General features: G+C 52.5%; 42 protein-coding genes and 1 tRNA gene (2 of these 43 cut by a window edge). 20 read left to right on the forward strand and 23 right to left on the reverse strand.

What is annotated here, in order from left to right; all coding sequences use genetic code 11:
- Positions 1 to 29, forward strand: partial view of a type II toxin-antitoxin system RelE/ParE family toxin gene (locus GYM47_RS02180; RefSeq protein WP_044629647.1) — the 3' portion only. Its footprint begins 295 nt before the window's first position; only the last 29 of its 324 coding nucleotides appear in the window; the start codon falls outside the window, past its left edge; its stop codon occupies positions 27 to 29.
- A 26-nt stretch (positions 30 to 55) separates the two neighbouring features.
- Positions 56 to 349, forward strand: a complete 294-nt coding sequence (locus GYM47_RS02185; RefSeq protein WP_044629646.1) for a helix-turn-helix domain-containing protein — start codon at positions 56 to 58, stop codon at positions 347 to 349.
- A gap of 259 nt (positions 350 to 608) precedes the next feature.
- Here the strand turns inward: GYM47_RS02185 and GYM47_RS02190 are convergent, their stop codons facing one another.
- Both GYM47_RS02190 and GYM47_RS02195 read right to left on the reverse strand, forming a co-directional pair.
- A complete protein-coding gene (locus GYM47_RS02190) occupies positions 609 to 2,942 on the reverse strand; it encodes a TOTE conflict system archaeo-eukaryotic primase domain-containing protein (protein WP_153844186.1) in 2,334 nt (777 codons plus the stop codon).
- 125 nt (positions 2,943 to 3,067) lie between these two features.
- Positions 3,068 to 3,358, reverse strand: a complete 291-nt coding sequence (locus tag GYM47_RS02195) for a lysozyme inhibitor LprI family protein (protein WP_168444424.1) — start codon at positions 3,356 to 3,358, stop codon at positions 3,068 to 3,070.
- A 540-nt stretch (positions 3,359 to 3,898) separates the two neighbouring features.
- Here GYM47_RS02195 and GYM47_RS18320 point away from each other — a divergent pair.
- Entirely contained in the window at positions 3,899 to 4,189 is a 291-nt protein-coding gene (locus GYM47_RS18320) for a hypothetical protein (RefSeq protein WP_231125681.1), read from the forward strand.
- A gap of 28 nt (positions 4,190 to 4,217) precedes the next feature.
- Positions 4,218 to 5,432 (forward strand): DUF4236 domain-containing protein, encoded by a 1,215-nt coding sequence (locus GYM47_RS02205; RefSeq protein ID WP_153844188.1) that lies wholly within the window; start codon positions 4,218 to 4,220, stop codon positions 5,430 to 5,432.
- Positions 5,433 to 5,898: 466 nt separating this feature from the next.
- Here the strand turns inward: GYM47_RS02205 and GYM47_RS02210 are convergent, their stop codons facing one another.
- From GYM47_RS02210 to GYM47_RS02230, 5 genes are all read right to left on the reverse strand, one after another.
- Positions 5,899 to 6,555 (reverse strand): hypothetical protein, encoded by a 657-nt coding sequence (locus GYM47_RS02210; protein ID WP_153844189.1) that lies wholly within the window; start codon positions 6,553 to 6,555, stop codon positions 5,899 to 5,901.
- 405 nt (positions 6,556 to 6,960) lie between these two features.
- A complete protein-coding gene (locus GYM47_RS02215) occupies positions 6,961 to 7,464 on the reverse strand; it encodes an opioid growth factor receptor-related protein (RefSeq protein WP_153844190.1) in 504 nt (167 codons plus the stop codon).
- Positions 7,464 to 7,979: a gamma-glutamylcyclotransferase family protein gene (locus GYM47_RS02220; RefSeq protein WP_153844191.1), complete on the reverse strand. Its 516-nt coding sequence runs from the start codon at positions 7,977 to 7,979 to the stop codon at positions 7,464 to 7,466. The genes GYM47_RS02215 and GYM47_RS02220 overlap by 1 nt, the downstream gene beginning before the upstream one ends.
- Positions 7,980 to 8,073: 94 nt before the next feature.
- A complete protein-coding gene (locus tag GYM47_RS02225) occupies positions 8,074 to 9,105 on the reverse strand; it encodes a helix-turn-helix transcriptional regulator (protein WP_153844192.1) in 1,032 nt (343 codons plus the stop codon).
- Positions 9,106 to 9,145: 40 nt separating this feature from the next.
- Positions 9,146 to 9,763 carry a DUF2201 family putative metallopeptidase gene (locus GYM47_RS02230; protein WP_153844193.1) on the reverse strand — a complete coding sequence of 206 codons (618 nt, stop codon included), beginning with the start codon at positions 9,761 to 9,763 and terminating at the stop codon, positions 9,146 to 9,148.
- A 433-nt stretch (positions 9,764 to 10,196) separates the two neighbouring features.
- On the opposite strand from GYM47_RS02230, the gene GYM47_RS02235 reads away from it, so the two are divergent.
- The 3 genes from GYM47_RS02235 (at position 10,197) to GYM47_RS02245 (ending at position 14,092) form a co-directional block, all read left to right on the forward strand.
- Entirely contained in the window at positions 10,197 to 11,348 is a 1,152-nt protein-coding gene (locus tag GYM47_RS02235; RefSeq protein WP_153844194.1) for an AAA family ATPase, read from the forward strand.
- The gene (locus GYM47_RS02240; protein ID WP_153844195.1) at positions 11,345 to 12,646 is read left to right on the forward strand and encodes a vWA domain-containing protein; all 1,302 of its coding nucleotides are present in this window, start codon (positions 11,345 to 11,347) and stop codon (positions 12,644 to 12,646) included. The genes GYM47_RS02235 and GYM47_RS02240 overlap by 4 nt, the downstream gene beginning before the upstream one ends.
- A gap of 189 nt (positions 12,647 to 12,835) precedes the next feature.
- Positions 12,836 to 14,092: an ISL3 family transposase gene (locus GYM47_RS02245; protein ID WP_168444423.1), complete on the forward strand. Its 1,257-nt coding sequence runs from the start codon at positions 12,836 to 12,838 to the stop codon at positions 14,090 to 14,092.
- A 269-nt stretch (positions 14,093 to 14,361) separates the two neighbouring features.
- On the opposite strand, the gene GYM47_RS02250 is transcribed toward GYM47_RS02245, so the two are convergent.
- The 6 genes from GYM47_RS02250 to GYM47_RS02275 all read right to left on the reverse strand — a co-directional run bounded on the left by GYM47_RS02250 (position 14,362) and on the right by GYM47_RS02275 (position 21,188).
- Positions 14,362 to 15,243: a SecC motif-containing protein gene (locus tag GYM47_RS02250; protein ID WP_153843401.1), complete on the reverse strand. Its 882-nt coding sequence runs from the start codon at positions 15,241 to 15,243 to the stop codon at positions 14,362 to 14,364.
- A gap of 46 nt (positions 15,244 to 15,289) precedes the next feature.
- The gene (locus GYM47_RS02255; RefSeq protein WP_196781575.1) at positions 15,290 to 16,759 is read right to left on the reverse strand and encodes a DNA recombination protein RmuC; all 1,470 of its coding nucleotides are present in this window, start codon (positions 16,757 to 16,759) and stop codon (positions 15,290 to 15,292) included.
- Between the two features lie 117 nt (positions 16,760 to 16,876).
- Entirely contained in the window at positions 16,877 to 18,229 is a 1,353-nt protein-coding gene (locus tag GYM47_RS02260) for an IS1182 family transposase (protein ID WP_153843402.1), read from the reverse strand.
- Positions 18,230 to 18,260: 31 nt separating this feature from the next.
- On the reverse strand, positions 18,261 to 18,980 hold the full coding sequence (locus GYM47_RS02265) for a hypothetical protein (RefSeq protein ID WP_153843403.1): 720 nt from the start codon (positions 18,978 to 18,980) through the stop codon (positions 18,261 to 18,263).
- A 79-nt stretch (positions 18,981 to 19,059) separates the two neighbouring features.
- Complete coding sequence (locus GYM47_RS02270; protein WP_168444425.1) at positions 19,060 to 20,256, reverse strand: PcfJ domain-containing protein; 1,197 nt, start codon at positions 20,254 to 20,256, stop codon at positions 19,060 to 19,062.
- Positions 20,257 to 20,282: 26 nt separating this feature from the next.
- Positions 20,283 to 21,188 (reverse strand): metallophosphoesterase, encoded by a 906-nt coding sequence (locus GYM47_RS02275; RefSeq protein ID WP_153843405.1) that lies wholly within the window; start codon positions 21,186 to 21,188, stop codon positions 20,283 to 20,285.
- A 108-nt stretch (positions 21,189 to 21,296) separates the two neighbouring features.
- Between GYM47_RS02275 and GYM47_RS02280 the strand changes: the two genes are divergently transcribed.
- The 9 genes from GYM47_RS02280 (at position 21,297) to GYM47_RS02320 (ending at position 39,207) form a co-directional block, all read left to right on the forward strand.
- A complete protein-coding gene (locus GYM47_RS02280) occupies positions 21,297 to 22,247 on the forward strand; it encodes an ADP-ribosylglycohydrolase family protein (RefSeq protein ID WP_153843406.1) in 951 nt (316 codons plus the stop codon).
- A gap of 27 nt (positions 22,248 to 22,274) precedes the next feature.
- Positions 22,275 to 22,631, forward strand: a complete 357-nt coding sequence (locus GYM47_RS02285; protein WP_153843407.1) for a hypothetical protein — start codon at positions 22,275 to 22,277, stop codon at positions 22,629 to 22,631.
- A gap of 138 nt (positions 22,632 to 22,769) precedes the next feature.
- On the forward strand, positions 22,770 to 24,434 hold the full coding sequence (locus tag GYM47_RS02290) for a nuclease-related domain-containing DEAD/DEAH box helicase (RefSeq protein WP_153843408.1): 1,665 nt from the start codon (positions 22,770 to 22,772) through the stop codon (positions 24,432 to 24,434).
- A 296-nt stretch (positions 24,435 to 24,730) separates the two neighbouring features.
- Positions 24,731 to 28,051, forward strand: a complete 3,321-nt coding sequence (locus tag GYM47_RS02295) for a DUF499 domain-containing protein (RefSeq protein WP_153843409.1) — start codon at positions 24,731 to 24,733, stop codon at positions 28,049 to 28,051.
- Positions 28,052 to 28,056: 5 nt separating this feature from the next.
- Positions 28,057 to 28,686, forward strand: a complete 630-nt coding sequence (locus tag GYM47_RS02300) for a DUF7680 family protein (protein ID WP_153843410.1) — start codon at positions 28,057 to 28,059, stop codon at positions 28,684 to 28,686.
- An 81-nt stretch (positions 28,687 to 28,767) separates the two neighbouring features.
- A complete protein-coding gene (locus tag GYM47_RS02305) occupies positions 28,768 to 31,869 on the forward strand; it encodes a DUF1156 domain-containing protein (protein ID WP_196781576.1) in 3,102 nt (1,033 codons plus the stop codon).
- Positions 31,870 to 31,886: 17 nt separating this feature from the next.
- Positions 31,887 to 33,599, forward strand: coding sequence for a DUF262 domain-containing protein (locus GYM47_RS02310; RefSeq protein WP_153843411.1), 1,713 nt, complete (start codon positions 31,887 to 31,889; stop codon positions 33,597 to 33,599).
- A gap of 120 nt (positions 33,600 to 33,719) precedes the next feature.
- Positions 33,720 to 35,402, forward strand: coding sequence for an AIPR family protein (locus GYM47_RS02315; RefSeq protein WP_153843412.1), 1,683 nt, complete (start codon positions 33,720 to 33,722; stop codon positions 35,400 to 35,402).
- Between the two features lie 28 nt (positions 35,403 to 35,430).
- Entirely contained in the window at positions 35,431 to 39,207 is a 3,777-nt protein-coding gene (locus GYM47_RS02320) for a helicase-related protein (protein ID WP_168444426.1), read from the forward strand.
- 124 nt (positions 39,208 to 39,331) lie between these two features.
- Here the strand turns inward: GYM47_RS02320 and GYM47_RS02325 are convergent, their stop codons facing one another.
- The 5 genes from GYM47_RS02325 to recC all read right to left on the reverse strand — a co-directional run bounded on the left by GYM47_RS02325 (position 39,332) and on the right by recC (position 51,496).
- A complete protein-coding gene (locus GYM47_RS02325; protein ID WP_153843414.1) occupies positions 39,332 to 39,703 on the reverse strand; it encodes a gamma-glutamylcyclotransferase family protein in 372 nt (123 codons plus the stop codon).
- A gap of 39 nt (positions 39,704 to 39,742) precedes the next feature.
- Positions 39,743 to 41,860 (reverse strand): AAA family ATPase, encoded by a 2,118-nt coding sequence (locus GYM47_RS02330; protein WP_153843415.1) that lies wholly within the window; start codon positions 41,858 to 41,860, stop codon positions 39,743 to 39,745.
- 146 nt (positions 41,861 to 42,006) lie between these two features.
- The gene (recD, locus tag GYM47_RS02335; RefSeq protein WP_153843416.1) at positions 42,007 to 44,064 is read right to left on the reverse strand and encodes an exodeoxyribonuclease V subunit alpha; all 2,058 of its coding nucleotides are present in this window, start codon (positions 44,062 to 44,064) and stop codon (positions 42,007 to 42,009) included.
- On the reverse strand, positions 44,061 to 47,819 hold the full coding sequence (gene recB / locus GYM47_RS02340) for an exodeoxyribonuclease V subunit beta (protein WP_153843417.1): 3,759 nt from the start codon (positions 47,817 to 47,819) through the stop codon (positions 44,061 to 44,063). Before recB ends, recD begins: the two co-directional genes overlap by 4 nt.
- Positions 47,819 to 51,496 carry an exodeoxyribonuclease V subunit gamma gene (gene recC / locus GYM47_RS02345; RefSeq protein ID WP_153843418.1) on the reverse strand — a complete coding sequence of 1,226 codons (3,678 nt, stop codon included), beginning with the start codon at positions 51,494 to 51,496 and terminating at the stop codon, positions 47,819 to 47,821. Before recC ends, recB begins: the two co-directional genes overlap by 1 nt.
- 111 nt (positions 51,497 to 51,607) lie before the next feature.
- Between recC and GYM47_RS02350 the strand changes: the two genes are divergently transcribed.
- Both GYM47_RS02350 and GYM47_RS18550 read left to right on the forward strand, forming a co-directional pair.
- Positions 51,608 to 53,539: a hypothetical protein gene (locus tag GYM47_RS02350; RefSeq protein ID WP_153843419.1), complete on the forward strand. Its 1,932-nt coding sequence runs from the start codon at positions 51,608 to 51,610 to the stop codon at positions 53,537 to 53,539.
- Positions 53,540 to 53,621: 82 nt separating this feature from the next.
- Complete coding sequence (locus GYM47_RS18550) at positions 53,622 to 53,825, forward strand: 3'-5' exonuclease (RefSeq protein WP_144410431.1); 204 nt, start codon at positions 53,622 to 53,624, stop codon at positions 53,823 to 53,825.
- A 180-nt stretch (positions 53,826 to 54,005) separates the two neighbouring features.
- Here GYM47_RS18550 and GYM47_RS02360 read toward each other — a convergent pair whose 3' ends face one another.
- From GYM47_RS02360 to GYM47_RS02375, 4 genes are all read right to left on the reverse strand, one after another.
- Entirely contained in the window at positions 54,006 to 54,224 is a 219-nt protein-coding gene (locus GYM47_RS02360) for a BPSL0761 family protein (RefSeq protein ID WP_022520330.1), read from the reverse strand.
- Between the two features lie 76 nt (positions 54,225 to 54,300).
- Positions 54,301 to 55,257, reverse strand: a complete 957-nt coding sequence (locus GYM47_RS02365) for a TraI domain-containing protein (protein ID WP_153843420.1) — start codon at positions 55,255 to 55,257, stop codon at positions 54,301 to 54,303.
- Positions 55,244 to 56,464 carry a site-specific integrase gene (locus GYM47_RS02370; RefSeq protein WP_153843421.1) on the reverse strand — a complete coding sequence of 407 codons (1,221 nt, stop codon included), beginning with the start codon at positions 56,462 to 56,464 and terminating at the stop codon, positions 55,244 to 55,246. The genes GYM47_RS02365 and GYM47_RS02370 overlap by 14 nt, the downstream gene beginning before the upstream one ends.
- The gene (locus GYM47_RS02375) at positions 56,457 to 56,696 is read right to left on the reverse strand and encodes a hypothetical protein (RefSeq protein ID WP_153843422.1); all 240 of its coding nucleotides are present in this window, start codon (positions 56,694 to 56,696) and stop codon (positions 56,457 to 56,459) included. Before GYM47_RS02375 ends, GYM47_RS02370 begins: the two co-directional genes overlap by 8 nt.
- A gap of 125 nt (positions 56,697 to 56,821) precedes the next feature.
- Between GYM47_RS02375 and GYM47_RS18555 the strand changes: the two genes are divergently transcribed.
- On the forward strand, positions 56,822 to 57,064 hold the full coding sequence (locus GYM47_RS18555; RefSeq protein ID WP_153843423.1) for a helix-turn-helix domain-containing protein: 243 nt from the start codon (positions 56,822 to 56,824) through the stop codon (positions 57,062 to 57,064).
- Positions 57,065 to 57,256: 192 nt separating this feature from the next.
- On the opposite strand, the gene GYM47_RS02385 is transcribed toward GYM47_RS18555, so the two are convergent.
- Positions 57,257 to 57,333: transfer RNA gene (locus tag GYM47_RS02385), tRNA-Met, on the reverse strand.
- 276 nt (positions 57,334 to 57,609) lie between these two features.
- Between GYM47_RS02385 and phbB the strand changes: the two genes are divergently transcribed.
- Positions 57,610 to 57,671, forward strand: the beginning of a protein-coding gene (gene phbB / locus GYM47_RS02390; RefSeq protein ID WP_139528264.1) for an acetoacetyl-CoA reductase. The gene runs 685 nt beyond the window's last position; 62 of the gene's 747 nt are visible here — the first part of the coding sequence; its start codon is at positions 57,610 to 57,612; the stop codon falls past the right edge of the window.

A 57,671-nucleotide genomic window follows, 5' to 3' on the forward strand; every position in this document is an offset into this window, starting at 1 on the left:
GCAAACAACGATACAAAGAGTTGCCCTGAGTCCAGCTACTAAGTGAGGTGAGATAATGACCATTGAGTATTACGACAGCGTGTGGGATGCCATTGAGGATACGCCTGAAGAAGCGTTAAATATGAGGCTCCGTTCCGAGCTCATGGCCAAAATTGCTGGCCGTGTGAGAGAGTGGGACATTACTCAGAAAGAAGCAGCCAGCCGATTAGGAATTACTCAGCCGCGCCTCAATGATCTGCTGAACGGTCGCATTAACAAGTTCAGCCTTGATGCGTTGGTCAACCTGACAGGGCCGGCTCACTTCCATCTCGAACTAGAGATTGAAGACGAGCAAGAGGTTGCTGCCTAAGAGAACGAGATCAGCGGGCCATTAGCCATCAGTAGATCGCAAAATGATCTACCTTGTGGCGTATTTTTATGGCGAGCCTCTCAATCAAGAACGTCACTAAACCAGCAACCCTGATGAAATATTCAAGTAGTCACTCGCTAACACTTGGTGAAAAATAAAGGTGTGCTGTCATAAAACCTTGAAAGCTGGTCTCAAACATAATGTCACCAAAGCATCGCTTGAGTCGTTGTCTTGGGCCTAACTGTGGCCTCAACGTCTTCTAAAGCAGCTTGTTTTGACCTGAAGCGGTAAACTGATACCCCATGGCTTTGTAGCCTTTCTCGCGTTTTCGATACATGCGTTCAAGCATTGGCAGTCCAGTATCAAGGTAGTCATAGATAGTGACTTCCTGCTTGCCTTCAACCGCTCTATGAATCCTACCCGCGTACTGTGACAGCGTTCCCTTCCAGGCGATGGGCAGTGCTAAAAACAGCGTGTCTAACCGAGGCAAGTCAAAACCTTCACCGATGTATTTGCCAGTTGCAACAATAACCTGAGCTTTATGTAACTGGACTTCCGCTGCCTGACGCTCTTTGACGCGCATCCCTCCACGTAACACAACCGACGATATCGACTCAGCGGCCAACAGTGCTGCTAGTGCCTCAGCGTGCTCTCGTCGTTCCGTCAGGAGAAGGCAGTTTGCCTGGTTGTTCACGCAGCTTGCTACATCCTGAACAATGTCTTTATTGCGGGCGTTGTTCTGTGCAAGCCAACGGTAAACTGAGGCTATGTGGGGGCGTTCATGAGACTGACAGATATGGGCAGGTGGAATTTCATGACGCTCCCGAATGATGACGTGCTGAACAAACTGGGAGCTGTGTTCCGCCCTAACTTTGTGACGAACGGGCCCCGCAATCATCAACATGATCTTTTGGTGCCCATCCTGGCGGTCAGGCGTTGCGGTTAGCCCGACGACATAGCGGGCGCTGACTTCGTTAAGAAGCATCTCGTAGCGCGGAGCTGAGATATGGTGACATTCATCGATAATGATCTGGCCATACTCTTTAGCCAGGTCGGAGACCGTATTGTCTTTTTTATTGATCAGGCTCTGGTAGGTGGCAACGTCGATCTGGCCGGAAGGTTTCTTTTTCCCACCACCGATGACACCCACAGAGGCACCCTCAATAAAGGTTTCTAGGCGCTCCTGCCATTGTCCTAGTAACTGGCGACTATGAGTGAGGATCAATGTGTTGACCTGTCGCTTGGCGATAAGGCCAATGGCCGTTATGGTTTTGCCGAACGCGGTCGGCGCATGCAGCACCCCGGTATCATGCTCGGCAAGTGCCTCCACAGCCCTATTCTGCTCATCACGCAGCGTTGCTTTCAGACTGATGCCATTTACAACTTGGCCGGGTAGTCTGCGATCATCGAGGTTTACCGTAATTCCTTGGCCCAGCAGCAATGCTTGAAGTTCGTCAAAACAGCCTCTTGGTACCGAGAGATAACCTTGCTCGATTCGGGCACAGGAGATGTAGCGAGGGATACCATGCGTTGAGAAACGAAGTGCCTGTGTTTTGAAAAAGACGGGATTGGCAAAGCTCGCCATGCGCTTAATGCGAGCAGCCAGTGTCCCTGGTATATCTGACAACTTCATATAAATACGATTAGCCAGTATGAGCGTGACGGTGTCAGGGCATCCGGTTATTTTCCCTGTCTCAACGGGTAGCGCTTGCTCCCAGGGCAATGCAACGTCTGCGGTAGCATCGGCATCAGGTTTTCTGCCGATCTTTTCTCCGAGCTGATCCGGTGAGAGAGATTTTTGCCGACTGAGTAGGGCCCATTGATCCGGATAAGGTGTCAAGTTATCGTCAACGAACACTGTACATCCGCGATGTCGCGCCTGGTGTTGAAGTGGCAGGGCAATCAAATTGCCAAACCCACCAGCAGGTATCGTGTCCTGATTCGGGAACAACCGGTCATAAGAACTGAAGGACAAGCCCGGATGGAGATTCATGGCTTTATCCAGCAACTTAAATCCCAACGTCCTCGCTGACCAGGCCGGAACGGCTTCCGAAAAGAATATCCACAGATGGGCACCCGCTCCTGACCGAGAGATCTCAACAAGATAAGGAATATCTTCATCACGACAGGCTTGAGCAAGCGCAAGAACGTCAGCTTTCCAATTCTCTTTATCAAAATCGACTGCCAGCAAATAGCAGGAGCTATCCGGCAGTAAAGGGTAAAGGCCAGCCACCTGCTTGCCAGAAAGATGGTCGTACACTGCGCTGACGTTTAGGGGTTTGAATTGTCGGTGGGGACATTCCCCGCACTTGACCTGGGGTTTCTGACAGAGCCCTGGGACCCATTCATTCTCACAAGCGACGGCATAGCCGGAACGGCCATTGGAGTTCTGCCAGCGAATCGCATAGACGTCCTGCCTACCACGAAAAAGCTTCCCGAACAGCTCGACTTTTTGATCGGGGGTTAGCGGCGGTGCAGTGAGCCGGTGCGCAACATGCTGCAGCTCGCGCTTCCGGGAAAGAAGATCAGCCTTTTCCCTCTCAAGCTCTAATAGCCTTAACTCAATAGCAGCAAGCTCTTGATCTGCTCGGATACCTACCTCGTGCTTAGTGCAGTTACTTTATTTGATGATTGCGTGTTTCAGTAGAGGCTTATGAACGCTAATTTACCGTCAGGGCTTTAACAAAGTGAGCATCATCATGCCCATTTTTCTGGTGTTCACGGCTGCATTAGATTTTCTAATTCATCCGCTCGCCTAGTGGTTTCGCTGAGCAAACATGAATTGGCGTTGATACGCGCCATTGTTCCTCCTTCTGGGGCCGCATAGAAACCGCAATTGGCTTCCTTGTATGTAATCCATATCCGTTGGACGCTAAGCAGCTGGTCGCGACGTTCATCGCTGAGGTGGCCACGAAGCTGCTGGTAGTTGTCATTGAGCCGCTGGTCCTGGCGTTCATATTCGTTTGATATGCAGGTGACTATATCGAGAGTGCTAACCGCTTGCTGCATACATGCCTCATAGGATTTTGAATATTCGTTACCGTAAGCGCAAGCGCTAGTCAGAAGGGTAGCGACGAGTAGGAGACGTTTGATATTGAGGCGTTTCATGGCGCTATTGCTCTCTGTTCAATTGTTGTACTGATGCTTGCCGACAAGAAAGTGGCGATCGGTTTAAATCCATTGCTTCTATTATCAAGATAGCCAATTATTCTGAAGTATGGGCGCGAGCGCATACCGCACAGAAAAGCAGAGGTTACCGAGTCGTGAAGCTGTTACTTTTTATAAGTCCCTGCTCACTAAAAAGCTATTGATTTAAAAATGAGAAACGCGCTGTCCTTACCCCAGCTATGGGAAAGCACCAAATACGTGTCGTGGCCCAAAAGCCACAGTAACCCTATGGTGCGCGTGCCACGCCCTTCGGGGAGACCTGAAACTAAGTCGATCCCGCGCTTAGCCAATGAATACGATACTTTCGAGCGATGCCTTGCGTATCGAGACCAGCGCGGCAGAGAGATTTGGGGCGAACGCCGCTGGAAGGAGCTGTTGCGAGTGGAGGCACGCTCCGTCGCGCGTCATCGTGAACGGCCTGCTGGCCCGATAACAGGCGTTTACCACTACGAGCGCCCCACGGGAACAACACTCTGGGTAGCGGCTTGGTATGAGTTGATGCCCGACGGTTCACGCAAAAAACGCAGCGCGCAGTTCAGTTACGGTACGTCACGCACCCGCTATGCGACCTCAGAAGAAGCCATGCAGGCGGCGATTAAGCGGCGGCAAGAGGAAGAGGCGCGCTGGTACTGTGTCGTGGGTAAGCGCGATCAACGGCGCGTGAACCAATGACGTAAGGTTCCCGCTTCAAGGAGTGTCGATGGCTTTTCGTTTTCAACGTCGTATTTCGCTTGCGCCCGGCGTGCGCCTGAATATCAGCAAGCGTGGTGTGGGCCTTTCTGTCGGCCCGCGCGGTGCCAGTGTCAGCATGGGGCCACGAGGTATCCATGCGCATGCCGGACTTCCTGGAACAGGACTGGCCTATCGCACCCAGCTGTCATCATCTCGTCGAGCTTCTTCAAAGGGTCAAGCAAGTGCTCCCTCAGCCCTAGAAACGCGCATTGGGCAAGGGGAGTCGCTGGGGCTTCAGCTGTCGGTTAAGAAAGACGGCAACGTGCGCTACCTATTTGAAGATGGCACTCCACTCAGCGACCAGGACGTACGTTGGCTGCGCCGTCATGCACGTGATGCTATTCGTGCACAGCTCAAGACACTCTGCGATGAATTAAACGCGGACATCGTGCGCTTAGGTCAGCTGCACCACGATACCCCATCTCCTCACTGCCGTGGCTACACCCCACGCCATTTTGCTGAGCCGGCACCCACTCCGCCCACGCCGGTGCCTCTTCCATGGTGGAAAGTGCTATGGCCACCGGCACGCCGTCAACATGAGGTCGATAACACACGTCGCCAGAAGCGGTTTAATGATGACTATCGTACCTGGGAGCACCGCAAAGCCGATTTTGATGCCGCCGAGTTTGCCCGACAACAGCGAGAAGAGCAGGGCGTGCTAAGACAACGTGATGACATGACACTCACGCTTCAAGAACGCCTAGAAGAGATCGACTGGCCTCGCGAGACCGTGATCGATTTTGATTTGGGAAGCGATGACACCACGATGGCGCTGGATATTGACCTGCCCTCTGACGATGACATGCCGGATCGAGAATGGACGATGCCCGCCAAAGCGCTCAAGCTCACCCCCAAGTCCCTGAGTGCCACACGACAGCGGAAACTGTACCGTGACCATGTCCACGGCATTGCCTTTCGTGTGCTTGGCGCCGTGTTTGTGCGTTTGCCACGGGTTCAAGAAGCACGGGTTTCTGGGTATCGGCAAGTGATCGATCCTGCCACTGGTGGCACTCGCGATCAGTATCTCTATAGCATCAAGGTCACCCGAGCACAGTGGAACCGTATCCACTTTGATCAGCTGGCGCAGGTCGACCCGGTGGCGGCGGTAGAAGCGTTTACACTCCGCCGCGAGATGACCAAAACCGGCATCTTTCGTGATATTGAACCGTTTAAGCTGGTTTAAAACGCCTCTCGCCAATACCGAATCGACGTTTCAGAGACTACTCCCTGCTGGGTGCCGATCTCGATGACCGCTTGCTGAAAAGTGCGCGCTAGGTCGGGCTGGTGGCACAAGGCTAACGACCGAATCATCCGCGTGATACGTAAATGGTTATGGCCACCGGCTTTCAGCCAAATGTGCGTTGGTATGGCCAGGGTGGGTTGAGCGACGATGCCGTTCTCAACCCAAGTGAGGCCACAAAAATCAAGTATCGCCTCAAGCGAGCGCTGTTGATGCTGACCTATAATGTCGTAGCGGCTTGAGCCATTGGCACTAACTGGGGCGTAAAGGCGTTAAAGCGGCCTAGGGAACAGCCACTGAATATAGCCGTGCGCTTGTTCCAGCTAAAAGAGCGACAGCGTCTAGACATTCAGCTCAAAGTAATGCAATTTTTTTATGAATCTACCGCAGGAAAATACTTTGCGCCTAGTTAACCAGCATTGAAACCAAGATTAGGACAAATCAAACAAACCATTTTGTCAGATTTACGGCGGTAATTATGACCAGTCCAGACATAGGCTTTTATCCAGATGGTCATATTTTGATATTGAAATCGGATGCAGCTCTTTTCATCAATGTGCTTTCTTGATCGCTTGATGCTTCGGTCACGTTCATAGACTGTGGCAACTAGGCCAACGTTGTACTTACGTCCTATCTCTTGTTGATATTTTACAGACTTAAAGTCACCACTAGAAAATTGATAGAGTTCGTTTCTTTCAAGATCTAGCTCAGTTTTGACACCATCCCCTTGAATGGTATAGGGATGGCTGTGATAGTCCCCAATAAAACTTAGCTCTGGATAATATGTTTCTATAAAGCTACTTTTAGCATCGTAGCTTTCTTCTTTGTCGATGACAAAATCCTGGGATCTCTCCGCCGCTGTTGAAACATCAGCCATTACGACTCGAAAGACCTTTTTTCCTGCAGTGTCTTCACTACGGTAGCCCCATAGGTTGCCAAATGTTTCAAGGTATTTTTCTGAATCACCCGAGTCATGCTTAGCATGATCAACTTTATATGCTTCTAGAGCAGCAGTCACTATAGTGAAAAAAGATTGATCTGAAAGAGAGACAATACATATCGACATAAGAGGCCTGAAATTTAATGAGTAATTGTGGTTGGTCAAAACTCAAGGGAATTTATGCTTTTTTCAAAGCTATGGATTGACTGCGCACTGGCTCGTTCTATTTTATTATATTGATTTTTTGGCGCAAGATGATAATGAATATGAGAGTTTCTTTCGTGCCTTTTACGAGTTCTGATCAGTGCTAGTCGGTTCAGCTGTACTTATACAAAAGTTGAATTTATTGTGTGTTGCTGGGCAGCTTTATTTTAGTTTTGGCGTGAATTTAAAATCCGATAGTGATGTGAGTCATTTTGACGTTTCGCTGTAGCCAGGCATTTTTTAAGTGGCGGCGGTATAAGCGTTGACACTCCGCCGCGAGATGACCGAAGTCGACATCTTTCGCGACATTGAACCGTTTAAGCTGGTCTAAAAGGCCTCTCGCCAATACTGAATCGACGGCTCAGAGACTACTCCCTGCTGGGTGCCGATCTTGATGACGGCTTGCTGAAAGGTGCGGGCTAGGTCGAGCTGGTGGCACAAGGCTAACGACCGAATCATCCGCGTGATGCGTAAATGGTTATGGCCTCCCGCTTTTAGCCAAATATGGGTTTGTATTGCCAGCGTTGGTTGAGCGACGATATCGCTCCCCTCCCGAGCGAGGCCAAAAAAATCGAGCATCACCTCAAGCGAGCGCTGCTGATGCTGGCGCATAACGTCACTTCTCTCAAACGCAGCCTGTACCGTTGGCGTCAGCAAGGGAGCAAAGGCATTAAAACGGCCGGCCTCCGGGATAGGGAACAGCCACTGAATATAGTCATGGGTGTGCTCTAGCCAAAAAGGCGACAGCACCCAAATATCCTCCAGGCACCGGCCTTTATGATCGCGGCCTTCACTGCAGTAAAACTCAATCAAGCGCTGATCATTATCCATTAAGTAGCACTCATCAGGGGTTCCATCGGGGCATATAACGCCATCTCTCGGGCATGTCGTTCAGCGTTTTCATCCTGATACGCCTCAATGCCCTCCAGTGCACGAAGGTAATAGGCGGGCAGGCCATGCTCACGGGCACCCGTCAAGACATGGTGCTTATACCAAGTATAGGGGCGCAGACCGAGTGCGGTGAGGTTGCCGATATACGCCTGCACCTCAAACTGCCGGTCTCTGGCGAGATCCGTAACGGTAAGCCACGTCTCGTTATACGCCGCGCCCAGTCCCTCATAGCGATCGAGCGTCGGCTTGTGATGAGACGCCATTTCCCAAATGACCCCATAGACAGCGGACTGCGCTGAGGCAGGCACAATATCGCATTTGCCTGAGCCGTCCCCGCCGCGCTGGTGAAACGCTAGGCGGTAAGCGGGCAGCAGCGCTGTCGTCACAAAGCGTGCTGGAACGCGAGCCGCTAAGCGCTGGGTCGCCATATTGGAACCGTAGGCAAAATAGAGCATGGGAACCCTCCTTGGTGTGGCAATGATAACGTCGTCGCATTTTTCCGCATGCGGAAAACAAAGGGTGTTTACAGACCACGAGGCTAACGGCTGTTTATGAAGACGATGGGGACTCTGTGGCGTAGTGCGCCAGCATCTGTTCTGCGTTCGTTTTGATCGTCTCTCGCCACGCTTGAGGCGCGGTGACCTTGATATTGGGTCCCATGCCCATCAACCACCACAGCGTCTGCTGGTCATCCGGTACGTGGGCGGTCAGCCGATACCAACCGTCAGTATCCGGCAACGCCTCTATCGATTGTGGGTCTGATAGCGGCGTTTCCTGTAGCAGCCACGCCACTGGCCTAGTGATGTCAGCCTCTAGTACCACATCGCTCGGACCCTGCCGATACCCAAACGCACCGCCTTTGATGTACTCATCAATGTCAAAATCGCGCTGTTCTTGCCAGGGCTGTTGACTGAGTGTTGCCTGCTTCACGCGGTGAAGGGCGAACTGGCGCAGATCCTTAAACCCATCCACATGAGCTAACAGATAGGTGGCACTGTGGCGGCTCACAATGCCTTGAGGGTGGAGGATAAACGCCTTTTCAGAGTGACTGGTGCGTGATAGATAAATAACGTCAACGGCTTTCTGCTCAAGGAGTGCCTGCGAGATGGTCTGCCAGGTTGCCTCGTTAATCTCAGCGGGGATCAGCGCTTTGCCGTTAGGAATGGCGCGTACCTTACGTGCCCACTGGCTAAGCCCATTAGCGCTCATGTCGTCCAGCAGTTTCCGTGCGTCAGTAAAGTGGGGCGAGAGCTGGCCGACCACCACTGGAGGCAACAACCCCTTCAAATACTCCTCGGCTAAGACCAGCGTCAACGCGCTGGGCACATCCAGCGCGGGTAGCTGACACTGAAACTCACGATCAAAATACCAGCGGTAAGGTTTCTGGCTATCGTCACAGCCAATCGGAAACTGTGTGGAGAGCTTTTGGCTTAAATCCCGCTGCAGAGAACGTGTATCGATATTAAACCCGCGCTCTGCAAGCTTCTCTTTCAATACGGGCGTCGCGATACGCCCTGGAAAGCGAGGAATCAGCTGTAGCATGGTCAAGTAACGGAAAAGCGTATCGCGGGGTTCGGACATAGTGACGCCAACCTTGGCTGAACTCATGAAAGCGTTGAGTTTAACGCGCCTCACAAAACTTAGCGACCCGTGCTGGTAAAGCGCCGGGTTCTTTGGCTATAAGGTGTGCACGCTGCCGCCACATAGCAACGGTACTGTGGTCTATATGAGTATTGGGCAACTCATGCCATAAAGCGGCGGGGTGTATGTCTAAAGACGCTTCTACCGCAATATTGGGGTGTCCTTCTAACCAGCGATACACACTCATCGCGCTGCGTCCCACGCAGACTGGAAAGAGCAGGGCATCAGCGGGGAAAGGAACGTCAAGCGCCAGGAGCAACGCATTCACCTCATGGTCACAAGCGAGATGCCAACGACGATAGTCGGCAACCAGCGGTGCGGTCAGATGACCTGCCACGCAGTGCCAAACGAGATGTGCTTGTAAGAACTGACGGGACGTATCAGATAGTGTGGCACTGTAATCAGGGCAGATATAAAGCTGTTTGCCATCCGTGCTGGCACTATGAAAACGTGAGTCAGTGACGGGGGTAAGGGTGAGAAACTGGCTTAAAAAGCCCATGACGGGCATTTCATATTTCCACTGCTCACGATCATCTAGCCACTTGGCGATTTCCTGTTGGGTAGTGTCTTGAGTCGTTACACATTCGTTCATGGTCATCGTAGCGTCCACCGTCCCTGATAAGAAAGGATAAGGCTATGACGAAGCTACGACATTATGTGTCGCTTTAGCGTTTGTTCTGGTTCGTTGTCGAGGGTATGGGCCGATGAAGCCTTCCACTATGCTATTCGTTTATTGCCTTAGCGGATTAATTACGCGGTGTTTTATGCTGTCGGCTAAGTACTCTTGCCAGTCAACAAAGCGCTGGCAGTGGCGGCCAATATATGCCCATTGCTTTCCTCATTAACATGTGACGACCACATCACAAACGATGACATTAAGGATGCTTGCATTGATAAAGAAATAACTTAGGCAGCCGAGGTGGGGCATCGCATTTCTTGTCGCCAGAACGGTTAATCAAAGATATGCGACGCGTAGTGTCGCAAATGCGGCACATACTGGTTGGCAATCACAGCACACTGGAGTGCCTTCTATGTATGCAACCCCCGCTCAAGCACAGCAACTGCTTCGCCATCAGGTAGAACAACTCGCTAGCGACCCAGCGCTGGCTGAGCAACTGCCACCGCTGATGCTTTGGGGGCCGCCAGGCGTAGGGAAAAGCTCGGTGGTGCGCCAGGTGGCTGAGCGGCAGGGCATAGGGTTTATTGATATTCGTCTCGCTCAGCGTGAACCGATCGACCTGCGTGGCCTGCCGGTGCCTGATCATGAGCGCGGTGTGGTGGACTGGCTGTTGGCCGGTGAGTGGCCACGAGACCCTAATAGCTGTGGCATTTTGCTGTTCGATGAACTCACCGCCGCAGACCGCAGCCTGCAGGTCGCTGCGTATGAGCTGATCTTAGATCGACGCTTAGGAGACCTTTACCGTCTGCCGCCGGGCTGGCTGGTGGTGGGAGCAGGAAATCGCAGCGAAGACCGCGCCGTCGCGCAAACATTCTCTAGTGCCCTAGCGAACCGTTTTTGTCATATCAGCCTAACACCTGACCTAGACACCTGGACGCGCTGGGCGGCCGGGGAGGGGCTGCATCCCGACGTGACCGCATTTTTACGCTTTCGGCCAGAATGCTTCTTCGACATGGAGGGCAATGTTGAGCAGGGCTGGCCAAGCCCGCGTAGTTGGACGCGCGTGGCACAGTCGCTTAACCACAGTCAGAAGCTGCCTGCGGCGACCCAAGCGCTGATGGTTCATGGTCTCGTCGGGCAGGGCGCGGCAACCGAGTTTTTGGCGTTCCGTGATTGGGCGCTCAAACTGCCAGATATTCCTGCCATGCTGAATGGAAAAGCGCCCATCGAAATTCCAACGCGTGCTGATCAGCGCTACGCTTTTTGCGCGGGGCTTGCCCACGCGTTATGGCAACACGTTGCTGATGACGCACTTTATGAGGCTAAAACACAGCAGCGTATCGCGCGCTTTTTTCAGATCAGCCAGGCGCTCAGTGCCGACTTTGCCACGCTAGCGCTGATGGATGCCATGCAAGGTGGCAGTGACAATCAGCAGCAAGCGCGTACCTTAGCGTTAATGAGCCACCCCGCCTTTGATGCGTGGAGCGAGCAGCATGGGAGTGTGTTTCAAACACACCTGGCCAATCATATAAATGCTGCGTTGGCGGCTGAGTCGGTGTCATGAGTTGCCAGCGCGGCCCTAGCGCTGCTGAACAAACGCTCAAGCGCCACATCCAACGCCAGTGCGAAGCAGACCGTGCGGTTTTAATGTCGGCACAACCGTTTACCGCTCGGTTACTGATGCAGCTGTCAGTGGTGAGCGTTGTCGATGACCGCCTGCCGACGGCAGGCACGGATGGCGAAACGATCTTCGTTAATGCTCAGTTTATGGCTCAGCGCAGTGATGCAGATCGCCGTTTTATTCTGGCGCATGAGGTGTGGCACTGTGCCTTGGGCCATCATGCTCGGCAGTTCGGACGCGACCCTAACCACTGGAACCGCGCCTGTGACTACGAAATCAACGGCATTTTGCGCGAAGAGCTACGCCACTGCCCAGACGATGCGCTCTATCACCGCCGCTATTTAGGCAGCTCTGCTGAGCAAATCTACGCTGACCTTCGCCAGCATCCCCACCGACGAGAGCGAGGGCGTGTACTGGATGAACATACGCTCCATGTTGCCATGACGGCAGCGGAGGGCGTGATCGACCCAGATTTTACACCCAAGCCTGTCACGCCAGAAAACGCCCGAGTCTGGCAGCAGCGTTTAGTCGCCACTGCTCAGCAGCATCAGCGTCAGCAAGGCCATTTGCCTGGGCATCTAAACACGCTCGTCGAGCGCTTACGTAAACCACAAGTGCCTTGGCAGCAGGTGCTGGCGAGCCACATTCAACGGAGGTTAACCGGCAACCGGCAGTGGCTACCGCCATCACGTCGTCACCTGCACCGTGGCCTGTACCTACCTAGCCAGCGTAGCCAAACGCTCGCGCTTGCCGTCGCCATTGACACCAGCGGCAGTTGCCAACGGGCGTTACCACACTTTTTAAGCGAGCTTGCCGGTATTTTAGCGGCCTGCGATCGGGTGGCGGTGGACGTCATTGAGTTCGATAGCCAGATTACCCAACGCAGCATGCTGCACGAAGGCCAGCTCCATGAGCTCGCGCACTGGCAGTGCCAAGGCGGTGGCGGAAGTGATATTCGCCCCGTCTTCGAATCGCTGGCGACCACACCACCTAACGTACTGGTGGCGTTAACGGATGGAATGATCAGTGCACCCCAGCGGTCACCAGCTTACCCGGTGATATGGTGTCTCACTGCGAACCACCGGCCCCCTGTGCCCTGGGGTGAGGTGCTATCCATGGATGGGGGGCCGATCGCGGAGCGAGACACTACCGATAGACATGCCAAGTCTCAAAGCAACGGTCACACTGAGCTTGATGAGCTGGAGGCTATCTTTGGAAGGGTAGTGAATCGCAGCCACTAGGAAGAGTATCGATCTACCCGTCACGTTTAAAGGGAGTGTTTGCTGGATAACGTTTTTATGAAAATTGAGCAACTAGTCCACACTTTTATGCGCACATAAGTGTTTTTTATTGGCTCTTCGACGCTGAGTGTGGAATTCTTACCCTGAGCTAGGCCAGAATATAGTCTCCACAACGGCAGTAGGTATGACATGGACGGCACCCAAATTCTGGCGCTCGGCCTGGGCCTAGAAGCGCCCTGGATCCTCAAGAACCAGCACCTGGATACCTCCGTGTCGCCCCACCGCCTGGATCTCTATGTCGAGGCGGAGCGAGGCAGTCTCTATCCCTGTCCGGAGTGCGGTAAGGCCTGCCAAGCTCACGATTTTGCCGACAAAACCTGGCGACATCTGAACTTCTTTCAGCACCACTGTTACCTGCATGCTCGCGTGCCTCGCACGAAGTGTCCTGAGCATGGCGTCAAACGCATAGAGGTGCCCTGGGCGCGGCCGGGCAGCGACTTCACCCTGCTGTTTGAGCAAGCGGCCATGTCACTGGTCAAGGAGATGCCGGTGCTGGCCGTCTCCCGCCAGTTGGAGATTTCCGACAAACGACTATGGCGCATCGTGCATCACTACGTGGGCCGAATGCTGGGGGAACTGGATCTGTCCGAGGTGGCGACGGTCGGCGTGGACGAAACCGCGTCCCGGCGCGGCCATCACTACGTCACAGTGTTCCTCGACATGCAGCGCAAGCAGGAACCGGTGATCTTCGCTGTTCCAGGCTGCGGCAAGGATGCCATCCAAGCATTTAGTGCCTTCCTGACAGCCCATGGCGGCGATACGGACAATGTGGTCGAGGTAGTCTGCGACATGTCGCCCGCCTTCCTTAGCGGCATCACCGAGCATCTTCCCAAGGCCGAGGTAACGGTCGACTGGTTCCATATCGTGCAGACCTTTACCAAGCGGCTGGACGAGGTACGCAAGAAAGAGCGCCGCGAGCAGGAACACCCTAAATCGCTGCGCTGGGCACTGCTGAAAAATCTGGACAACGAGAATCTGAGACCTCAACAGTTGGCGGCGCTCCAGGAGTTGGTAGCTGATCAGAGCGCCACGGCCGATGCCTGGATAATCAAGGAAAAGCTACGCTGGATCCAGAAGGCCCCAACTCACAGAGCGGCTCAGTGGCGCATCACGAACTACCTCAAGGTCATGCAAGCGGCGGTTTCTGAAAAGCCACTACTGAAGCCGATGGGAAAGGCCTTGGCGACACTTGAGCGGCACGCGGAAGCAGTGGTCAGGCGCTGGCACTCGGGGCTGACGAACGCAAGACTGGAAGGGATGAACGGCCTGTTTCAGGCGGCTCGGTCACGCGCACGTGGCTATCGGAACGAGGCTAACTTCATCGCCATGATCTACCTGATTGGCAGCCCGGCGGGCCGCCTATTCGATCAGGCCAAATCCACATGAAGTGACGAAGAACCTTTTTATTTCATTTATATGCGCATAAAAGTGTGGATTTTCATCTGGATTAGTATTGCGCGGCAGCTCCCCAGCGCAAGTACAAGACCCCGCTCTCTCATAATTGGAAGTAACATAAGGCTAGCATCGTCCGGCAGCTACCTATGTCCGCCGCGGAACCCTACACAACTCTCTACGTCGATCAGCCAAAAAAATGCTATTACCGCTCTCAAGGGTGTGCGGGCAAGCAACATAATAGCCTCAGCTATTGCTACTGATTATTGATCAGTCGAGAACTTAAACGCCTTTGAAAGCAGACTTTGCTGGTTGATCATTCTCGGCGCTGTCGCATCCGAAAACATGCCTTTAGGGTCTATAGTTACAAATCCCCAAAACTGTAAAAAGCGACCCACAAAACGGGACTCGATCAACAAACGCAGCAAGCGCGTGGGCGAGTAGTGTGGATCGGTGGGCATCTCGTCAACAAAACGGGGGAAGGCCACGGCCATCTCGTTAGCCAATTGATCTACAGAACCGTGACGTTGTAACCGCCACAGCATAAATAGCCAAAACGGCCGGAGGTCAGCCTCTTCTGGCCAGCTATCCAGGTAACCCCAGTTATATGTTGTGACCGCCGCTTCGAGCATCGGTAGAAAAAAACCGTGAAGGCCATGTGTTTGATACTGTTTTTGCGCGATTTTCTTTACATGAAACTTACCGCTACGGCGGTAAATAATGCCTGCCGCTTCCGCAAGAATGCGCGTGTAGTGCAAGGCATTAAACGCTTCTTCGTTATGGCCCGCAAACTCACTGATGCTGATATGAGTGTGGTGCTGAGACACTGCGAACGCTGGGAGTAGGGCACTAGCCTGTTTGACTAACGTGGTGGGCAGGTTGCCCTTTGGTGTTGCTTTAAAGGCGCCACCTTGCTGCATGGCAGCCTCTACAATGAGCGATAAGTAACGCATCACCGGGCTGGTGGATAAATCATCTGGTGGGTGGATGGTGGCCCCTGAAAACTCTCCAAAAGGTGCATATAGCCAGCTATACACTTGCTCGGGTGATAGGCCACATAACGCTTCTACGGCGCTATGGTTTTGTTCATCCAGACGGTTTTGCATGATCAAACGTAAATCATCGGGGCTGAAATACGGTTTCATAGTATTGCTCCTGGCCGCTGCGAATGCCTTTGAGCTCGAGTAAACTCTAATCCATTTGATTTTCGGTGCTTTCTACAGATCGGCGCTGACTTTCTGGGCATGGGTAGTGCTCATTGTCAGTCGACGGGGCAATCTCAAGCTTGGCGCGTTCTAAGATATCAGCGGGTAGCTCTTTCTTCACTGAGACGCCAAGCTCTTTAAATTCATGCGCCTGCTTGATCAGATTGCCCCTGCCGTTGACCAGTTGTCCCAGCGCCTTGTCGTAGCTACCCCGAGCACCGTCCAGTTTCTTACCAACGTCCTGCATGCTTTCAACGAAGCTGGAGAGCTTGTTATAAAAACGTTCGGCACGACTGGCCAATTCAGCGCTGTGCTTACTCTGGTTTTCAAATCGCCACAGTTGACTGACAATATTGAGGCTGGTTAGCAAGGTTATTGGGGTGGCGACCAGCACATTATTCTCAATGGCACGTTGATAGAGAGTGCTGTCATAGCGAACCGCCTCAACGTAGGCCGATTCAATCGGGATAAACATCACAACGACTTCAGGGGAGTTCAGGCCCGGCAGGTCGTAATAATGTTTGTCTGCCAGTTCGGTAATGCGAGAACTGACAGCCTTTGTGTGCTCCGCTAACGCATGTTGCCGTGAGAGGTCATCCTCTGCGTTCACATACTCCAGATAGGCGTTGAGCGAGGTTTTGGCATCAATGACCAGATGACGACCCTGTGGCAAATAGATCACAGCGTCTGGACGGCGCTTTCCTTCCTCAGTATCAAAGCTTCTTTCGCGCTGATAATCATCCCCAGGGCGCAGGCCCGCACTATCGAGGACGTTTTCTAACATCAGCTCACCCCAATTGCCTTGCACCTTCTTTTGACCTTGGAGTGCCTGGGTAAGCTGTGCGGCTTGGTCGGTAATGTCCTTATTCAAATCCTGTAGGTGCCTTAGCTCTGTCCGTAGGCTGGCACGCTGTTCAGTTTCTTGGGTGTGCAGGCTTTCCACTTTGTCGCGGAAGCCTTTTATTTCGGTTTGGAACGGCTTGAGTAGCTCGGTTAGGTTGCGCTCTGAGAGAGATGAAAATGCCTTGCCTTTCTGGTCGAGCAGTTCGTTGGCTAGGTTTTCGAACTCTATTTTGAGCTGCTTTTTGCTGTCTTCCATCCATTGCAACTGCCGGTTGAACTGCTGCTCTTTCTCTTCAGTGCGGGTTTGCAGCTCGCCATGCTCGTTTTTGAGTGCATGGTAAGTGGTTTGAAGTTCTGTAAGGCTCTTCTGGAAAGTATCTCGCTGCTCACGGGATTCTTTGAGATTGGTGGTTACCGCATGGAGGTCTGATTGGATGCTGCCGTGGGCTTCGCGCAGCTCGGCGATCTGCTGATGGGCATCATCAAGTTTCTTCTGATAATCCTGGCGCTGTTGGTTCAAGGTGCTTTCGGTGGCTGCCAGCTTTGCCTGGGTTTCTTCTAGCAGTCTGTCGGACTTGAGGTTAATGGATGAGCTGAGGCGTGGGTTCTTCACCCCCCCCCCTGTGTTGGTGTTGGTGTTGGTGCTGTTGTGTGGCTCTTAACCTGCCCCTCAGCTTCTGCAAGGCGGTTCTGACGCCTTGCCTGCTGGCCGGTTGGGCGCGGCGAGCCCTCAGCCCGCCGTCAACCGGTGCATCCGCTTGATATTCCACGCCATGGTGGCCAATCGCCACTCGCCGCTGACCTTATCCAGTCCGCGTAGCGAGAACTGCCGGAACCCCATCACGTGTTTGATGATCCCGAAGACCGGCTCCACGGTATGTTTGCGCAATGCGTAGAGCGCTCGGCCCGCCTGCGTCTTCAAGCGGTGTGCCATCTGTTCGACGGGGTCCTCGCTCTCCGGGGCAGGCGGATCCGCGGCGAAACGTTCAAAGACCGGAAGGTGATGGACGTCTCGCTTCATCGCCAACAGCGGTTCGATACCATGGTCATGGCAGGCCTGGATATTGCTGGCACTGAAGTAGCCGGTATCACCCAGCAGGTGGTCAGGTTTTCCCAGCGTTTCCGGGTAACCTTGCCAGGCCGTCAGTAGCGGCATGACTTGCTGCTTGTCATTGGTCGCCTGCGTGACGTGGACATGGGTCACCAGCAGACTCTCGGTATCAACCGCGGCTTGGGCGTTGTAGCACTGATCAAACCCCTTGCCGGTGACCGGCATGATGCGCGACTGCGGGTCGGTGAAATTGATCTGATCCTTGTCACGCGGGCCACCAGTGGGCGGTTCGGGGTCACGCCCACGGGGCTTCTTGCCGGCCTTGCGCTGCGCCTCCCGCCGCGCCACCTTTTCCTGATAGGCGGCTTGCTCGGTGGCGTCCCGCTCCTCGGCGCGCGCCTCGATCTTGGCCTTCGCCTCAGCGATGGCCGCCAGGCGGGCTTCACGGCGGGCAATCTCGGCGGGGATATCCATGCCGTCGGCCGCGTCCTCCTTGTCCGCCGACTCGGCCCGCTCGGTCAGCGCTTTCACCTCTGCCCTGAACTGTGCCTCCAGCTTCTTGGCATGGCCATACGACAACGCCTTGTGCTTGCTGGCGTTGGCCTTGAGCTTGGTGCCGTCCAGGGCGATGGTGCCAAGCTTGAGCAGCTTCATCTCGCGGGCCAGCAGCACCTGTACGAACAACTGTTCCAGTTCCGGCAGAAAGCGGCGGCGAAAGGTGGCCAGCGTGTCATGGTCGGGATGGGTATTGGCGGCCAGGTAGCGGAACGCCACCGAGTCATAGGTGGCACGCTCGATCTTGCGGCTGGAGACCACCCCGGTGGCGTAGCCGTAGATCAGCAGGCTCAGTAGCACCGCCGGGTGATGTGCCTTGGAACCCCGCCCCATGTAACGCCGGGTCAACGTCGAGAGGTCCAGTTGTTCGACAACATCGACAACGAACCGCGCCAGGTGACCATCGGGCAACCACTCGTCTACCGAAGGCGGCAGCAGGTAATCGGTCTGGCGATCCACAGGGATGAAGCGGCTCATGGCGATCTTCTCAGCTCGGCGATGACGGTGGTCAGTATCTCACGGTGCAACGGAAAGACCGACAGGCTGCTAGCGCTTGAGTGCGAGATTTAAAGTCGGCTTGGACGCTGCCTAATGCCTCACGCACTTGTGCGAGGTCTTTGTTAAGTGTGCTGAGTTTTTCTTGGGATGCCTCTCTGAGCGTCGTAAGCTCATCATCCAGGGTATCGATACGCTGACGTGCCTCTTTAAGGTTCGATGCGCTTGATTCAAGTCGGGATGCCCGGTCACTCAATTCAGATTTGAGTTCAGTAAGATGCTTGTTCAACTCACCTTGGTGGGTCTGATGTGTTTTAAGTTCGCGACGCGCTTCATCAAGCTGCGTTTGGGTGGCGGTCAGTTGTTGCTGGGCAGATTCACGATGGGCTGACAGTTCTCTTCTAACGCCTGACAATGTTTCCCTTTCAGTTGCTTGTTCTACTCTCAAGTTTTGTAAGGTGGCGCTTTCACTGTCGAGGGCACTATCCAGCGCGGAAATTCGGTCTTTAGATGCTTGCAGGTCTTCACTGATCGTCTTGTGCGTCTGTTCAAGCTGTTTTAAGTCAAATTCCTTGGCCTGAAGGTCAGTCTCCCTAGATTGAAGAGCTGCTTGGACAGCCTCTTTCTGTTTTCGCACGAATGAAATTCGCCGCTGCTGAAGGGCAAAGGCAAGTAATGCACCTAAAATAAAGAGGGCACTGCTGATGAGTACTAGATTGAGTGGCTGTTCCATAAATAACTCCCAGCAAGATTGATACGAAGAAGATAATTTTTAGCTTGGCGTAGCCGTTTGGCAGTAGAATCGATTGTGATTACTGCTCGCCTAACCAACCCATGACTGCCTGCAATGCTTGTTCCGAGGGCATGGCATTGCGCTTGCCTCGCGCCTGACTAAGCACCCATTGATCACCCAAGGGAGCAATGGCAACGGTTAAGTGCTCTGGATGACTCATGTGGTAAATCGCGATAGACCCTTGTGCCACCAATGAGTGGTAACTGCCCACACAATGCTGCATGCGTTTGCCTTCAAGCAAGAGTGAGTTCCAAGAGGTTAAGGCGCAAATACCTTCTTGGTTCGGTAGCGGTGCGTTGGGGAAGGGCCCATAACGCTTTTCCAGCGTGTCAGCTTGAACCGCGCTTTGTGCCTCATTTTGGGCATTAAAGAGTGCGATACGACGATCATGCAGCGCTTGTAGCTCCGCTATCGATCTAACACGACGAAGCCTTGAGAGGTTGGCAGCATCTAGGCGGTGTGTGTCTTCTAACATGGAGGTTAGCCAAGTGCGATCATGAACACGGTTGGTCGAGTTCAACGCCTCATCAATGAGCGTGAGTAACCCTGGCCATCGCTCCCCTTGGTAATTCCCTAAGAAAATTAACTGTTGAGCATAGGGTGCCGGATGGTGCCGAAGTAGGGACTTGGTGCGGGGATCCATTAATGCGCGCTTAAGTGTGATGAACTCTCGTCCAATCATAGGGGTGAGCGCGCATCGGCGCAGCAGTTTGGCAGTCGCCTGCGTACTGGGTAAGCCAGCATAGCCGCACAGCTCAGATTGCTTTTTGCTGAGCAAGCTCAATAGATAGGGTTCTGACCACTGATGCTCGATGGCTTTCTCAGTGAGTAACACCAGCAGCAGGGGAGAGGAAACCGCCAGATCTAAGGCCGCTGGGTGGCGGCCTGTCAGCTGGGCCAGCTCCATGCCCAAAAAGGGTACGGCGTTAACCAGTGTTGTTACCTCAGCAGGCATACCCCGCGTTAAGGCCTCGCCATGGGTGTTCATCAGGGCCTGCCAACCAATCCCCGCAGGGGCTAAGAACTCTCCCCACGCCAGCGGCTCATGATGGGTTTCGCTGACCCAGGCAAAAGGCGCGGGTGAGCACCATGGAGATACTTTCACGACCAAGGGGTAACCAACGGCAGCCGATAAGTCGAAGACAATACGTTGATCGTCACGCGTTACTATCCTCTGCAGCGATAGCGGTGCCCATCGTTGTAAGACACGGTGCATCCATGCGCGCATAGCTATGTTAAGCCTCAGTCTTGATGATGGATTACATCCACACTCGTAAAACTGTTTAACGCTAGCGGTACTCCCGGTGAATGGGTATAAGCCACTAGCGCACCTCCGTAAGCCGCTGCGTAATCCAGGCAAGCCACGTTACGACCCAAGCGCAGCGGGGTGCCTGTCAGCGCATAATGACCAAAAAAAGTAGGGTGGGCGTTATGCGGATAGCCATGCTCACGCGCCTGGGTGGGTAAGAGCTCCCAAGGGTGAATCAGTGCCACGTCGTTGGGCCACCACCAAACGCGCTTTCTAATAGTACGAAACCCCGACGCTGAGACATAGGGACGAACCGTGTGTTCGCAGCCGGCAATCACTCGATCCATCGCAAAATAGGTGGTCGAGTACGTGTCTTCATAAGCGGCCATGGCGGCATCATCCAAGCAGCGAATGCCTGTTGCTTTGAGGTGCTGAATCGAGGCTTCATGCCACCAAGCATGTACTACGCGACACTGTTCCAGTTCCAGAAAGAGAGGCTGTGTGCGTAGCCACTGAAAATGTTCGAGCAGTAGTGCTAGGCCATCTTCCTCAGCGGCAAACTCATCGACCAACCGTTGGCGATCATAGAGCTGGCGCGTTGCCTTAATAAAGTCGCGTGGATTGTATTGATACTGATAAGCGTCTCGTACCCAGTTCAATTCGTGATTACCCACGACCATAAGGGCTTGGCCTGTATCGACCATTTTGCGTACTAAACGAAGTACCGCACCTGGCCAAGGTCCTTTATCAATAATATCTCCAACAAATACCGCTACATGCCCTGGTTGCTGCCAACCTTGCTGCCCTTTGCGATACCCCAGTTGGGCTAGGAGTGCCTCCAGCATATCTAACTGACCATGCACATCCCCAATGATGTCGTAGTGTGTTGTATCACCCATGCCTTCTCTCCTTCCTTGTTGAGGTTTAACAGCATGCCATCCTGATGCGACGCTTGGTGTCGCAAGCAGGCGATAAGGTGTGGGAACAACCCGATGTAGAGGTGCTTAATGTCGCTCAATAACCGACTACCGGAACAACCGTTGGCCACTGTGAATGAGCTAGATCGCTATCGGGGAGCTCTATTGGGTTTAGCCGTTGGGGATGCGTTAGGCACCACGCTGGAGTTTTGTATTCGAGATCAAAACCCACACCATAAGGAGATGCTGGGAGGCGGTGCCTTTGATGTTGCCCCAGGAGAGTGGACGGACGATACCGCCATGGCGCTATGTTTGGCTGAAAGCCTAGTGAATTGTCAGGCTTTTGATACGCACGATCAGTTAAGCCGCTACGTGCGCTGGTGGCGAGAAGGTTATATGGCCTGCCAAGGCCGCTGCATTGATATTGGTGGCACCACCTTGGATGCTTTGCAACGTTTTGAACGCACACAAGACACCAATGCGGGCGGTACCCAGGCGTATCAAAGCGGTAATGGCGGCATTATGCGCCTCGCGCCTGCCGTTATGGTGGCGAATAGCGAGCAAGAGGCAGTGTCGTTAGCCGTGCGCAGCAGTGTCACCACGCATGCCAGCCCCGACTGCCTGGATGCGGCCGCGTTAATGGGGGCGGTGCTTTGGCGGTTGTTGCAAGGCGAGCCTCTTCGCAAGGTGCTCACACAGATGTCGACTACCCCTGCCCAAGGAGATCGTATTTTAGCGCTTCAGGCGGGGCTTTTTTGTGAGCTGTCGCGCGAGGAGGTGTCTTCCAGTGGCTATGTCATCGATACCCTTGAAGCTGCGCTATGGTGCTGTTGGCAGGCACATTCGTTAGAAGAAGCACTGGTGCTGGCTGCCAACTTAGGCGATGACGCCGACACCGTTGCTGCAGTAACGGGGCAGCTGGCAGGTGCCGCATGGGGGGTTAAGGCGATACCGGAACGGTGGTTAACGACGTTAGCGTGGCGAGAAAAAATAGATCAGCTGGCAAGAGCGCTATATGCCCTTAAACAATCTAGAGAATGAGGCATGCCGCGATTAGTCAGGACTACGATGGAGCTTGGTCTCCAAGCACAGCGAGATATCCTATTTTTGACGTTCAAAAATGAAGATCCTGACGACGATATTTTGGGTACGCACTGGGAAGATCACCAGGGACGCCAACACGTTGTTGAGTGGCTAGAGGCGAATGAGATTCCATGGGAACCTTGCGTGCATGCAGCGCCAGGCAAGGCTCCGTGTTTTTACCAAGGGTCTATTTACTTGGCGGTGGCACCTGATGAAGGTAGTCCAACCTACCAAAAGATACTGTCATTCTTGGAAGATGAGACGGGAGAGTGCCGTTTCCCGAGCGTAGATTTTTGGCTTTATCCGCTGGATCTTATTAAAAAGCATAACGAAATGGCGTAATAGCTATGATCTGCTAATAGACTGTGTCTGAGCAGGTGCTAGGCCTAGTGACTTTGCGTAGAATGCTAGTCAAATTGGCTTAGCTTAGTTAAGCCCCAGAGTGGTAATGCAGCCACCGTACGTTAACAGGGAAGTAGTATGGCCACGATTTATCCACGCCTAAGTGATACTGAATTAGAAGCACTGCCCTCACGCGCAGAGGCAAATGTGTATCGCCAGCTGCGAGCGCTGGATTTTCCTGGCCTTGAAGTCATGCACAGCCTTGCCACGCAAACCCGTAACGATAAGGGAACGTGGGTAGGTGAGATCGACTTTTTGCTATTTCATCCGCAATACGGTATTCAGCTTTGGGAAGTCAAAGGTGGCGGCGTGTGGCTGGATGGGGGAGGGCAGTGGTGGTCACAGGGCAACCATGGCACCCATAAGCTGACGACCACGCCGCTTGAACAGTTAAAAAAGCAGACAGGCAGCCTTGTGCAGGCGCTGAACCGAGTGCTGCCAGGTATCAAGTTACCCATTGCACCGGTGTTGGTATTTCCTGACACGCGAGAATGGCAAGGAACGTTTCCTGAACTTACCCTGAACCGCGACCACGTCTTGCTGAAAGGCGATATACAAAGCCTAAACGCTGAGCAGCTTATCGCACGTTTTCAAAACACCGCCTGGGCAGGCAAAGGTGCTGCTAATTCGCTACCGCTTACCAAACAGCAAACCAGGTTGATACAACACCATTTGTTACGCCCTGCGTGTGCACTGACCACAAGTGTGGCTGAGCAAGCCCGTGATGTAGAAGCAGCATTGTTTCGCTTGAGTGAAGAACAGCAATGGGTACTGCGCCTGTTAGAGCACATTCCCCGTATGGCAATTTATGGGGGAGCAGGCACAGGCAAAAGCGTGCTGGCGCGAATGCGTGCCGAGCAACAGGCAAGAGAAGGAAAGAAAGTGCTTCTGCTGTGCTTCAATATTGCCTTGGCAGACGCCCACCGCCAAGCCATGGCCGAGACCCAACTCGGTACGATAGAGATAGCCACCTTTCACGAGCTTTGCCAAACACGGGCAGAGCAAGCTGGTATCAGCTGGCTAGTGCCGGAAGCGTCGAATGAGCTACCTCGCTTTTACAATGAAACAGCACCGGACTTACTTATTGAAGCCTTGCAGAAAGCCCCCGAGCAATGGGATGCCCTCATCGTCGATGAAGCACAAGACTACGTGCCCGAGTGGTGGCTGCCGCTTTATGAAATGCTAGCAGAAGACGCCAGCGTGACGCTTTTAGCAGACCCTGCCCAAAACCTCTACGCACGGGATTATCACTTGCCGGTAGATGTGTTCGAAGGCATGGTGCCGTACCCGTTTACCTTGCACCGCAACTACCGCAATGCTTATGAAATTGCCTGTTGGCTAAAAGAGCGCCACGGTGCAGCCGCAGAGCCAGGGGAGCATCTGCCCAGCAGCCAACATGCAGTAGCTGTTCACACTTGGAAAAAGCCCCAGGATCAATGGTCGCTGCTACAAAAAACAATAGCTGAGCTTGAGCAAGAGGGCTTCCAACCGGAAGATATCTTGCTACTTACCCCCTTCAAGGTAACCAACAGCCAAGTGTTGCAAGCGCTTATGGATCATAGCCCGCAGTATAGCGAGCGCATGTCCAATGTCGCCGCGGTAAAAGGTTTGGAAGCGCCAGTGGTGATTCTGGTTGATTTGGGTGCCAGTGCTTGGGCAGCGAACCCGAAAGTGGAGTATGTAGGGGCGTCTCGGGCGCGGGTGAAAGTTTTCGTGTTTACGTCTGCACAGAGTGTTACATGAACATCACCGCCTACCACACAAAGTATTATGCTTACGAGCTAACCAAGCTCCATGAAGATAACGACGTTGCCCGTCTCTCGCAGTCGATTTTAAATGCGATTTTAGACTAAAGTTGCAACCAGGTTGAGGCGGTTCTGTTTGCTGTGCATAACCCGCTGCAATAATACGTTTTACTACCCGGGGCCTGCGTTTATCCAGGCTTGGGGCCTTTGCGTTTCGATTCCCAGTCCATGACACCCTTAGCTGCCTTAGCGTATCATCACGCGTAACGAAAAATACTGAGCACCGCTTATAGAGTGCCTTTTGCAGATTCATCTGTTAATGAAAAACAGTGCAGGGAGCCACCGATGCAAAGCGTTTTGACGACGTGCAAGCCAAGGCCAGAAATTCTGGCGGGAACCTTCAACCCGGAAATTTTTACCGCGAGCCTCAACCGCGTGCTCACCGACTATCGCAAGGGGGCTGCTAAGGAAGGCGCTCAGTCGCTCTATTCTGATCCGGTAGCCTTTTTTCGCGAAGCGACCTACCCAACAGCAGGCTTGCGCTCCATCGTCGATAACGCATTGGCACGCCTTGTAAATGGTGATCTTTCACGACCAGCAATGCAGCGTTTGGATACCGCTTTTGGTGGCGGTAAAACGCACACACTGATTGCGCTTCTACACGCGGCTATGCAAGGCAATCGCTTGGCAGAGCCTATGGCTGATATTGTTCCTGCTGAGCGCTTAGGAGAACCTGGTCAAATCCGTGTCGTTGGGGTGATAGGGGACACCGTAGATACGCTGCGGGAAACGGCTGGCGGTGCCGAGCCGAAGCCGAATACGCTTTGGTGGATCATTGCTACGCAGCTGCTGGATGAAAGCCAGCGTGAGCCGATTCTTAGCCGATTAGATGGCTCTTCTTCCCCTGCATCAGATGAGTTTTTTGATCACCTTTTTGGAGATCAGCCCACACTCATCATTGTTGATGAAATTGCTCAGTACCTTTCACGTATTGAAGCTGCTTTCCCAGGTGTTGGGGCAGAACAAGCAGCTGCGTTTCTCATGTCGCTCTCCACCTACGCACGCGAAAAAGCTAACTTAGCTGTTGTCATTAGTTTAGCCTCGGCGACCAACGCCTTTGGTGGTTTCAACAAGCTAATGGGTAACTTGCAATCTACCCACGGGCTATCAAGCGCCGAGGCAGAAGCTATTACAGGTACTGCTAGCCGCCAAACACTTGATGTAGTTAGCCGGACATCCGAGGCTACCACGCCGGTTACCGAGGGTGACCTTTCGCAGATCATGGCAAAGCGGCTATTTATCTCGGTTGACCAACAAGCGGCCCAACAAACCGTTGAAGCTTTTGTTGAGATGTACCGTCAGGCGGGCACGGATCTACCGTCTAACGCCACGGATGTCACCGTATCAAACGAATTGATGGCCAATTACCCGTTCCATCCCACGTTGATTGCGTTTTTATCGCAGAAGTTATCGCAGGTAGAAACATTCCAGGGGACTCGCGGGCTACTGCGAACCTTGGCGCGTACCGTGCGGCGTATTTGGGAAGCCAAGCGTGAAATTTCGCTTATCCAGACCGGCCATATCGACCTCTCAGACAACACCATTCGTGCCGAGCTGCTAGGCAAAACCGGCAACGAAGATTTTCAGGCAGTGCTGGATGCCGATGTCACAAAAGTGGCCGGTAGCCAGTCAACGGCGCGTACCGTTGCTGGTGACCTTGATGCCCACAACCCGCACCCTGAAGGGTATCCCGTTCATGAATGGTCGTGGCGCGTGGTGTTTCTCCATAGTTTGATTGGCCGAGGTGGCGGCTTAGAGGACGAGCGTTACGGCATTGACTTAACCTCAGCTGTTTATGAAATGGCCTCGCCCGCGATGAAACCGGCCACCGTTCGTTCAGCGTTGGAATTGATTGAACGCGAAGCCAACTACCTTCGTGAGCGTCATTCGCGTTTGTATGCCGATACAGTGCCGACGCTGAACAACATTCTGCGACGTATACAGGGCAGCGTGACGCAAGAAGAAGCGCTGACCCGTATAGAGCAGGTGGTGCGTGGGCTAATCAAGACGTCTGCAGTTTTCGATATTCGCCACCATATCCACACCAGCGAGGATATGCCTGATAAACAGCGTAAGCCGCAGTTAGGTATCGTTGCCTTCGATGTTGAGGATATCGACCCTAGCCAGTTTATTGAGCGTCGTGGAGACACGGTGCGTGAACATCAAAATCTGATTTTCTTGCTCGTACCCAGCGCCACACACATTAAAGGAGCTACCTGGAGCGAACAGCGCACGCATCAAGAGCAGCGCGCCCGCGACAACGTCATGCACTTGGCACGCAAAGCCATTGCGGTTGAGCGCCTGAAAGAAAACCCGGATAACTGGAATATTCGCCACGAGCAGTTGCAGCGCAGCGATTTCAAAGATCACGCAGCCAAGAGGCCCGCGGAGCTACGCACCGCTATTGATGAAATGTACCGTCAACTTGTCTTTTCAGGGCGTGAAAATGGCCAAGTGGTTACCCGCGATATCGGCAAGCGTGGTAGCGGGCCTGCAGCAGGTGGCTCTGGTGGCATCCATACTGAAGATGCCATTCTTAAGCAGCTCTCTGAAGAGGGCGAGCTGATCACTGAAGAGCGGGCCAGCACTGCCGAAATATCGACACTGGTGGGCAAACTCTTCTTCCAAACGCGTAATCAGGTAAAAACTGCCGATCTAATTAACAATTTTGCCTGCCGCAGAGAGTGGCCTATTCTGCAAGCGCCAGAACTGCTGGCAATGATATTGGTGCAAGGCGCTAAGCGCAGCAGTTGGTGCTTAGGGTATTTCTCCCAGCCAAATGACCCCAAGCCAGAAGTACTTTATCATCAAGAAAACGAGCCGCCCTTGGGGCTAGACCCGCTGGATAAAGGGCAGGAATGGTTTATATGCACCAAGGCGCACGCCAAGCAAATCGGTTGGCTGGAGGATATCGAACGCCGTCCCCATCTCGTGGCTCAGTGGACAGAAGGAGTGATTAATAGCCGTGAGCTGCTTAACATCAGTGAGTTAGCCACTGTTGTGGAGCAAGCGCATGACAAGGTGTGTCCTCAAGAGCAGGAAAAGCAGCTACACAATTTATTAATAATGCGCGTAGTAGTCGCCTATCCAAAAGCTGCGTTTGACGAGCAGGGCAATGCCGACCCTGATCAAGCCATGACCGGCGATAAGGTACCTCTAGAAGGCGTAAAAGAAGGTATCTTGGTACCTTACCGTATTGCTCAGGAACGTGGATGGTTAAGAGCGCCCAAGGTACAGCCCAAGAGCTTTACGCTGACGCAATCCGACAGCATCAAAAAGCTTTTTAACCTGCTGGCAGGCACCGGGCTGAGCCAATCCAAAACCGAAGTGCAAATGCTGCAGATTGCAGCAGCAACGCCTGACGGCGGGGTATTTCAGCTGGGAATGACACACACCTCTATCAGCGCATTGGTCGAGAGTCGCCAGCTTTTCTCTTCGCTGAACACTCGGCTACGCTTTACGGATGAGCGCAAACATCAAGTGCGCCTCACGCTGGGTGAGCTTGACCAGAACTGTAAATTTGTCTCTATGATGGAACAACTGAAGGATACGTAAACCGAATGGCAACTGATGCCAATCCCTCATCTCGCGGGGGACGTAAAAGCTCACAGGTGGACGAAGCGCAGCTGGCAAAGTTGGCGCGTCGTTCTCCTTATGTTCTACGTTTAACACGCCACAAGGATATGCCGCCGCCGGTTCTGACGATCAAAGAACGTATCGCGCCGGAAGACCGTGATGACACTGAAGGCATGACCAACCCGCGTGCCAAAACAGTGGAGCGCGGCAATCTATACGGCGATTCAGTGCGTGCTTGCTTACCGGTGCTGAAGCGTATTCTTGAAGAAGTGAAAGACGAGCAGGGCATACCGCTTGGCTTAGAAACGTACATGAATATTAAGGGGCTACAGCAGACGGATCTCAACTTTCCCCTGGATGAAACCGCCGGGGCACGCTTGGCACTGTTCTTTCGTTTGCAAAGCAAAGTAAAGGATGTCGACCGCATAGAGCTGATTGGCCGCCGGGTGGCGATGTTCTCTCGTGAGGAAGCCGTTTATTGGCTGGCCAATGTGACTACAGCAGACCCAGCACTACGCAGCTGGGCGACGAGCGGTTTAAGAATTTTGCTCTGCGGTGATGCAGGCGACAAACGCGCGCCACGTATTTTAGAAAAAGTTCGCGCTCGCGGTTAAACGACCGCGCTAAGCAGCGCCATACTCACTTATTATCAAGCAGCCAGGCGTATGCCTGGCTGTTGTTTCAAAGGAAGCAGCATGATGGATCTCAGCAACGACCAGCGCCTGATTGAAGCCGGTTTTCCCTGTCATCAGGTAGGCCCAGAAACGCAACGTGAGCAGAGTGTCGGTGATCAGCCCCCGACGCACCGTTTGCACGTTTGGTGGGCACGACGGCCACTAGTGCCAAGCCGTGCAGCTATTATGGCGTCGTTGTTACCCGCAGATACGAATTCAGAAGAATTTGTTAAAGCGTTAGGAGTCCGTTTACAAGTAGCTAATATTGGTGGTGTTGGCTGGGTGCTAGACGAAGCCAAGCTGCGTGATCGAGTTGTCAGTATAGATGGCCGTGCCACGTTGGAAGTAGATGGCGTAATTCATCGTGCTTTGATCAAAGCTGACAAAGAGCGTGCCGACCAGCGTTTGATGATTCAACAAGTGCTTGAAAAATCTCCTGAGCTGGTGGATGAAGAGGCGATCCAAAAATGGCAACAATTAGCCCAGCAATTTCCCTACTTACCTCAGTTAGGTGAGCGACTGCATGTCCATGAGAAGATGGGGGACCCAGCATGGTTCAAGGAGCTCATGGAGCTTGCCAAGAAAGCGGGTGTACGAGTGCCCAACCTTTACGGTTATGATCGCGCCTATCATAACAAAGCTCCATTGACGAATGACTCCAAGATTATTCTTGACCCAACTTCGGGAGGTGGCTCGATTCCTTTTGAGGCACTTCGTTTAGGACATAGAGTCATTGCTAACGAGCTTAATCCGGTTGCTTGCGTCATACTTAAGGCAACGCTTGACTATCCTGTACGCTTTGGCGCAGACCTGCTGGAAGACATTAAACACTGGGGAACAAAGATTGAAAAACAGCTGGACGAGCGCTTGCTCTCTCACTTCCCCAGCTGCAACGCTGCGGTGAGTACATGCGATCCGAAACCTGTCAGCCGAGATATGTCTTACTTGTTTTGTCGCCAAGTCACTTGTCCTCACTGTGAAGGTGAAGCCCCGTTGCTAAATGCACTGTGGTTAGCGAAAAAAGGGGATCAGTGGGCTGTTTCAATTAAAACTCACCCAGATAAAACGGTACGTTTTGAACCGTTTGAATTTACAGCTGATAAAAGAGGCCTTGATGTCCCAGATTTAGAGGCAGGGACTGTGACGAGTGGTGTTGGTCAGTGCGTTCATTGCCAACAAGCTATTTCCGGGGATGAGATTAAGCGTCAAGCCCGTGGTGAGTCTGAGTATGGTAAATGGCAGGATGTACTGTATTGCGTAGCAGGTGTTCGCATCGAACCTAAGCTTGATAAGGAGGGAAATATTCAGCGCTATGCCAGCGGTGAGCGTAAAGGGGAAGTTAAAACCCAGAAAATACGTTACTTTCGTGCGCCAACCCAGGCTGATCAGGATGCGTTGAAGGCCGCAGAGCGAGAGCTTGAAGAACGCCGCCTGGATTTTGAAATGAAGGGGCTGGTGCCCAATGAGACGTTTCCGCAAGGTAATGACATGCGCCCTGTTAACTATGGCATGCCAACCTGGGCGGATATGTTTACGCCTCGCCAGCTTTTAGGCCACTTAACGGTGATGGAAGCTTTGCAAAATGCTAAGCCAAAGATTCTTGAATCGCTAGGCAAAGAGCGAGGCCGAGCCGTCATCACATATTTGCAGTTTGCCATTGATAAAGTCGTTGATTACAACTCAAAGCAAACACGTTGGCATTTTTCTAGGGGAGTCCTTGTTGGAACTTTTGGGCGCCATGACTTTTCGCTCAAATGGACATTCGGTGAAACGGTCTATGCAGGCTCATCATCTGGGTTTCGTTGGGGTATGTCGCAAGTCCTGGATGCTTATAAAGGAATTGAGCTTCTTGTAAGGGAGCGTGCCAAAGAAGGGTTAGCTGATAAAGATTTATGGCAAATAAAAGGCTCAGCTACCAACATGGCCGAATTAGAAGCCTCTAGTGTCGATGCGGTGGTGATGGATCCTCCGTACTATGACAACGTCCAATACAGCGAGCTGTCTGATTTTTACTATGTTTGGCAAAAACGCTCTTTAGCTGATCTTTATCCGAGTTGGTTCGATGATGAAGTGACTGACAAAGCTGCTGAAGCGGTCGCTAACCCAGCACGCGATGGTTCAGCTAAAAACGCCAAAGCTCGCTATGAAGAATTTATGCACGATATTTTTGCCGAGAGTAAGCGGCTGTTAAAACCCGATGGCATAATGACGCTAATGTTTACCCACAAAAGCTCCGACGCCTGGGAAACACTGACCAATGCCTTGATCCACTCAGGTTGGGATATTACGGCCTGCATGCCCGTAGAATCCGAAGGAATGAACTCTACCCATCAGAAAAATATAGCTGCTGCTGCATCGAGTATCTTTATCACGTGTCGACCCGTAAGCCGTGGTGACAGGCCACCATCAAGCTGGGGCTTTGAAGTTAAAGGCAAGCTAGAAACCGCTGTGCGTGAAGGCCTGGTGGAATTTGAGCGCCTTAAACTTAACCCAGTAGATCGCATGATTGCCTCTTGGGGCCGTGCGCTACGTGTCTACTCGGCTCACTGGCCTGTGCAAGATGGCGATGAAGACGTACCGCCCACTCGCGCGATGCAAGAAGCAGCCCGCGTAGTAGCTGAAGAAGAGGTTAGCCGCCTTTCTGGCGGCTTGGTTACCGTTGACGATCTTGACGCTGAATCTCGCCTTGCGGTCATTGCACTGGGTATCAATGGCCTGGGAGACTTCGCTTTTGACGATGCGCTGCAGATGAGCCGCTCTCTTAACTTCCGCCTGCAGAACCGTAACGGCAATTACCGCGTCAGCAATGATCTGGTCGCCTATGCCAACGTGGGTGAAGACGAACGCGCTGCACCGCTTGCTATTCGTGGCAACAAGCTGCGCCTGCTCAAACCAGAAGAACGCGCCTCAGCCCGCTTGCAAAGCCCACAAACGCTTTGGGATGTATTGGGTGGCTTGATCGTTACCTATCGAGATGGTGGTATCGTTGCCGCGCGTAACTACCTAACCGAGCACGATAAGCGCGAAAGCGATGCTCTGCGTGGCCTACTTAAAGTTTGGGCTAAAGAGTGCCGCGACGACGAGCTCAAGCGCGAAGCTCAGTTGATTGATTACGAACTCTAAACATACGAGGAGGCTGCATGAGCTCTATTAAGGGTGCAGAACTAAAACTACACAAGGTATTCTCCAGTGACTTTCAGTTTGAAATACCAGACTACCAGCGCCCTTATTCATGGCAGATAGAACACGCAGAAGAGCTATTTGATGACCTCTGGACATTTCGTGAGCAGGAAGATAAGAGCGAAGAGTATTTTCTTGGCAGTATCGTGCTAATCAAAAGTGATCAGTCCATGCAAGCTGATGTTGTCGATGGGCAGCAAAGGCTAACGACGTTGACCATTTTGCTGGCGGCTATTCGTGATCGGCTTAAAGGGCATCCGAAGTGGGGCGGTGCATTCGATAAATATATTATGGAGCCAGGTGATATCACGCTGGATCTCTCCCCTAAACCCCGTCTTTATCTTCGCAAGAAAGATCGCAGTTTTTTCGGAAAATATATTCAATCACCTGGGGGAATTGAGGAGCTTGAGGCTCTTGATGTCAGTCGTTACAAAGACTCAAAGCTTAATTTAATTAATAATGCGAGAGCCTTTCAAAGCCGTCTAGCAGATATTGATGACGAGCTGGTGGGGCAGTTTGGACAGTTCATTGTTCAAAAGTGCTTGCTTGTTTTGGTTACTACCGAAAACTTCAAATCGGCATATCGAATTTTTTCGGTAATGAATGACCGCGGTCTAGATCTGGCTCCTTCTGACATTCTCAAAGCTAGTATTATCAGTAGCATTGGAGAGCATGAGCGCGAAGGATATACCGAGCTATGGGAAGACATGGAAGAGCGATTAGGGCGTGATAGCTTTAATGATCTTTTTGCCCATGTCCGGATGATTTTCCGTAAAGAAAAATATCGCCGTTCTGTTTTGGATGAGTTCTCTGACTATGTGGTAAAGCCAACCGTTAGTGGAAAAAAACTGCTTGATAATGTATTGCTCCCTTATGCAGATACACTTGAAATCATCATAAATCGTAGTTTCAAAAGTGAATCAAATGCTCAAAGAATAAATGAATTAATTGAATGGCTACATTACTTGAATAACAGTGACTGGATACCGGTAGCGATGGAGTTTGTTCGTCGTTTCGATAACGACACTGATGTGCTTAGTGCGCATCTTGAAAGGCTAGAGCGCTTAGGGGCTAGCCTATTCATCCGTGGTGTATATGCCACCCCGCGAATCAATCGTTTTGGTTTGGTTTTACAAGAGTTAGAAGAAGGTAAGGATCTCTTGGCTGAGGGCTCGGCACTTGATCTTAGCCTCAGTGAACGTAAAGACACGCTGTACTGGTTGAATAACCATGTTTATCGTTATTCTGGACGGCTACGCCTGTACATCACGATGCGTTTAGATGCTTTTATGTCTGATCAGTATGTTAGCTATCGTGAAAGAACCAAAACGATTGAACATGTGTTACCGCAAAACCCAGCGACTGATTCTCAGTGGCGGCTAGATTGGGATGATGAGCAACGCGAAAATTGGGTAGATCGTATTGGTAACTTGCTGCTCCTTAGTCGTAAGAAAAATTCAGAAGCGTCAAATTACGATTTTGTTAGGAAAAAAGAGCGTTACTTCAGGTCACGTAGTGGCGTTTCAAGCTTTGCGATATCTACGGATGTGCTTAACCATGATGAGTGGACACCGGCTACTGTCAAAGGCCGTCAAAAGGCGTTGTTAAAATTATTTGAAGAAAAATGGCAGTTAGGAGTTGGCTTATCATGGGAAGAGATTGAAAATCTCTAGCCTGAGGCTGAGGTGCTTATTAGCTTCCCCTTCTTAGTTCTGGTAGGCGTTCATTTCACTAGCTGAATTTTGCATCAAAAAAACCATAATTTGATTAGAAATACTTCTGAAGGATTTGCCATGAATATCAATGCTTCCATTATTGATCAGCAGCTTGAAGGCCTGCAGGCGGATATTCGTGAGCGCGCCTCAGAAGAGCTTAATATTCGGGATGACGACCGCCTGCGCTCGCTATCGTTTGTGTATCTCTGTACTAAAGCCATGCTAGACCTTGATCCTGACGAAGCCTTTGACTGCCTAACAGAAGGAGGAGGTGACTTTGGGGTGGATGCGATGCATATCGCGGAAGAGGTAGACGGCGAGTTTTTTGTCACCTTGGTGCAGGGTAAGTACAAAAAAAAGCTAGATGGCAACAGCAATTTTCCCGAAGAGGGTGTTTCAGCACTGATCAATGCTATCCGTCATCTCTTCAATCCTGCTGCGCCCCTAAACAACATTAATGAGCGGCTGAGGGCCAAAGTGGAAGAAGCACGCTCTCTTATTCGGGATGGTTACATCCCAAATGTGCGGGCTATTGCCTGTAACAATGGGTTGAAATGGAAAGAGGCGGCTCAGGAAAGTATTGACCGTACCCACTTTGGCGACCAAGTGCTTTGGGAGCATGTTAATCACGATGTGCTTATCAATATTTTGCAGCGGATCAAGCCAGTCGATGAAACGCTACGACTGTCAGGCAAAGCCATTGTCGAAGACATGCACTATAGCCGTGTGTGTATTGGCCGGCTGCCCGTGACGGAAGTCGCTAACATCATGCGGTCTCATGGGGAGAGGTTGTTGGAGCGTAATATCCGGCGTTACCTGGGGCTCCATGGCAATCGAGTTAATGAAGGCATTCGGCGTACGCTGAATTCAGACAGTGCTGCAAATTTTTACTTCTTTAATAATGGCTTGACGCTTGTATGTAACGATTTTTCGTACAACGCCCTTCAGGAGAGCGATTACCAACTGAAAGTAGAGAATCTGCAGATCGTTAATGGTGGCCAAACATGTATGACGATCTTGAAAACACTCGATGAAATGGAAGCATTAGGCGTCCCATTACCGAAAGATGCTTCTGTGCTGGTCAGGGTATATAAACTCCCCAAAGACAACGAAGACCTGGTGCTCCAGATAACTCATGCCACGAATAGCCAGAACCCTGTTGATTTAAAAGATTTACGTGCCAATGACGATAAGCAAAGAAGTTTAGAAACCAGTATTGATGCGCTAGGTTATACTTATCGCCGCAAGCGAATGGAGCGCACGATTAAGCCTACCGACATTACCGCAGGAGCCGCAGCAGAAGCGGTGCTGGCTATTTGGCGGCAGGCACCTCACCAGGCAAAATTTTTGACGCGTGAACATTTTGGCAAGCTCTACGATACGATTTTTAGCGACGAATTGAACGGTGCTCAGGTGATCGCTGCTGTACTTCTTTATCGTGCAGCAGAAAACCACCGCAAACGTCCTGCTGCATCAGACCCCCTTCTAGTACGCTATGGCTCATGCTTTATTGCTATGCAGATGGGCAAGCGCCTACTAAAGGATATGGGTATATCGCTGAGCGACTTAAGCCATCGCAATTTTGCTGAGTGTAAGGCGATGATCACTGAAGAGAGTGAACGCTTTTTCCATGAAGCCGTGCAAGATGTGGAGAGCGCCTTGGTATCCCTTTACGGTGATCAAGAAATATCGTTACAGCAGCTATCCGCGACATTCCGCCGTGGTGATTTGATCGAGCGACTCAATACACGGTTGCACTAAATACTGTTTGTAAAAAGGAATGCCAGGTATGGCGCTACGCGATTATTCATGGGAACCCAGCTATGCAACGTCGGATTTACGTGACGATGGCGTCACGGTCGATATTCTGCATGACTTCTATATTCCCGCTTTAATGCGCGCAACGCATTATGATCGCGTGGCAGGGTATTTTACTTCCTCTTCGTTAGCGGCAGCTTCTCAAGGTTTTTCACGCTTTGTTGAGCAAGGTGGCAAAGCACGCTTTGTAGTGGGTATGCAGCTCAATCCAGACGACGCGGAAGCGATTTTGCAAGGTGATCAAGAGCGTGCCAGCCAAGTGATGCTGGCTGAGCTGGAAAGCGTTCAGGCATGGCCGGAAGCAACGCGCCACGGCGTTGAGCTACTGGCGTGGATGGTTGCTAATGGCCATTTAAGTATACGTGTAGGGCTGCGGGTACATACTAAGAACGGGACACCACAGCCGTTGGAATTTTCTCAGGATGGCTATCTACACGAAAAATGGGCGATTTTAGGCGATGGTCAAGATGAGATCTTTATTGCGGGCTCCTTGAATGAATCTATGACGGCACTGGCAATTAATGCTGAAAATATCATGGTACATCCCTCCTGGGAGCCTTGGGGGCAAGCAGTCATACCTAAGAAGAGGCGTAACTTTGAAGCGCTTTGGTCAGGTAAGCATCCTGCTATTAAGACGTTCTCTCTACCAGAAGCAGTGAAAGCTAAACTGGTCAACATCGCCCATCATGCCAGGGGGCTCTACGAAATCGACGGTACCCGTTGTCAGTCATCTAAGCACGAAGTCCGTGAGCAAGATGATATTAAACCCAATATGGTTGATCGAGCACGCTTTGCTTTCATAAGGCTAGCACCTCTATTGCCGGGTGGTGAGCAGGTAGCTATAGAAACAACGCCAATAGAGCCTTGGCCGCATCAGCGCTTTGTGGCGAACCGCCTACTTGAAACATACCCTTGTAACCACTTGCTGTGTGACGAGGTTGGGCTAGGTAAAACGATTGAAGCGGGACTAGCTTTTCGAGCACTTTGGCTAAGTGGGCAGGCCACCTCTATTCGTGTATTTGCACCTGCATCGCTGACACAACAGTGGCTCATGGAGATGGCGGATAAGTTTTACTTACCCTTTGTAAGGCGTACTACCCGCCGTGGCAGTTTCGAAAAGATTGACCAAATTAGCGGCGAATTGATGGTGTCTGAGGGGCAGATGTTTGATGCTCCACTGGAAGTTATTTCTACCGGCTTGCTGATTAATCGCCGTGGAGGGCGCATTCTCGCCAGCATGCCTGACACCGATTTAGTGTTGGTTGATGAGGCGCATAAAGCACGTCGGCAGTCACCCGATAACAGAGCTATCACACCGCGCTTTAACAAGCTCTATCAAGAGCTTGAAAGCAGCCTCTACGCCAAGTCGCGCACTTTATTGTTGGCTACCGCCACACCCATGCAATTAAACCGCGTGGAAGCGTTTGACTTGCTCAAGTTGATGCCCTCTGCGGGAGCAGTGCAGTTCTCAGAGGATTTAAGTGAAATTTTTTATCAGATTCGTGAGCGCTTATTAAATAATGAATCGATCAGTGATCATGAGTGCGAATGGCTGCGGCGTTATCTCTTTAATGTAAAAGCCGCTTCGCCAGCGCAGTGGCAGTTTGTCTATTATCATGTGCTGGATATGTTTGGGCAGATGGAACTAGACAATTTCATGGAGCAGTGGATGGTTCCCATGAACTGGGACCATGTGCAGCCTGCTTTGAGCTTATTAGCTCCGCTTGGAAGAAGCATGTTGCGGCATACGCGTTCGCTGCTGCGTACCTATCAGCGCGAGGGACTGTTAAATGCTAATCTCGCCTGGCGTGAGGTAGATCCAATTATCATTCCACTCCATCATGTTGAGCGTGAAGTGTATGATCAACTCCAGGATTACTGTACAGAGTTGGCTAGTCATATTGCTGCAAATATGGAAGACGGAAAACAACGTGCTGCTATTGGTTTTTATCTCAGCTTTCTCCGTTTGCGTTACGCATCTTCTTTCCATGCGCTGCGCTGTTCGCTGGAGCGACGCCTTGATAAAATTCAGCTAACGCTTGAACACCATGCTCATCACCTGGTTAACGATAACCTCGAACGCGACGAGCTAGATGAGCTGGGTGATGAGGACGTTGAAGGCTTGGTGCTAAAGCACCGCACTGAGAGTGATTTGACTTGGGAACAGGGCGCTGTAGCAGAGCTTTTGGCCACTATGGTTAAGCTGCCCCATACCCCGCTGAAAATGGCAACTTTGCTAGAGCACATTGACAAGCGCCGCGTGCCGGGAAGTGACAGGGTACGCCAGGTAGTACTGTTCACGCGTTATGCTGACACGTTGGACTTTATTCACCGCGATTTATGTCGGCGGTTGCCAAATTGCCCTATTGGCACTTTCTCTGGTGCAGGGGGAACGCTGCGCCATGCTGGCGAGAGTCGGCCGGAGTCATTGGACCGAACCACCATCAAACAACGCTTTGTGGCGGGCAACATCGATATATTGTTGTGTACCGACGCTGCCGCTGAAGGGTTGAACCTGCAAAGTGCCGATTTGCTAATCAACTTCGACCTGCCGTGGAATCCGATGATGCTGGAGCAGCGCATCGGCCGTATTGATCGGATTGGGCAACACCATGAGCAAATTCGTGTCTTTAACTACCTCTATCAAGGTAGCGTGGAGGAAGTCGTTTATTCTCGTTTGGTGGAACGCTTTCAAGAAGCTCTCACTGTTTCTGGCGAGCTACAGTTTTCACTGCTTCCTATTCAGCCAGAAGATTTTGAAGACTATGCAAAATCTGATGGTGAAGAAGGCAAAATTAATGAAGAAGAACTCATCAGAAGAGCCCACCAGCACGCAAAGCGTATTAAGGAGCGCCAACAGCTAACCGAGTTCAAGGCAGAAGCGCAGAAAGATGCCTATGAGCTATTGGAAGCTGAGCGCCGTTTACAACCGCTGCCCATAAATTTAGACGCTATCTGGCAAGCCATCAGTAAAAGCCAGTACTTAAAAGCACTGGGTGGAAAATTAGAAAGCTTTCCTCAAGGGGATGCGTTTACGGTTGTTGATGTGCCTGGCGTGCCGAAAGATGTACTGTTAACTACATCTCGTCAGCTATTTGAACATGGTCTACCTCAGAACGATTATCGCCATTTACACTTTGCAACCTACGGTGATCCAGTTTTTGAGCAGTTATTGGCTTATATGACGATGCCGTTTGAAGGCGTCAAAGAAGCTTGGGAGAATCGCCAAGCACTTTCAGGGCTGATGATTGCTAACAGAAAGGTAGCTGCCTGGGAGGAATTGTTAAATGCGGAGGGAATAGAGCATGAAGAAGAGATACTAACTTTAGTGCCACGCAACCGTGTTAAGAAACCACCTCAGAGTGATCAGCTTGGTCGCCATCAACGCGTTATGCTTGATAGTGCTGCTGCGAGTTTAGCTGCCCAGAAACTGCGTCCGAACGCTGACACTATCGCTAACCAGATCAGTGAAATAACAAGATTTACGCAAGACGTTCGTCAACGGCACGGTAAACGTGTGTATCTACACTTTGACTCGCCTGATCGTAACACCATGCTGGCCTTAGCGGACAAGCTACTCTGGCCGGTTGCACGCCGAGATTTAGGTATCAAGGTTGATGCTGACCCCTTGATGCTTGATGCGCTGCAGGAGATTATTCATCGGCAATTAGGTGATATGAAAAAGCATAACCGCACACGTGATGAGGTAACACGCCGCTTGAAGGAGAGGGCAGAAAATTATCTATAGTGAAGTGATATGAAGGTGGATGATGAAATATTTAGTAGAAGGGGCGATTTTGAACTTTGAAAGCTGTGCGTTAGTAAAACGATTCTTTGAGGCGTCTTGCTTGCGTGCTTATCTGCACTATCCTTCACCAGTCTAACTGAGTTTTTTCATCGACCTCTGAGTTGTATATATAACACCACGCTTTGCCATGCTGGGTATTGAAAATAGCGCGGTTATAAAGCTCCTGACCTAGGGCATGCGGTAAGTAGCCTTCCAACTGATCCAGCAAGGCTAACTGTTCAGCGTTAATGGCGTATATTTCGACCACGGTGCCCGCTGACGACTCCGCCTTGGCCCCAGGGTAGGGGCCAAGATCATAAAGCGTGATGGCTGTGAGGCGGTCTGTGCCAAGTAGGGGCGCACCATCGAGCCAGTAATGGTTGTGTTGGCCTTGCTTGAGCGTGCCGTATACGGCAACGCGTGGGCAGCGCTGTATGTCGCGTTGTATGTGTTGCATCTCTGTTCCCATTTGTTGACTTCAGTGCATAAGGCTGTGCTACACAAACCCCATTGGCTGGCGCTCGCCGTGCTGTTCGCGCTCCTCCAGGGTTAGCGCATCCAGCAATGTGTTCAGGCGAATAGGCAGCCCGCGTAAGTCCAGCTGGTCTAGCGCGGTACGCACGTTGCCGGGGGTTAGGCGGCGCTGTGCTAGATAGTTGGCGGGAATGCTGGCTAAACGCATGTGGTCGCGTTCTGGCAGTACCGCTTTTAACAGTTCGCGAAGTGGTTCAGGAGCTAGCGGTAAAAACTCGACCTTGAGATCAAAGCGGCGCATTACTGCGCGGTCTAGGCTGTCTACGCGGTTGGTGGTGGCGAGTAGCATGCCGTCGAAATTCTCAATTTGTACCAGTAGCTCGTTGGTGTGGGAAATCTCCCAGCTTTTCATGCTGTTATCGCGCTGCATGAGCAAGGTGTCTACTTCGTCCAACAGCAGCACGGCGCCTGTTTGCCGTGCTTTGGCAAATAGCTCGGCGAGCTTTTCCTCCGTCCCGCCAACGTATTTATCCAATAAGCTGCTGGCGTGCGCGGTAATCAGCTCGCGGCCCAGGCGTTTAGCTAAATGTTTTGCTAAGGCAGTTTTACCGCTGCCCGGCAGGCCGTGCAGGCATAAATGACCACGCTGGCGGCGCGTTAGGCGATTAACGATATTCTCAAGCCCCGGGCGAGTATTGAGCCACTCCATGCGGTAAGCAGGCATGGCAGGGCCGGTGGAAGTGTTAGCACTGGTCGTTATGGGCGCGGCTGCTTTACCTAGCGCCTGTAGGCGTTGTGCCATGAGTGTCTCAATATGCTGTTCATTACGCTGTGGAGTGCGTGGGTTAAACAGCGTGCCTAGTCGGCACAGCTGTTTAGCCGCAGCCGGGGTCATCCACGGCTGTTCTGCCAAACGCTGTCGACCTATGGGAGTGACGGGCAGTGTTTTAATTAATTGCTGGTAATGAGCATTCATCTCTTCGTTGCGATTGGCCTTCACTTCGATAATTAGGTCGAAGCGGCGCAGGTAAGCGGGGTCGAGCCAATGCACGCTGTTACTTACCCACAGGCCAGGCGTCGGGTTGTTCTCTAACAGCTGATTCATCCAGCCTTTGGGGAGTGCTTCTTCGTCGTTAATGACGTCCTCAATCTCATCGAACATCACAAGCCCCGGACGCTTTCCAATCAGCGCTTGTACGACTTGGTAGCGGCCCAAGCGTTTGCTGGGAGTAAGCACATCGTTATCTTTTTCTGCCACTGGCACGCCGTATAGCGATACCTTTAGCAGTGTGGCGAGCGATTTTACAAACTCCGTTTTACCCACGCCAGGTGCGCCGTAAATCAGTACGTTAGCACCGGTTTGTTGAGTGTCGATCGCGTTACGCAGGTAATCTAATGCCAGCTGGCGCAGGGGGACAGCACCAAAACTGGCGAATGAATACGCGCCAGCAGGCTGGATAGGGCAAAGGCTCATCAGGCGCTCAGTGATTAAGCTACGTAACGTGCTGGAAGCCAGGGTTGTAACATCGTGGTTCACCAGTGGCGCTAAGCCACGCAGCATCGGGCCTGGCGATAAGGTGTCGTCTAAGTTTAGTAGGCGGTGATTGTGGGTCGTATTCAGCAGCCCGAACATTTTTAGGCGGCTTTGTTCTTGTAAGCACTGGTGCACGTCATCGCTGCCATGGCCGGTCAGCTGTGCTAATAGTTTCTTAGCATGGGTGTCTTCAATGCAGGTAAGCGTAGGGTTCATTTGTGGATAGCGCAGCCGTAGCCAGCTCAGAGTGAGCAAATGCGTTTCAAGCTCAGAGAGCTGTAGCAAGCTCGCGATCTGTTCACACAGGATCACTAGTGGGTTGTTCAGTTGAGTGGATGGATTGATGGTGCCGCTCGTACGTTTCCACCAGCGCTTTAGAGAGGCACTGTAATCTTGGTAGCGATGGCTACCCTTTGCAGCGGCCGGTACTTTGAGGCCGAGCCAGCCAAACAGGCTTTCCCAATCGTCATCGTCCAGTGAGCAGTTTTTGCCTTGAAACAGAACCACGCGCACAGCAATAAGCTGCGCCATAAGACGCTCTTCCGGGTCGTGTGTCTCATCATCACCCGAGTTGGTATGAAGATTTAAGATCGTGTCCCACTGCATGGCCGTCTCCTTTGCTGCTTATGTCAGTAGCGTAACCCTTAGGTGCGACGTTCCATGTCGCAGGAGAAACGGATGCCCTTCGTTAGCGAACGCTCTTTGTTAGCCAGTGCCAACTCAAGCGTTGTGGGAATGGTTCGTTGTGAGAACTATTGGTCTGAAACGGCAAATAGGCGGCTGTAGCGCTCAATGCGCCGTTCAATCGCGCGTGTTAGCACCTCACTGTGGGTGTCGAGTAACGTAAACGTATGCTTAGCCCGCGTCACGGCGGTATAAATCAATTCTCGGGTGAGTATCGGCGAGAGTGAATCCGGCATCACCAGCGCGGTATGGCTAAACTCCGAGCCCTGCGACTTGTGAACAGTCATCGCGTAAACCGTTTCAATGCGCTGCAAGCGGCTAGGCAGCACCCAGCGAATACCGCCTTGGCCATCGGGGAACGCTACACGCAGCGTTAACCCGTTCTCCTCTTTGGGTACTGTTTTAGTACTGGTCGTAAAGTGACGCGGTGAGTTCAGGGTAATGCCGATATCCCCATTCATCAGTTTTAAGCCGTAGTCGTTACCGGTGACTAATACTGGGCGGCCTTCATACCAGTGGCTTTCAGCTGCTGAGGCATCAATCCATCCTCCACGTATCAGTGCCTGTTCAATACGCTCATTGAGCGTTTCCACACCCCACGGCCCTTGGCGCAGCGGTGTTAACAGCTGGAACGTGCTGTGGGCTTTGAGAATAGTGGCCGCCCAGTCGTCCCAGGCGGATTTATCGTCTTCTAGGCCAGGGCGGGTGTCTGTTTGCTGAATGCACTGCAGGTAGTGGCTAAGGCCGCGTGCGTGAGGGTTATTTTTTCGTCCTGCGACCGCTAATGTCGTTAGTTTGTGGTAGGGCGCGGTTGCTGACAGCGATAGGTGGGCAAGGTCTTGATAGCGGGCGTCTGCCAGTACGGCGTTCGCCTGCTTGGCATTGCCTGCGTTGATGGCGTCGGCGAGGTGCCCGATGCCACTTTGGCTATCAAAGCGAAAGCTGTGGCGCAGCTTGGCGACCGCCTGATCCAGCGCCTGGCCTGAAGAGTTCGTCAAGGAAGTGTCGAGCGTGTAACCCGTGGTGGCGGTGATCCATTGAGCGGTAGGGTCGCTGTAGTGCCCCTCATCAGCGCGTTGGCACAAACTGCCTAATACGGATCCGGCTTCGACTGAAGCCAGCTGATCTTTATCGCCAATTAACACCAGTCGAGCGTGGGAGGGCAGCGCATCCAATAGCGCTGCCATCATTTCGATATCCACCATAGAAGCTTCGTCCACCACCACCATGTCATAAGGCAGCGGGCGGTGAGCATGATAGGCATAGTGGCGCGTATCTGGGCGGGCACCTAGTAAGCGGTGCAGTGTTTTGACCTCCGTGGGCACGGACTGCTGTGTGCCGTAAGGGAGCTCAATATCGTTCAGCGCAGCCACCTGTTGGGCAATCGATTCGTTGAGCCGAGCGGCTGCCTTACCCGTCGGTGCCGCCAGCGCAATCGTCAGCGCGGGCTGGTTAGCGAGACGCGTTAACCCTTGCAGAAGCGCCAGCAGACGAATGACCGTGGTGGTTTTTCCTGTGCCAGGGCCACCGGTAATCACAGCAAAGGGGGCGCGCGCGCCAATCGCACACGCCATTTTTTGCCACCGTACATCGTCCGCATGAGGTACATCAGGCGGAAACAGACGGCTCAGCAGGCTGGCAGCCTGATCGCTGGGCCAATCGGTCACGTGCTCAAGGCGCGCGTTCACTGCCGCGGTGATGCGCTGCTCGTGCTGCCAATAGCGGCGCAGATAGAGCGTGGAGCCGACCAGTACAAGAGGCTCATTGCCGTTAGTGCCGGTGCCCACCGCCGACCAAGCCCGTAATGCTTGTTCCCAGCCGGTGTCTGCATAACGGGCAATAATTGCGTCGGGTGTGGGCAGCTCGGGCATGGCTTCCTGAGCTTGTACAGCGATCAGCGAGCGGGGCTGTTTGGTTAACGTTTTCAGATCGAGCAAGAGATGCCCTTGCCCGGCTAAATGGCTGACCATCGCCGCCGCTAGCAAGCAGGGGCCATCGGCCTCTGGCGCAAGCCGTGCTAGCTGGTCAGCGAACGCTGCATCGAGATCGCGAATCCACCCCGCGCGTGCCCAGTCGAAAAGCGTGGTCAGTAAGGATTCGTTATCCGATAAGTGCAGGGTATTCATACCGCCACCTCCTTGTGATTTTCTCCAGCCATCAGGTCATCCAAGCGCTCGATAAACGCAAGGGGTGGCTTAACACGCAGAACGCCACGGCTAGGCGCTTGTATGCCACGCAGAAAGACCAACATGGCACCGCCAATGTGATGGTCATAGTCGTAGTCAGGCAAGGTTTGGCGCAGATGGCGATGCAGTGCCAACAAGTAAATACACAGCTGCATGTCGTAGCGCTTATCCAGTGCTGCTCGCGCAAGTGCGTCTTGGGTGTAAGCCACTTCAGAAGGCCCCAGCCAGTTCGATTTCCAATCAATCACGTAATACTGGCCGTTGTGCTCTGCGAGTAGGTCGATAAAACCTTTCATCAAACCGTTGAGCTGTTGAAAGCCCAGCGCTGGCCGTGGCTCTCCTGGAAACAGCGTCTCCTTCACTAGCTTATCGAGTACCGGGGTCTTGGCATTTACTGTGGCAAACCAAAAATCAGGTTCAGCGCGATAATGGGTGAGCAATGCCAACACCGGGCCTTCCTCGCCTTCTGCTGCTAGTGGGGTATGTAACCACGCCGTGATACCGGCTTTTAGTGCAGGCACATGCGCTTCCCAGCCTCGTTGAGCGCAGCGCTGCAGCATACGCTGAGTAAGCTCTGGGTCACGGCTAGCGTTATCAAAACCTTCGTTCGCCAGCGTTTCTAATACGCCGTGCAAAAAGGTGCCGGGGTTAGGGCCTTTAGGAAACGCATGCAGCGAGCCCACTTCAGGCGTGCCATGGATAAAGGCGGTGCGTATCGGCTGGTGCTCTTCCGTTTCAATTTCTGCCTGAGGCGTTTCAGGGGCATTCACACCTTTTTGCTGCAGAGCCGAGTAGCTGGCAATCCACCATGGGGTGAACGTTTGGTGGCTCGTTGTTCGTGCAGTCTTTAACTCAGGGTTGGTCGCCTGTACTTGGTAGCTAACCTCCTCGCTCGTGGCGGGATGGGAGGTAATATGAGCGCAGGCTTCTGAGTGTACCTGCCACGCGCTTTTAATCGACCCCAGGTCGGGCAATACCTTCCCACCACCTAATAAGTAGCCAATACCGGATTTATCGATTTGAGCTTTTTTGCTGTTGCCATGTTTCAAGGCGGCTAACCCGATAAACGTCGCGTGGCGAGCGCGTGTTAGCGCGACATAGAGCAGGCGCATATCTTCAGAAAGCCGCTCATCATTGGCGGATTCAAAGCTCTCCTTCGCCTCATCTTTACTATTGGCTAGCTCTAAAAACGCGTTGCCACTTTCATCGTGGAACAGAGGTGTGCCCCATTTCCCGTTAATTTCTTTAAACGTCGCGATAAAGGGCAGGGCGACAATCGGGTACTCCAGTCCTTTGGATTTGAAAATGGTCACCACCTGGATCAGGTCGGCATCGCTTTCTAGGCGCAGGATTTGCTCATCGCGTTTTGGGTCTTGAATATGTTCACCGAGAACGCGAATCAGCGCCTGGTCACCGTCTAAGGTATCGCTCGCCTGTTGGGCCCATTCGGCAAGGTGCAGTAGGTTAGTTAAGCAGCGCTCCCCTTGTGGTTTAGCGAGCAGCTGCTCCGGCACACGATAATCGTGCATCAGCTGACGTAAGGCAGGCAGTACGCCCTGGCGATGCCAGCGTGCGCGATACTCAGCAAAACGTTCTTGCGTTGCTTCCCAGGCGAGCTCGTTATGGTGAAGTTCATCCAGTTGAGCAAGGCTCATTCCCAGCGTGGGCGTGGCAAGTGCTGCGCGAAGCGTCGAGACCGATTCAGGATGAGCAATGGCTTTAAGCCAGCGCCAGCAATCTTTCGCTTCTGGGGTAGCGAATACGCTGTCGCGGTCAGATAGATAAACACTAGCTAGCTGGCGTTCGCTCAATGCCGAACGGATAGCAACTGCCTCTGTGCGGTCGCGCACCAAAATAGCAATGTCGCTCGCCTGAAGTGGCCGAAACGCTTGGCCGGTAGTGTTTTCAAAGCCTGAGGCGTTTGAGGCAGCGTCATTAAGCCAGCTGGCGATTTGATTCGCGCAGTGGCGTGCGGCCTGCGCAAGGTAGCGCTTCGTATTCACCGGTTCGTCATCTTCACCCACCCACCACGCTGTTAGCGCCGCCGTCGGCTTGCTATTCAGCACTAGCGCTTCTTCTCGTCCATTTGCGCCTGCCGGTGTAAACGGCATGGGGTTTTCGTTGGTTGTTTCGTTGGCAAACCGGAAGGCTTTTCGAGTAAACGTACTTTCGGCATGCCGAAAAAGTTGATTTATCGAGGCCACTACGTTCGTGCTTGAACGAAAGTTCGTTGCCAGGGTGTGATGACGAGGAAACGTGGCAGCACGCGCCTTTAAGTACGTATAAATATCACCACCGCGAAAGCCGTAAATGGCTTGTTTGGGGTCGCCAATCAGGATCAGTGCCGACGAAGGGTTGTTCTCTTGCACCTGATAGATTGCATCAAAAATACGGTATTGCGCAGGGTCGGTATCTTGGAACTCATCGATCATTGCCACAGGAAACTGCGTGCGTAGCCTGTGTGCGAGTGCATCGCCGCCTTTGCCGCTAAGGGCATCAGCAAGGCCTTGGATCATACCGTCAAACCCCATCTCAGCACGTTGTGATAGCTGCTTGTTTACTCGGTTGGAGACCCACTCGCGTGCGTCGGCCAGTACCAGCGGCTTCAGTTCTTTGGCTTGAGTGTGAAGAGCTGTGGAGAGCTCATGCCATAGTTCTAAAGCATCATGAACCTCAAAGGCGGGTAGCGTGGTGCCTTTATTCACTAACAGCTGGCTGGTGGCGAGTTTAGGAACAAACTTACACGCGGCCAGGCAACGCTTTCCCTGCCCCCAGGCGTCCAGCTCTTCTAACCAGCTGGCAAACGTTGTGTCATCGTTTTTGCCACGAAACTTATTGCCATTGAGCTTGCTGCGAAGGGTGTGCAGCGCTTGGTGTATCGCTTCTGCATCCTGGCAATAAGCCTTCCGTGCCTTGTCTTCAGCCTCATTTAGCGCTTCACGAGCGGGAAGCAGCCCACGTAGCTGTGCCTGCAGGTCTTTTTTGGGTAAGGGTTTGCCCGCAAAGCAGAGTTGAACATCATGGCGCTGTAATAAAGTGCGTAAAGCGCCATGTAGCGCTATTGGCGATGCGAATAACTCCATCATCACTCCTGCCATAGGAGCGTCCATGGGGTAAATGCGTGTCCGCCAATAATCAAATACGGCCTCCTGCGTTAAGGAGGTGAGGTCTTTCACTATCTCTTGATGAAACAGTTTCCCGCTATCGAAGGCATGCTCCTTGAGCATCCGCTGCGCCCAGCTGTGGATGGTAGAAATAGCGGCGTCATCCATCCACTCGGCGGCCACTTCTAACCTGCGGGCGCAGAGCGGCCAATGGGCGCGAGGATAATCGTCGCGCAGCTGCGCCAGCAGGGGGGCGCTTTGATGCAAGCCATCGTCACCCTCTGTTGCCCTAAACGCCTCTGCGGCTTGCACCAAGCGGGCACGGATGCGGTCTTTCAGCTCTTGGCTAGCGGCTTCTGTAAAGGTGACGACCAAAATATCCGGCGGCACCAGCGGCATCGTGAAGCCATTAGTGAAGGAATGGCTGTCATCATCGGGCTGTCCGTGGCCGAGTACCAAGCGCACGTACAAGAGCGCAATCGTAAAGGTCTTACCCGTACCGGCACTGGCTTCAATGAGTTGGCTACCACGCAGGGGAAGGCCCAGGGCTAATGGGGTAGAAGACGACTCAGTGGAAGGGAGCGTGGTCATTAGCGTGCCTCCTGTTCAGTATCTGGGTGCTCAGCGGTTGGATGCTCAGTGGCTGTTAGCTCGGCTACCCAGTCGTAGAGGTCACGGTAAACATCCTGGCAAGTAGTCAAAAACTGGTCGTTAGATAAAAAATCTTCCAGGGTAGGTAACTCACGCACTGTCATAGGACTTCGCTGCGAGAGCTTGTCGAAAGCCTTTTCCCATTCCTCCACTAGCTTTTCGTTTTGGCATAACGCCTCTATATCGAGTGGGTCAACGCCATCAGGTGCGTATTCAAATAGCGTAAATGCCAGTGAAGAATGCGTGGGTAATGGCGCCTGCATGGCGCTAAACCATTGACGAATTAGCCTATCCAACCACTCTGCCGCCTGGGCTTTGGGAAAGCCGGGTATGGCCAAGGTACCGCTTGGTGATACCAGGTGCGTTGATGATTCTGGGTGGGTGAGCTGTAGCGCTAGATGTGCTGGCCAGTGGCGCATGATCTGGTTCCAATGCCAGCTGTTACCTTGGTGCAGATGGCTGGAAAGTAATACGATCCGTGCTGTTTCCGTCTCGCTACAGAACACATTATCCAGCGTATCGCTTAGGGTGATATGCACTGGTTGAGTGTGTTGAAAAGGCGCTAGCGTGTTAGGTGTGATCTCTGCAGCGTGAGACACCGAGACCACCGGGTGGGCGGCGTCAGGATAGCGACGCAGCAGTGTCTGGTAGGCGGAGAGGGTGTCAGGCAAATGCTCTAACAATGCATGTTGCACGAGGGGGCCTACCGGTGAAGGCGGGTAGTGGCCTGCGCGCTGGCGTGTGTCGACTGTTTCTTGAAAAAGAAGATCAATGTCGGCATTTCGATCGCTGGTGAGGCGCTGGCCTAGATACTGCAATATGGCGTCGCGCTGTTGCCACTTTTCAAGAGAGTCAAAGTCAAACGGTTCGTCGTCTTCACTCGTCGTGTGATCGTCACGCATGGACGTTGCTAGCCGCTGCTGAAACAGTGCACTCACGGGATCGCGCATAAAGCTGGCCAGGGCACTCAGCGTCACCGTGCTTTCTGGTTGCCATAACGGTAGCGAGGCAGAGACTTGCAACAATGAGGGCCCAGAGGTTGTTGAGCGGACGCCTTGCCACTCGCGGGCATACGTAAACAGTGGCGAGGTTTTATCAAAATACGCATGACCAAAGGGTTGAAGTGGATGCTCTACGGTTAAGGTGGCCAGCAGGCTACGCCGCTGTTTTTCGCGCTCATCGGCGGATAAACGCGCTGGCGTGTCCTGCGCTGCTAGCCGCCAACCAGCGGCAATATGATCACGCAGTTGCCCCACTAGCACGCTAGGCGGCTGTTCTTGGTTATCTTGTGCGCTAAAACCACACCAACTAATCACTAGACGCTCGCGTGCTGACAACAACGCTTCGAGGAACAAATATCGATCGTCGTCACGTCGTGAGCGGTCACCCGGACGGTAGTGTCCGCGAATGGCCATGAGGTCAAAGTCGGGTGCTTGGCTTTTACGAGGGTAGGCGCCTTCCTGCATACCCAACATATACACGTGGCGGAAGGGGATCGCGCGCATTGGCATAAGTGTCGCAAAGGTGATTCGCCCCACGATAAAATTTTGTGCCAGCTGAGGTTCATCGATACGCGACAGCCAGCTCTCGCGTACCACGGCCAAGTTAATAGACAGATCCATTTGAGCGTCGTGGATCTCTTGCTGCCACGCGTCTAACGTGGTTTGCACGTGCCCTAACAGCTGTTCTTCGCGTGGAGAAGTAGGCGCTAAGAAGGTAATGATCAGTTGGCCTAATACCGCTGACCAGTCGTCCGCTGACTGTGAGGTATCCAAGCGCTCTCGATAGTCCTCAAGGGCGGAAATGAGCCGGTAAAGTGAGCCGGCAATGCGTGCATCTAGGCCGGCCACTTCATCAAACGGCACAATGCCTTCCCAGTCATCGCCGGTCTCAGCAGGGGCTCCAATGGCATACCCCATGAGCATGCGCTCAAGACCAAAGCGCCACGTATGTAACTCGTCATGCTCCGGCAGATCGAGTGAAGCGCGTTGCTGAGCATTGAGTCCCCAGCGGATATTGGTGTCACGAACCCAGCGCTGAAGGGTGGGGAGGTCGCTCTCTTCAAGCCCAAAGGCATGCCGTAATGGTGGGATATCAAGGAGCTCCAACACTTCGCTGGTGCGAAAGCGCCGCTGTGGTAGCGTTAATAACGTTTCGAGCGCGACTAGGAGAGGCTCGCGGTGGCGGCGCTGTTGGTCGGCAAGATGATAGGGCAGGTAGCGGCGTTCATGGGGCGAAAACTGGCCGAATACGGCTTCAATGTACGGGGCATAGTCGTTGATGTTCGGCACCATGACGATAATATCGCGTGGCTGTAGCGAGGCATCCTCCCCAAAGGCCGCTAACAGCTGGTCGTGGAGCACTTCCAGTTCGCGCTGCGGCCCATGACAGACCGTAAAGGTGATTGAACGATCCGTGGCGCTCAGTGCTGGCCAGCGGCTCTGGCTTTCAGCCACCGGCCGTAAATCTAAAAGGTCATCCTGTAACTGGCCCAATAAATAACGCGTATCCGGTGTGACAAAGCAGTCAACGGACTGTTGGAGCGCCGTAAAGGCGTCTTGATACTGTTCTGTCGCGTCGTATTCGCTGAGCAGGTGTAGGTAATCACGCCCCTGCTTTCCCCAGGCGGCCAGCAGCGGATGCGCATGTAGATGCAACGCTTCCGGTGTCGCGTGTAAATCGGCAGGCATGCCTTGTTTACGACGCTGTCGATGATGGCGCCGCAGTGCATCTCGCGTCTCAATAATATCGCCCCAATAGTGCTTGCAAGGATTGAGCAGACACAAAATCACTTCCGATAGCGGCGAAAGCGCGGCAAGCACTTCTATCATCTGAAGGGGCAGGGATGAAATGCCAAACACTACGATTCTGGGGGAGAGGCCTTCTGGTCGTTGAGAGAGTTCGTTCGCCGCCGTTTTAAAGCGCTGATGTATCGCGCCGCGGTGACTATGGCGAGCCTCCTCCCCCAAGCGCTCAGCAATCGTGTCACCCAGTAAGCGCCATAGCGTAGGTTGCCATAAGTGCTCATCGTCTAACGGCTGTTGGCGTGCTGCGCTATCTAAAAAACCCTGCGTGAGGATGTCATCGCCTTGCTCCCAGGCCGTTAGCCAGTCTGCGCGATAGACCTGATACTGATCGAACAGATCGGCAATGCGTTCGGCTAACTGATACCGCTTGCGTGTATCCGGATCCTCCTCAAGATAGCGAGCCAGTGGCTCAAAGCGGGGATCCTTTAACATGTCGGGCAATATAGTGAGGATCTGCCAACGTAGCTGGCCCTTATCAAAGGGCGAGCTTTTGGGCACGCTGTTGTCACCCGTCGCGGCGTCAATCACTTGGCGGTAAGCCTGCCACTGGAAGCGCGCTGGCAGCATGACATCTGCGCCAAGGCTGATGCCTCTGCCTACTCCACCCTGCGTCTCGGCCATAGAAATCTTCAGCCATTGGGCAATGCCGTTGCTTTGTACGAGAAACGTGGTTTTCTCCAGCGGATGCAGGGGGCGGTGGGCTAGCCACGCCATCGTGACATCACGCAGATCTTCCATGCGGTTGCCCTGAAGGACAATAAGGCCTTGGGTTCGTTTTTCATGGGCATTAGGAGCAGAGTAGGCAGCCATAAGAACTTCCTTGTTAAGAAAGATTTAAACGCCAGTGTAGCGCCAAACTAAGTGTATTGAGAGTATCAGTATGTCTGAATAATGCGACACAGAGCGTCGCACCCGTGCCGTATGCTGCTTCTTATGCAACAAAGAGGAGTGGGCATGGATACATTATTGCTGGACGATAATGGTGGCGGTGCTTTGGTAGGTGAATGTGGTAACGCGCATCAAGGTACTTGGCTAGTCGTTAAAGAGATGCATCTGCGTGCCTTGGATATCCACGATGATCCGGTGCTGGAAGTGTTGGACTTTCGCGACTGTGGCGCGCAAACACACCTGCACTTACAGCTAGACCGACTGCCTAACTTGCGCATGATCTATTTGCCTGAGCTCTCCCAAGGTGCTGTTATCCATCTGTTCTGTATGGATGTGCCACGCTCATTATTCATTCATGGAAACGTCACTGAGTTAGATGCGGATTGGCAAGCAGGTACGCTACGTTTGGTGTCTCACAAGGCAGCCTACGAGGGCGTACGTCTTTTGGGCCATGATGCACACAGTGACGATCTTTGCCCTTCGACAGGGAAGAAGGGGGAGGACGATGAATTAACGGTTAATCCCAATCAGTTGTCTGTTGTGCTCAACCCACGTCTTTTGCCTGCAAGCTTACGGCTCTCAGGCGAGGGCACATGGATGTTGCCCGATGCGTCTCATGTCGAACAGTGCGTCATTGATGGCCCCACTAAGGTGAGTATAGAGAAAGCATCCGTTCTTAACACGCTGACCATTCAATCTAGCGGTTCCTATGAGGTGGCAGGGATAAAAGCCTTAGCGACCGTAAAAGGAGCGCATAATCAATTACGTGAGACGCCGGATGCTCGGCCTTCTTCATCCTTACGCCATACAGCTCGCAAACATCTCACGTTACGAGGGAGCGTAAAAGCACTAACCTTCGCCGACGCCTGGGATCATGTGCAACTGCATATGCCACACTTAACAACCCTCACGCTTAGCTGGGCAAAACATGTCGCGTTACATCATTGCCGCGCCTTAACCACCGTATCGCTGCCCGATGGTGTGCCCGTAGACTGTTACGGCAGTGTTCCGCACTCACTGTTGAACCAGGCGCGCTTTTTTATTGATGAGTCGACGCTGGCGCAGTGCTTGACCCGAATAGAGGCGGGAGAGCATGGATTACTAGAAGGTGTGTTAAACGTGCTTGCGCAACGCCACACTCCTCATGGCGTGTTTTACACATTAAGTACGCTGGTACGTTTGGCCAAACAAGGCATAGCACTCAACGCGCTCTGGCAGTGCCGACGCGCTTTAAGTGGCTGGCAGCGCTTGGGTGGACGCAAGCGCAAACGCCTATCATTAACCCACCAAGACTACCAACGTGCTGATAAGCGTTGGGCTTGGCAGCTGCCCGTGGATCGTGTTGAAGAGGGCTTTAGTGCGGATTTACACCTTTGGGCGTTGTGTATGCCTCACTGTTCTGATGCACGGGCGTATCGCACAACCCTATTAAAAGAAGCACAAAAACGTGACGGTTTAGTGCATCTTCTACGTGTGGCAACTGTGGAGCAAGGTTTACCCACCTTGAGTGAGTTAGCAACGGATGTACTCGTCGCGCTGTATGGCCAGGGGGAGTGGCCACGATTGTCACTACCGAATGGCCAGGCAGGCGTTGCACGCTATTTGCCACGGTTGCTACGTGCGCGAGACTTAACGCCCATGCAAACGACAGCCTTATTAAATGCTATCGCTAATCTTGCTCCATGGACATCACTACCGGCGCTGTTAGCCCATCAGCTCGCCTACAACTTAGGTCCTACTCGGGCGCTGCTGATGACGTTATCTCGCCAGTCCGATGAATGGTTTCGGTGGCGTATGCCGGGGTTTCCAAACAACCAGCATATTGCTACGGCTAAGCAACAACTGTTGCAGCTAGCACTAGTGCCTGCCTCTGGCGCGCGCACGCTAGTAAAGCAAATGGAGCAATCGGCCGTGATTCCCGAGCCTGACTGGATGGTAGATGATGGGTTTTTGGGTGACTGTTAGAAAATAATTACAGTTAATTTTGATAAGGAAGCTCTGAAAAAAACCTGGCTTCAGAGATAGTACGGTCATCATCAACGCGTTGGTGCCTCAAGCCTGTTGTGTTATTGCGCGTACCTGTAAAGGAGTAAACGAGATAAAGCATGCACTGGAAGTTCGCCAGCAACTTTGCGATTTGCTGGATGGCCGCATCACGCGCACGCCAGATGGTGCGCTTAACCTTGCCACGATGCACCGAGTAAAAGGCCTTGAGTTTGATGCAGTATTCATCGCCTCTGTTAATCGATGACGGTTTCCGCTCGATGTTGTAGTGAGCGCTGCTGCAGATGCCGTTACCCGCCGTCAGCGAGAGAACGAAGTGCAGGCTTTGGTGTAGTCAGCTTAACGCACGCACGTAAGCTGGCGTTTGTGTATGGCTATGGCTATGGCTATGGGCAGATGAGCGAGTGGTTTAGCCCAGATGTTAAAGCTACAGCGCTGTAGTGAACATTGGCTGAAAAACGGTTCCCTCCGCTAAATGCTGCTCGACATGGGCAGCTTCTAACATTTCTCGCTTTGATGGGTAATGCCGCAATAGCCTCTTGGCTTCCGTGCGGATGTCTTCAGCTAGGTGGTGACTTCGGCTAAGTTCGGTCAGAAATTCATGGGTTTGAATAATGGCGCGAGTGCGCTCGCTTGGGGTAGTCATAACCTTTACTCCTTATGATGAAAAGCCATCACAAGCTTATTATGACGGCTCTTGAAATGCTTGTGATGCTTCGATGTTATGGTGTCAATGAGTGCGCTAGCTGAGGCCGCCAAAAAACGTTTTGCCCAATCCGGCTAAAGCCCCACTGGCTTTTGCTACGAAACGCACGCTGCTGGTTATCTGTCATTGCACTCTGCCCATCTGCATCACGAATGTAGCGAGCCAGTGTCATGGCGGCTGGCTGGCCATAACGCGCACCCGGGGAGGCGCATGTCCAGATATGGCGTAAGGTCATCGCAATATCAGGTTCATGTTGGTCTAAGTAGGCAAGGCCATAGGCACACGCTTCTAGCGTAAACGCATCGTGGCTACAGAGCTTCCACGCCGCGTTGGGCTTGCCTTTCGAGTCGTATGTATACGTCTTACCAATATCGTGCAACAGCCCCGCTACAAAGCACGTTTCCTGCATCAGGCGCTGCATAGCTGGCTCATTTAAGCGCAGCATGGCAACAGCATTATTCGCGACGTTCAGCGAATGCTCTAGCAGCCCACCTGGATAGGCGTGGTGGTAGGTCACGCTGGCGGGTGCATTCAGAAACGCCTCGATACGGTCCTTACGTTCCAATACCCGTGTTAAAAAACTGCGTAAGTGCTCCGATTGCAGAGACTGTACGGTCTTCACTAATTGATCGAAAACCGCTGGTGCGGGGGCGTACACACGTGGTAGCGATTGTAGCGTGTCCAGTGAGTGGACTTCCTCACGGGTCGCCTTGCGGAACTCATCAAGTAGGAATTGGCCCGATAAGCACTTTACTCCTGATGCAGTAACAAAATCCAAATGGCCAATGCGCTCAGGAACGTGTGTCTTTGCTAAATTCAGCATTGCGATACGATCACCTTCGCAGTCGCTTAGCCGAAGCTTTAGAAAAGGCGTTTTTGCATTGTCGAACTCCACCACGCGCCCTGTAAGGCGATAAGTGCCCGTAAAAGTGCGAGACAGGTGTGCTGGAGCTTGTTGATTAGGCCGTTTCATGGCGGTGCTCCTTCTCGGGCTTGGTAGACGTGGCATTGCCTAATAAACGCTCGAAAGCAGAGCCGTCCATACGTGTGGCATTAGGCACATAGCGCGAATAGACCTTAAACAGCATCTCGGTTGAGCTGTGTCCTAACATCCGTGCCACCCACTCTGGATTCTCACCCGAGGCTAGAAACAGCGTCGCGGCAGTATGGCGAGTTTGGTACGGGCGGCGTTTCGTCAGCCCAAGCGACCTCAGCAAGGGATACCACACGCGTTTCGTCACGTTGTTGTGATCAAGCGGCTGTCCCAGTTGATTGCAGAACACGTACTGGCTCATACGCCCAGTCGCGGCGTACTGCGTTTTTAAGGCGTCATATACCTGCCCAAACATGGGGATTTCACGCTGGGAGCCATCGGTCTTGGTGTATTCCGTTTCGCCATTTATCAATGTCTCGCGCACCAAGATTTCTCGTTTAGCGAAATCGACATTTTTCCACTTCAATCCATCTATCTCACCGGTACGCATACCGGTAAAAAAGCGCACCGTGTAGTAGTTGCGATAGTCGGGGCGCACGTTATCGATGATGCGGTGGACTTCATGGAGCGAGAAGGGCTCGATGTGCGTTTTCTGTAGCTTTAACGGTTTGATATTTTTGTATGGCGTCTCGAAATCGAATCGCTCTGCGGCCTCATCCAGCACCATGCGAAGAATGGTCATATGGCTGTTGATGGTCTTTGGTGACACCAGCCCCGTTGCGCCGCGTCCCTTACGTCTAGACAGCTTGGCGCGAAACGCCAGGATATCGGCCTTCGTAATGTCACCGACGAGCTTTTTACCGAATGCGGGCTTAAGTGAGCTATCTAAGATCGAGTTCACATTGCGCACATGAGAAGCACGCCACTGGATCTTGCTCTCTTCAAACCATTGCTCAGAAAACTCGTTGAAGAGTGGTGTGCCTAAAACAGCAGCATCTTGCTGCTCATTGGGAACGGTTGGCTGGTGAGCTTTCAGTTTTTGTAAATTGCTGCTATTAGGGAAGAACTCTGCATAATGGAACTCTCCAAGCAGCATTTTTGCTTCCATGCGCTGTAAAAGCAGTTCCAGTTGTTTGCGGTTTTTTGCGTTATCGTCAAGCAGGGTCTGCTCACGAAAGCGCTGGCCGTCAAATCGAAAGTCGATGAAAAGCTTTTTGCTTTCCTGGCGAACGCGGACCTTACCCATGGCAGATGCCTCCGTTAGCCATCGGTATGACGACTTGCTGTTGGCGAGGAGTTTCTCGCAGCATTTCCTCTTGAATAGCTTCCCAGATATACAGGATTTTCCGACGACCAAAGGGGCGGATGTAATGGGTGCCTTCGATAAGCACGCTGTCTTTGAGCTGCTGGCGGATGGTACGTGCATCGTATTTGATACGAGAGGCGAGTTCTTCCGTTGTCAGAAAAGTGCAGTCCATGAGACTATCTCCTCATGTGGTGATCATTTGATAATATTTTTAATCGCTCGATTAGAAATATATACAATCAAATGATTATTTCAACCACTTTTTGATAATTTTTATGATCAATAATAGAGAAGACGATGATTCGGTATCACTTAAAAGAGCTGATTGCTGAGAAGGAATTTGCCGAGCGGCGCAGAATTACGATCGGGGAGATAGCGAAAGAAACGGGCATCAACCGGATGACGTTATCGAAAATTATCAATCACCCAGGCCACAGTACGGTCACAGATAATCTAGACAGGCTTTGCTACTACTTTGATTGTGAGATCGAACAGCTAGTGACTCACATCAAGGAGCCCAGTCCAGAACCTGAACCCTAACTCGGTAGGAAGGAAAACGAAGGAAGTGTTGAAGAAGCTGCTCGGTGCCTGAAGGTCACCACTTTTTTTACCTATCGAGAGGCATTTTAAAAAATGGGCACGGTGTGGGCACAATTTGGGCACAGAGCTTTTTGGAAGGGCAGGCAACAAAAAAGGCAGATCAGTAAGTAACTGATCTGCCTTTCAAAATATTGGTAGCGGGGACCGGATTTGAACCGATGACCTTCGGGTTATGAGCCCGACGAGCTACCAGACTGCTCCACCCCGCATCAACGTGGGGCGTATTCTACGTATTTATGGCAATAAGTCAACCCCTTCGATAAAACGTTTCCTTGCTGGTGGTCAGCTTCATCGTGCTGCAACATTGAAAGAGTAAAGCTATGCTTTCAATAGGCATAACAAAAAGCTTACTGTCGGTGTGTCGCCCAAGAGAACACGCGGCATGCCGTGAGTGAAAGAAGCGTGAAAGCGCTCATTCAAAGTGGCTTGCGACGCCATAACAGTGCTTAAAGTCCAAGCCATTTGTCATATCAGGGAGGTAGTCAATGGCCAATCAAGCCCCCGTCGCCTGGGTAACTGGTGGAACTGGTGGAATCGGAACGGCAAT

It is taken from the genome of Vreelandella piezotolerans, assembly GCF_012427705.1.
GTDB lineage: Bacteria > Pseudomonadota > Gammaproteobacteria > Pseudomonadales > Halomonadaceae > Vreelandella > Vreelandella piezotolerans.

What these genes read in the sequence shown, in the direction of transcription:
- GYM47_RS02230 (WP_153844193.1), bottom strand. Translation starts at nt 9,763, where the DNA reads ATGACCATGAACGAATGTGTAACGACTCAAGACACTACCCAACAGGAA.
- GYM47_RS02210 (WP_153844189.1), bottom strand. Translation starts at nt 6,555, where the DNA reads ATGTCGATATGTATTGTCTCTCTTTCAGATCAATCTTTTTTCACTATA.
- GYM47_RS02325 (WP_153843414.1), bottom strand. Translation starts at nt 39,703, where the DNA reads ATGCAACACATACAACGCGACATACAGCGCTGCCCACGCGTTGCCGTA.
- GYM47_RS02320 (WP_168444426.1), top strand. Translation starts at nt 35,431, where the DNA reads ATGGCGCTACGCGATTATTCATGGGAACCCAGCTATGCAACGTCGGAT.
- GYM47_RS02185 (WP_044629646.1), top strand. Translation starts at nt 56, where the DNA reads ATGACCATTGAGTATTACGACAGCGTGTGGGATGCCATTGAGGATACG.
- GYM47_RS02290 (WP_153843408.1), top strand. Translation starts at nt 22,770, where the DNA reads ATGGCCACGATTTATCCACGCCTAAGTGATACTGAATTAGAAGCACTG.
- recD (WP_153843416.1), bottom strand. Translation starts at nt 44,064, where the DNA reads ATGAATACCCTGCACTTATCGGATAACGAATCCTTACTGACCACGCTT.
- GYM47_RS02300 (WP_153843410.1), top strand. Translation starts at nt 28,057, where the DNA reads ATGGCAACTGATGCCAATCCCTCATCTCGCGGGGGACGTAAAAGCTCA.
- GYM47_RS02260 (WP_153843402.1), bottom strand. Translation starts at nt 18,229, where the DNA reads ATGAGCCGCTTCATCCCTGTGGATCGCCAGACCGATTACCTGCTGCCG.
- GYM47_RS02265 (WP_153843403.1), bottom strand. Translation starts at nt 18,980, where the DNA reads ATGGAACAGCCACTCAATCTAGTACTCATCAGCAGTGCCCTCTTTATT.
- GYM47_RS02360 (WP_022520330.1), bottom strand. Translation starts at nt 54,224, where the DNA reads ATGACTACCCCAAGCGAGCGCACTCGCGCCATTATTCAAACCCATGAA.
- GYM47_RS18555 (WP_153843423.1), top strand. Translation starts at nt 56,822, where the DNA reads ATGATTCGGTATCACTTAAAAGAGCTGATTGCTGAGAAGGAATTTGCC.
- GYM47_RS02330 (WP_153843415.1), bottom strand. Translation starts at nt 41,860, where the DNA reads ATGCAGTGGGACACGATCTTAAATCTTCATACCAACTCGGGTGATGAT.
- GYM47_RS02235 (WP_153844194.1), top strand. Translation starts at nt 10,197, where the DNA reads ATGTATGCAACCCCCGCTCAAGCACAGCAACTGCTTCGCCATCAGGTA.
- GYM47_RS02280 (WP_153843406.1), top strand. Translation starts at nt 21,297, where the DNA reads ATGTCGCTCAATAACCGACTACCGGAACAACCGTTGGCCACTGTGAAT.
- GYM47_RS02245 (WP_168444423.1), top strand. Translation starts at nt 12,836, where the DNA reads ATGGACGGCACCCAAATTCTGGCGCTCGGCCTGGGCCTAGAAGCGCCC.
- GYM47_RS02315 (WP_153843412.1), top strand. Translation starts at nt 33,720, where the DNA reads ATGAATATCAATGCTTCCATTATTGATCAGCAGCTTGAAGGCCTGCAG.
- GYM47_RS02365 (WP_153843420.1), bottom strand. Translation starts at nt 55,257, where the DNA reads ATGAAACGGCCTAATCAACAAGCTCCAGCACACCTGTCTCGCACTTTT.
- GYM47_RS02215 (WP_153844190.1), bottom strand. Translation starts at nt 7,464, where the DNA reads ATGGATAATGATCAGCGCTTGATTGAGTTTTACTGCAGTGAAGGCCGC.
- GYM47_RS02275 (WP_153843405.1), bottom strand. Translation starts at nt 21,188, where the DNA reads ATGGGTGATACAACACACTACGACATCATTGGGGATGTGCATGGTCAG.
- GYM47_RS02220 (WP_153844191.1), bottom strand. Translation starts at nt 7,979, where the DNA reads ATGCTCTATTTTGCCTACGGTTCCAATATGGCGACCCAGCGCTTAGCG.
- GYM47_RS02310 (WP_153843411.1), top strand. Translation starts at nt 31,887, where the DNA reads ATGAGCTCTATTAAGGGTGCAGAACTAAAACTACACAAGGTATTCTCC.
- GYM47_RS02370 (WP_153843421.1), bottom strand. Translation starts at nt 56,464, where the DNA reads ATGGGTAAGGTCCGCGTTCGCCAGGAAAGCAAAAAGCTTTTCATCGAC.
- GYM47_RS02205 (WP_153844188.1), top strand. Translation starts at nt 4,218, where the DNA reads ATGGCTTTTCGTTTTCAACGTCGTATTTCGCTTGCGCCCGGCGTGCGC.
- GYM47_RS02195 (WP_168444424.1), bottom strand. Translation starts at nt 3,358, where the DNA reads ATGCAGCAAGCGGTTAGCACTCTCGATATAGTCACCTGCATATCAAAC.
- GYM47_RS02350 (WP_153843419.1), top strand. Translation starts at nt 51,608, where the DNA reads ATGCTGCTTCTTATGCAACAAAGAGGAGTGGGCATGGATACATTATTG.
- GYM47_RS02225 (WP_153844192.1), bottom strand. Translation starts at nt 9,105, where the DNA reads ATGTCCGAACCCCGCGATACGCTTTTCCGTTACTTGACCATGCTACAG.
- recB (WP_153843417.1), bottom strand. Translation starts at nt 47,819, where the DNA reads ATGACCACGCTCCCTTCCACTGAGTCGTCTTCTACCCCATTAGCCCTG.
- GYM47_RS02240 (WP_153844195.1), top strand. Translation starts at nt 11,345, where the DNA reads ATGAGTTGCCAGCGCGGCCCTAGCGCTGCTGAACAAACGCTCAAGCGC.
- GYM47_RS02375 (WP_153843422.1), bottom strand. Translation starts at nt 56,696, where the DNA reads ATGGACTGCACTTTTCTGACAACGGAAGAACTCGCCTCTCGTATCAAA.
- GYM47_RS02285 (WP_153843407.1), top strand. Translation starts at nt 22,275, where the DNA reads ATGGAGCTTGGTCTCCAAGCACAGCGAGATATCCTATTTTTGACGTTC.
- GYM47_RS02305 (WP_196781576.1), top strand. Translation starts at nt 28,768, where the DNA reads ATGATGGATCTCAGCAACGACCAGCGCCTGATTGAAGCCGGTTTTCCC.
- GYM47_RS02250 (WP_153843401.1), bottom strand. Translation starts at nt 15,243, where the DNA reads ATGAAACCGTATTTCAGCCCCGATGATTTACGTTTGATCATGCAAAAC.
- recC (WP_153843418.1), bottom strand. Translation starts at nt 51,496, where the DNA reads ATGGCTGCCTACTCTGCTCCTAATGCCCATGAAAAACGAACCCAAGGC.
- GYM47_RS02270 (WP_168444425.1), bottom strand. Translation starts at nt 20,256, where the DNA reads ATGCACCGTGTCTTACAACGATGGGCACCGCTATCGCTGCAGAGGATA.